49 protein-coding genes, 1 tRNA gene and 1 pseudogene (2 of these 51 running past the window's edge) are annotated in these 57,491 nt (G+C 61.0%); 28 read left to right on the forward strand and 23 right to left on the reverse strand.

The window, feature by feature from the left end; translation table 11 throughout:
• The 3 genes from AB0P14_RS09740 to AB0P14_RS09750 all read left to right on the forward strand — a co-directional run.
• A protein-coding gene (locus tag AB0P14_RS09740; RefSeq protein WP_363841049.1) for an ABC transporter ATP-binding protein crosses the window boundary here: on the forward strand, positions 1-1,092 show its 3' portion. 867 nt of this gene lie to the left of the window's left edge; only the last 1,092 of its 1,959 coding nucleotides appear in the window; its start codon lies off the left edge, out of view; the stop codon is at positions 1,090-1,092.
• Positions 1,093-1,209: 117 nt separating this feature from the next.
• Positions 1,210-1,653, forward strand: coding sequence for a MarR family transcriptional regulator (locus tag AB0P14_RS09745; protein ID WP_363841051.1), 444 nt, complete (start codon positions 1,210-1,212; stop codon positions 1,651-1,653).
• A 74-nt stretch (positions 1,654-1,727) separates the two neighbouring features.
• Positions 1,728-2,150, forward strand: a complete 423-nt coding sequence (locus tag AB0P14_RS09750) for an organic hydroperoxide resistance protein (RefSeq protein ID WP_363841054.1) — start codon at positions 1,728-1,730, stop codon at positions 2,148-2,150.
• Between the two features lie 188 nt (positions 2,151-2,338).
• On the opposite strand, the gene AB0P14_RS09755 is transcribed toward AB0P14_RS09750, so the two are convergent.
• The gene (locus AB0P14_RS09755) at positions 2,339-2,467 is read right to left on the reverse strand and encodes a hypothetical protein (protein WP_363841056.1); all 129 of its coding nucleotides are present in this window, start codon (positions 2,465-2,467) and stop codon (positions 2,339-2,341) included.
• A gap of 561 nt (positions 2,468-3,028) precedes the next feature.
• On the opposite strand from AB0P14_RS09755, the gene AB0P14_RS09760 reads away from it, so the two are divergent.
• Together AB0P14_RS09760 and AB0P14_RS09765 are read left to right on the forward strand one after the other, a co-directional pair.
• Positions 3,029-4,486 (forward strand): MFS transporter, encoded by a 1,458-nt coding sequence (locus AB0P14_RS09760; protein WP_363841059.1) that lies wholly within the window; start codon positions 3,029-3,031, stop codon positions 4,484-4,486.
• Between the two features lie 81 nt (positions 4,487-4,567).
• Positions 4,568-5,227 carry a dihydrofolate reductase family protein gene (locus AB0P14_RS09765; RefSeq protein ID WP_363841062.1) on the forward strand — a complete coding sequence of 220 codons (660 nt, stop codon included), beginning with the start codon at positions 4,568-4,570 and terminating at the stop codon, positions 5,225-5,227.
• A gap of 412 nt (positions 5,228-5,639) precedes the next feature.
• Here the strand turns inward: AB0P14_RS09765 and AB0P14_RS09770 are convergent, their stop codons facing one another.
• Positions 5,640-6,656, reverse strand: coding sequence for an alpha/beta hydrolase (locus AB0P14_RS09770; protein ID WP_363841065.1), 1,017 nt, complete (start codon positions 6,654-6,656; stop codon positions 5,640-5,642).
• Positions 6,657-7,244: 588 nt separating this feature from the next.
• On the opposite strand from AB0P14_RS09770, the gene AB0P14_RS09775 reads away from it, so the two are divergent.
• Genes AB0P14_RS09775 through AB0P14_RS09790 form a run of 4 tightly spaced genes read left to right on the forward strand, consistent with a single transcriptional unit; the run spans position 7,245 to position 12,470 of the window.
• Entirely contained in the window at positions 7,245-8,909 is a 1,665-nt protein-coding gene (locus AB0P14_RS09775) for an ABC transporter substrate-binding protein (RefSeq protein ID WP_363841067.1), read from the forward strand.
• Between the two features lie 23 nt (positions 8,910-8,932).
• On the forward strand, positions 8,933-9,955 hold the full coding sequence (locus AB0P14_RS09780) for an ABC transporter permease (protein WP_363841070.1): 1,023 nt from the start codon (positions 8,933-8,935) through the stop codon (positions 9,953-9,955).
• Positions 9,952-10,758 (forward strand): ABC transporter permease, encoded by an 807-nt coding sequence (locus AB0P14_RS09785; protein ID WP_363841073.1) that lies wholly within the window; start codon positions 9,952-9,954, stop codon positions 10,756-10,758. Before AB0P14_RS09780 ends, AB0P14_RS09785 begins: the two co-directional genes overlap by 4 nt.
• Positions 10,755-12,470, forward strand: coding sequence for an ABC transporter ATP-binding protein (locus AB0P14_RS09790; RefSeq protein WP_363841076.1), 1,716 nt, complete (start codon positions 10,755-10,757; stop codon positions 12,468-12,470). The genes AB0P14_RS09785 and AB0P14_RS09790 overlap by 4 nt, the downstream gene beginning before the upstream one ends.
• Positions 12,471-12,525: 55 nt before the next feature.
• Here AB0P14_RS09790 and AB0P14_RS09795 read toward each other — a convergent pair whose 3' ends face one another.
• The 3 genes from AB0P14_RS09795 to AB0P14_RS09805 form a co-directional block, all read right to left on the reverse strand.
• Positions 12,526-12,831 (reverse strand): putative quinol monooxygenase, encoded by a 306-nt coding sequence (locus tag AB0P14_RS09795; protein WP_363841079.1) that lies wholly within the window; start codon positions 12,829-12,831, stop codon positions 12,526-12,528.
• A gap of 121 nt (positions 12,832-12,952) precedes the next feature.
• Entirely contained in the window at positions 12,953-13,447 is a 495-nt protein-coding gene (locus tag AB0P14_RS09800) for a DUF1801 domain-containing protein (RefSeq protein ID WP_363841082.1), read from the reverse strand.
• Positions 13,448-13,495: 48 nt separating this feature from the next.
• On the reverse strand, positions 13,496-14,218 hold the full coding sequence (locus AB0P14_RS09805; RefSeq protein WP_363841085.1) for a DUF998 domain-containing protein: 723 nt from the start codon (positions 14,216-14,218) through the stop codon (positions 13,496-13,498).
• Between the two features lie 245 nt (positions 14,219-14,463).
• Here AB0P14_RS09805 and AB0P14_RS09810 point away from each other — a divergent pair, with 245 nt between their 5' ends.
• Both AB0P14_RS09810 and AB0P14_RS09815 read left to right on the forward strand, forming a co-directional pair.
• On the forward strand, positions 14,464-15,513 hold the full coding sequence (locus AB0P14_RS09810; RefSeq protein WP_363841088.1) for an NAD(P)-dependent alcohol dehydrogenase: 1,050 nt from the start codon (positions 14,464-14,466) through the stop codon (positions 15,511-15,513).
• A 46-nt stretch (positions 15,514-15,559) separates the two neighbouring features.
• Complete coding sequence (locus AB0P14_RS09815) at positions 15,560-16,621, forward strand: PQQ-dependent sugar dehydrogenase (RefSeq protein ID WP_363841090.1); 1,062 nt, start codon at positions 15,560-15,562, stop codon at positions 16,619-16,621.
• Positions 16,622-16,651: 30 nt separating this feature from the next.
• Here the strand turns inward: AB0P14_RS09815 and AB0P14_RS09820 are convergent, their stop codons facing one another.
• Complete coding sequence (locus AB0P14_RS09820) at positions 16,652-16,858, reverse strand: hypothetical protein (protein ID WP_363841093.1); 207 nt, start codon at positions 16,856-16,858, stop codon at positions 16,652-16,654.
• 1,015 nt (positions 16,859-17,873) lie between these two features.
• Between AB0P14_RS09820 and AB0P14_RS09825 the strand changes: the two genes are divergently transcribed.
• From AB0P14_RS09825 to AB0P14_RS09840, 4 genes are all read left to right on the forward strand, one after another.
• A complete protein-coding gene (locus AB0P14_RS09825) occupies positions 17,874-18,755 on the forward strand; it encodes a VOC family protein (protein WP_363841096.1) in 882 nt (293 codons plus the stop codon).
• A gap of 127 nt (positions 18,756-18,882) precedes the next feature.
• Positions 18,883-20,007, forward strand: coding sequence for a serine hydrolase domain-containing protein (locus tag AB0P14_RS09830; protein ID WP_363841099.1), 1,125 nt, complete (start codon positions 18,883-18,885; stop codon positions 20,005-20,007).
• Positions 20,008-20,083: 76 nt separating this feature from the next.
• The gene (locus AB0P14_RS09835) at positions 20,084-20,503 is read left to right on the forward strand and encodes a hypothetical protein (protein ID WP_363841101.1); all 420 of its coding nucleotides are present in this window, start codon (positions 20,084-20,086) and stop codon (positions 20,501-20,503) included.
• 61 nt (positions 20,504-20,564) lie between these two features.
• Positions 20,565-21,335, forward strand: a complete 771-nt coding sequence (locus AB0P14_RS09840) for an alpha/beta fold hydrolase (RefSeq protein WP_363841104.1) — start codon at positions 20,565-20,567, stop codon at positions 21,333-21,335.
• A gap of 115 nt (positions 21,336-21,450) precedes the next feature.
• Here the strand turns inward: AB0P14_RS09840 and AB0P14_RS09845 are convergent, their stop codons facing one another.
• The 3 genes from AB0P14_RS09845 to AB0P14_RS09855 all read right to left on the reverse strand — a co-directional run bounded on the left by AB0P14_RS09845 (position 21,451) and on the right by AB0P14_RS09855 (position 23,479).
• Positions 21,451-22,008 carry a DUF488 domain-containing protein gene (locus AB0P14_RS09845; protein ID WP_363841107.1) on the reverse strand — a complete coding sequence of 186 codons (558 nt, stop codon included), beginning with the start codon at positions 22,006-22,008 and terminating at the stop codon, positions 21,451-21,453.
• On the reverse strand, positions 22,005-22,259 hold the full coding sequence (locus AB0P14_RS09850; protein WP_363841110.1) for a DUF2945 domain-containing protein: 255 nt from the start codon (positions 22,257-22,259) through the stop codon (positions 22,005-22,007). The genes AB0P14_RS09845 and AB0P14_RS09850 overlap by 4 nt, the downstream gene beginning before the upstream one ends.
• 668 nt (positions 22,260-22,927) lie before the next feature.
• Entirely contained in the window at positions 22,928-23,479 is a 552-nt protein-coding gene (locus tag AB0P14_RS09855; protein ID WP_363841113.1) for a DUF6328 family protein, read from the reverse strand.
• Positions 23,480-24,133: 654 nt separating this feature from the next.
• Here AB0P14_RS09855 and AB0P14_RS09860 point away from each other — a divergent pair.
• A complete protein-coding gene (locus AB0P14_RS09860; RefSeq protein ID WP_363841116.1) occupies positions 24,134-25,426 on the forward strand; it encodes an FAD-dependent oxidoreductase in 1,293 nt (430 codons plus the stop codon).
• Here AB0P14_RS09860 and AB0P14_RS09865 read toward each other — a convergent pair.
• Positions 25,423-26,424, reverse strand: coding sequence for an NAD(P)-dependent oxidoreductase (locus tag AB0P14_RS09865; protein WP_363841119.1), 1,002 nt, complete (start codon positions 26,422-26,424; stop codon positions 25,423-25,425). The two genes, AB0P14_RS09860 and AB0P14_RS09865, sit on opposite strands and share 4 nt — an antisense overlap.
• 92 nt (positions 26,425-26,516) lie before the next feature.
• Between AB0P14_RS09865 and AB0P14_RS09870 the strand changes: the two genes are divergently transcribed.
• The 5 genes and pseudogenes from AB0P14_RS09870 (at position 26,517) to AB0P14_RS09890 (ending at position 32,552) form a co-directional block, all read left to right on the forward strand.
• Positions 26,517-27,233, forward strand: a complete 717-nt coding sequence (locus AB0P14_RS09870) for a succinate dehydrogenase cytochrome b subunit (protein WP_363841121.1) — start codon at positions 26,517-26,519, stop codon at positions 27,231-27,233.
• A pseudogene (locus tag AB0P14_RS09875) lies at positions 27,233-29,172 on the forward strand (fumarate reductase/succinate dehydrogenase flavoprotein subunit). The gene AB0P14_RS09870 and the pseudogene AB0P14_RS09875 overlap by 1 nt, the downstream one beginning before the upstream one ends.
• On the forward strand, positions 29,169-29,918 hold the full coding sequence (locus tag AB0P14_RS09880) for a succinate dehydrogenase/fumarate reductase iron-sulfur subunit (RefSeq protein WP_363841124.1): 750 nt from the start codon (positions 29,169-29,171) through the stop codon (positions 29,916-29,918). The pseudogene AB0P14_RS09875 and the gene AB0P14_RS09880 overlap by 4 nt, the downstream one beginning before the upstream one ends.
• A gap of 346 nt (positions 29,919-30,264) precedes the next feature.
• Positions 30,265-30,462 carry a thiamine pyrophosphate-dependent enzyme gene (locus tag AB0P14_RS09885; protein WP_363841126.1) on the forward strand — a complete coding sequence of 66 codons (198 nt, stop codon included), beginning with the start codon at positions 30,265-30,267 and terminating at the stop codon, positions 30,460-30,462.
• Between the two features lie 308 nt (positions 30,463-30,770).
• On the forward strand, positions 30,771-32,552 hold the full coding sequence (locus tag AB0P14_RS09890) for a molybdopterin-dependent oxidoreductase (RefSeq protein WP_363841129.1): 1,782 nt from the start codon (positions 30,771-30,773) through the stop codon (positions 32,550-32,552).
• Between the two features lie 1,276 nt (positions 32,553-33,828).
• Here the strand turns inward: AB0P14_RS09890 and AB0P14_RS09895 are convergent.
• Positions 33,829-34,101, reverse strand: a complete 273-nt coding sequence (locus AB0P14_RS09895) for a hypothetical protein (RefSeq protein ID WP_363841132.1) — start codon at positions 34,099-34,101, stop codon at positions 33,829-33,831.
• A 249-nt stretch (positions 34,102-34,350) separates the two neighbouring features.
• Complete coding sequence (locus tag AB0P14_RS09900; RefSeq protein WP_363841133.1) at positions 34,351-34,611, reverse strand: DUF4235 domain-containing protein; 261 nt, start codon at positions 34,609-34,611, stop codon at positions 34,351-34,353.
• Between the two features lie 285 nt (positions 34,612-34,896).
• Here AB0P14_RS09900 and AB0P14_RS09905 point away from each other — a divergent pair, with 285 nt between their 5' ends.
• Positions 34,897-35,349: a hypothetical protein gene (locus tag AB0P14_RS09905; protein WP_363841136.1), complete on the forward strand. Its 453-nt coding sequence runs from the start codon at positions 34,897-34,899 to the stop codon at positions 35,347-35,349.
• A 219-nt stretch (positions 35,350-35,568) separates the two neighbouring features.
• On the opposite strand, the gene AB0P14_RS09910 is transcribed toward AB0P14_RS09905, so the two are convergent.
• Positions 35,569-36,555, reverse strand: a complete 987-nt coding sequence (locus AB0P14_RS09910; RefSeq protein WP_363841139.1) for an FUSC family protein — start codon at positions 36,553-36,555, stop codon at positions 35,569-35,571.
• Positions 36,556-36,986: 431 nt separating this feature from the next.
• On the opposite strand from AB0P14_RS09910, the gene AB0P14_RS09915 reads away from it, so the two are divergent.
• The 5 genes from AB0P14_RS09915 (at position 36,987) to AB0P14_RS09935 (ending at position 42,768) form a co-directional block, all read left to right on the forward strand.
• Positions 36,987-37,256 carry a GlsB/YeaQ/YmgE family stress response membrane protein gene (locus AB0P14_RS09915; RefSeq protein ID WP_363841141.1) on the forward strand — a complete coding sequence of 90 codons (270 nt, stop codon included), beginning with the start codon at positions 36,987-36,989 and terminating at the stop codon, positions 37,254-37,256.
• A 221-nt stretch (positions 37,257-37,477) separates the two neighbouring features.
• Positions 37,478-37,855, forward strand: a complete 378-nt coding sequence (locus AB0P14_RS09920) for a hypothetical protein (protein WP_363841144.1) — start codon at positions 37,478-37,480, stop codon at positions 37,853-37,855.
• A gap of 95 nt (positions 37,856-37,950) precedes the next feature.
• On the forward strand, positions 37,951-38,850 hold the full coding sequence (locus tag AB0P14_RS09925) for an SDR family oxidoreductase (RefSeq protein WP_363841147.1): 900 nt from the start codon (positions 37,951-37,953) through the stop codon (positions 38,848-38,850).
• A 300-nt stretch (positions 38,851-39,150) separates the two neighbouring features.
• Positions 39,151-41,604: an excinuclease ABC subunit UvrA gene (locus AB0P14_RS09930; protein ID WP_363841150.1), complete on the forward strand. Its 2,454-nt coding sequence runs from the start codon at positions 39,151-39,153 to the stop codon at positions 41,602-41,604.
• 660 nt (positions 41,605-42,264) lie between these two features.
• Positions 42,265-42,768 (forward strand): flavin reductase family protein, encoded by a 504-nt coding sequence (locus tag AB0P14_RS09935; RefSeq protein WP_363841153.1) that lies wholly within the window; start codon positions 42,265-42,267, stop codon positions 42,766-42,768.
• 505 nt (positions 42,769-43,273) lie between these two features.
• Here AB0P14_RS09935 and AB0P14_RS09940 read toward each other — a convergent pair.
• Positions 43,274-43,354 (reverse strand) — tRNA-Leu (locus AB0P14_RS09940).
• Between the two features lie 180 nt (positions 43,355-43,534).
• On the opposite strand from AB0P14_RS09940, the gene AB0P14_RS09945 reads away from it, so the two are divergent.
• Entirely contained in the window at positions 43,535-44,137 is a 603-nt protein-coding gene (locus AB0P14_RS09945; RefSeq protein WP_363841156.1) for a response regulator, read from the forward strand.
• A gap of 207 nt (positions 44,138-44,344) precedes the next feature.
• Here AB0P14_RS09945 and pyk read toward each other — a convergent pair whose 3' ends face one another.
• The 9 genes from pyk to AB0P14_RS09990 form a co-directional block, all read right to left on the reverse strand.
• Positions 44,345-45,826: a pyruvate kinase gene (gene pyk, locus AB0P14_RS09950; protein ID WP_363841159.1), complete on the reverse strand. Its 1,482-nt coding sequence runs from the start codon at positions 45,824-45,826 to the stop codon at positions 44,345-44,347.
• Positions 45,827-45,896: 70 nt separating this feature from the next.
• A complete protein-coding gene (locus tag AB0P14_RS09955) occupies positions 45,897-47,351 on the reverse strand; it encodes a glutamate synthase subunit beta (protein ID WP_363841162.1) in 1,455 nt (484 codons plus the stop codon).
• Positions 47,344-51,924, reverse strand: coding sequence for a glutamate synthase large subunit (gene gltB / locus AB0P14_RS09960; RefSeq protein ID WP_363841434.1), 4,581 nt, complete (start codon positions 51,922-51,924; stop codon positions 47,344-47,346). The genes AB0P14_RS09955 and gltB overlap by 8 nt, the downstream gene beginning before the upstream one ends.
• Positions 51,925-52,400: 476 nt before the next feature.
• The gene (gene lgt, locus AB0P14_RS09965) at positions 52,401-53,489 is read right to left on the reverse strand and encodes a prolipoprotein diacylglyceryl transferase (RefSeq protein ID WP_363841165.1); all 1,089 of its coding nucleotides are present in this window, start codon (positions 53,487-53,489) and stop codon (positions 52,401-52,403) included.
• Positions 53,486-54,343 (reverse strand): tryptophan synthase subunit alpha, encoded by an 858-nt coding sequence (gene trpA, locus AB0P14_RS09970; RefSeq protein WP_363841168.1) that lies wholly within the window; start codon positions 54,341-54,343, stop codon positions 53,486-53,488. Before trpA ends, lgt begins: the two co-directional genes overlap by 4 nt.
• The gene (gene trpB, locus AB0P14_RS09975) at positions 54,336-55,769 is read right to left on the reverse strand and encodes a tryptophan synthase subunit beta (RefSeq protein ID WP_363841171.1); all 1,434 of its coding nucleotides are present in this window, start codon (positions 55,767-55,769) and stop codon (positions 54,336-54,338) included. Before trpB ends, trpA begins: the two co-directional genes overlap by 8 nt.
• Before the next feature lie 130 nt (positions 55,770-55,899).
• Positions 55,900-56,730, reverse strand: coding sequence for an indole-3-glycerol phosphate synthase TrpC (gene trpC, locus AB0P14_RS09980; RefSeq protein ID WP_363841174.1), 831 nt, complete (start codon positions 56,728-56,730; stop codon positions 55,900-55,902).
• A 2-nt stretch (positions 56,731-56,732) separates the two neighbouring features.
• Complete coding sequence (locus AB0P14_RS09985) at positions 56,733-57,008, reverse strand: HGxxPAAW family protein (RefSeq protein ID WP_363841176.1); 276 nt, start codon at positions 57,006-57,008, stop codon at positions 56,733-56,735.
• Positions 57,009-57,106: 98 nt separating this feature from the next.
• On the reverse strand, positions 57,107-57,491 hold the 3' portion of the coding sequence (locus AB0P14_RS09990; protein ID WP_363841179.1) for a Trp biosynthesis-associated membrane protein. It continues 242 nt past the right edge of the window; only the last 385 of its 627 coding nucleotides appear in the window; its start codon lies off the right edge, out of view; its stop codon occupies positions 57,107-57,109.

Below are 57,491 nucleotides of genomic sequence, written 5' to 3' on the forward strand. Positions count from 1 at the left end.
AACTTGAACGGCATTTTCCAGCCCGGGTTGGTGCTGATTGGCAATGTGGCTGTGGCGGTTGTTTTGCTCGCCGGCGGCTTCCGTGTGCTCGGTGGCGCGCTGGAAGTGGGCGCTCTGCTGGCCCTGCTGCTGGCTACCAAACGCTTCTTCCAACCGGTGAGCCAGATGGCCATGTTCTATAACTCGTTCCAGTCTGCCCAGGCTGCGTTGGAAAAGGTCTCTGGCTTGTTGGAGGAAGTGCCCAGCGTGCGTCCGCCGCGGCATCCCCGCCCGCTGCCGGTGGCAAGTGGCGATATCCGCTTCACTGGTGCCCAGTTCCGTTACGGCACCGGGCCCGTGGTGCTGCCCAGTTTGGATCTGCATATTCCGGCCGGTCAGACGGTGGCCGTGGTGGGTGCCACCGGCGCCGGAAAGTCCACGTTGGCCAAACTGATGGCCCGTTTCTATGACGTGAGTGCCGGCTCGTTAACCCTCGACGGCGTGGAGTTGCGTGAACTCTCCACCGCCGATTTGCGCCGTGCTGTGGTCATGGTGACGCAGGAGGCATTCCTGTTCAGCGGCACGGTAGCCGACAATATTGCCCTGGGTAACCCGGGTGCCAGCCGGGCCCAGATCGAGGCCGCCGCCCGCGATGTGGGCGCCGATGACTTCATCCGCACCCTGCCGGAGGGCTACGACACGGATGTGAACAAGCGCGGTGGCCGTGTCTCAGCTGGACAGCGGCAACTCATCTCCTTTGCCCGGGCTTTCTTGGCCAATCCTGCAGTGCTCATTCTTGACGAGGCCACTTCTTCGCTGGATATCCCGTCGGAACGGCTAGTTCAGGCCGGATTGCAGAAGCTGCTGGGTACTGTGGGCGCTGAAAGTGGGGACGGCACTAAGGGCGGTGCTGCTGCCACGGGTGCCGGAGCGGGCGCGACGGGCCGGACGGCGCTGATCATCGCGCACCGACTCTCCACCGTTGTCATGGCAGATCGGGTCCTGGTAGTCCACAATGGGCGCATCGTGGAGGACGGATCCCCCGCGGAATTGATCGCGGGCGGCGGACGTTTTGCCGCGTTACACGGGGCGTGGCAAGACTCCTTGGTGTAGTTCAGCACTCTGGGTTAGTTCTGCTATCTGGTCTAGTTCTAAAAAGGGGGCACGGCTGCCGACGCAGTTATTTTGCTTCAATTAGTTGTGCACAATTGAATTGTGTACAATCAAGTTATGTTGGAGAATGAATACCACCTCGATTCCATGGTTTGCTTCGCCATTTACTCCGCGTCGAACGCGGTGGCCAAGGCTCATAAAGTTGCGTTGGAACCATGGGAGCTGACGTATACGCAGTACATTGCACTGCTAGAGATCAGCACTGTGACTGAGGGTTTGACCGTTGGCGATCTTGGCAAACGCATGAGCCTCGATTCCGGGACGTTGTCCCCAGTTTTGCGCAGATTGGACGAACGTGGACTGGTGCGCCGGGCCCGCACCTCCCCCGATGAACGCGTGGTCACCGCATCACTGACCGAGACGGGGACTTCGGTACTGAAGGAGGTGCTTGTTGCCTTAAAGGTACTCCGCGGCGCCTATGGCTTCGATTCCGCCGAACAGGCTCGCGCGTTGGTCAAGGAGCTGCATCGCATCACCGAGGGTATGCGCGCATTGGCTTAACAGTGACTCTGGATCAGCAGCCCTGATCCATCCCCCACTTTTCCTTATAAATGATGTCTACGAAAGGCACCCCCATGACACCCCTGTACACCGCCGAAGCCATTGCTACCGGAGCTGGCCGTGACGGACACGTCCGCTCCTCCGATGGCGGCATTGATTTGAACCTTGCCATCCCGAAGTCCATGGGTGGGTCCGGGGCGGGAGCCAACCCCGAGCAGCTTTTTGCCGCTGGCTATGCGGCCTGCTTCCATTCGGCACTGCAGATGGTTGCCCGCATGCAAAAGGTGGACATCGCCGACTCCTCAGTGGGCGGGCAGGTCCACCTGGGCTCCAACGGCCAAGGCGGATTTGAACTCTCCGTTCTTCTGGAAGTTGTCCTTCCGGGGCTGGAGCACGACGCTGCTCAGGCGCTGGCCGATGCCGCTCATCAGGTCTGCCCCTACTCCAATGCCACACGCGGAAACATCGAGGTCACCATTACGGTCTCTGACGACTAACCTTTTGCGCTTTGGGCTGTGAGACTACAAGAGAGATGGTTCGTGGCTCACCACTGAGGCAACTTCGCTACGTCCCTACCGAGTGGTGAACCCACCGACGGTTGGATTGAATCACTGAGTCGTAAAGTCGGCGATGAGCCAGTTCGCAAGCACTGCTAACTCCCTCGCTTGAGAGTTCGGATCTGAACTTACAGTAGGGCTAGTGCCATCCAGGACATGTGAGGGAGGGTAATTGTGACGGTTCCCGCGCTGATGGCGGCTGTTTCGTCGCTGCGAGGCGTCACCCGCAGTGGTTCTTCCACGGTGTCCTTTTGCATGGAAATCCGCATCATGCAACATTTGCGCGGTCTCTGTGTGGCTACCGTTCATGCTGCTGACATCGACGCTCACTTCAATGGTTGCGGTCAAGCTGTGGTTGATCAAGAAAGTTGACAAGAACACAAAGCTCTCTCCAGTGGGGTCATCGAAAGTGACCACGGAACCGACCCTAAGCTCCAGAACGGCCCTTGTGCCAATGCTGAGGGTGCCAACGCTGAGGTGAGAGCGAATGGGTAGAACGTGCTTGGCGGCCAGGCTGGGTCGTTGGACACGGTCATGATCGGAGCCATCACCTTGACCAACCAGATCGGGATGCCCAGCTGGTTCGAGGACTACGCCGCAATTGCTCGAGTCAGACGGAGTGCCGCCGAGTCTGACGCTGATCCCCTGCCTGACTCGGCGGCTGACGCACGGCGCACCCCTGGTCCACAGTGTGAACCAGAGGCGACAATGGGAATAAGGGAGTACTGGCATCCGATTGCCATAGATAGCTTCATCCACAGAGCGCTCACCCATCGGGGCACCATCCTCACCACCTCATGCCGGCATCAAAGGAAGCAATGCGAACCACAGCACCCTCCGCCATCGTCACCCGGTCGTGGCCACTCGTTGCCGTTTTGGCAGTCACTGGCGCCTGCGCATCGTTCATGTTCACGTTGGTGGTGCCCATTCAGGCTCAATTGCCAGAACTGTTGAACGCTCCAAGAGAAGCCACAGCCTGGGTGGTGACCATTACGCTTCTTACCTCGGCCGTTGTCACTCCCATTTCCGGGCGGTTGGGCGATCTCTTCGGCAAGCGCAAGATCATTTTGGCCCTACTGCTCGCATTGATCATCGGGAACATTCTGGCAGCCGCCTCAACTGATCTGACGTTACTGCTAGTGGGGCGCGCCTTGCAGGGGCTGATGGCTGGTGTCATTCCGCTAGGCATTGCGGTGCTGCGGGATCATTTGCCGGCGAAGCGAGTTGGCGGGGCGGTGGCCCTAATCAGCGGGTCATTCGGCTTTGGTGCCGCACTAGGCCTGCCTATCAGTGCCACGATTGCGCAGACCCTGGACTGGCACGCTCTGTTTTGGACCGCTTCGGTGCTGGGCCTGGCATTACTGATCCTTGTGGCATTGATTGTGCCCAAGGATACGGAGTTCGCGGCCGGCAGCTTCGATTACATTGGCGCAGCCGGTCTCTCCGTCGGTCTTTCCGGAGTCCTGGTGGCCGTAGCGCAGGGCAATGTGTGGGGGTGGACATCACCGGCGACACTGCTCATGGGGTCCGGGGGCATTGTGCTGCTGATTGTCTGGGGAATTTTTGAGCTCCGACTCAAAAACCCCGTCGTTGACCTCCGTGTGGCCGCACGGCCGGCCGTGCTCATGACCAACCTCGCCTCGGTCGTCCTCGGTTTTGCATTCTTCTCCTCGCAGATCCTCTTTCCCCAGCTGCTCCAGCTGCCCACGGACACCGGCATTGGACTTGGCCAGTCACTGATATCCATTGGCCTGATCCTCGCCCCGGCTGGTCTGGTACAGGTCGCCATGGCGCCAGTGGCCGCCCGGCTGAACCGCAATGTAGGCGGCCGGGCCACCATGGTGGTCAGCGCCATCATCATCGCTTTCGCCTACGCCTTGGCGCTGCTGGCATCCTCAGAAATCTGGCATATTCTGGTGGCAAACGCGCTGATAGGGGCTGGCATCGGCATTGGTTACGCCTCCATGCCATTGCTGATTATGGGCGCTGTGGAACCCACGGAAACAGGCGCCGCGAATGGCTTGAACTCTCTGATGCGTTCACTAGGCACCAGTAGCGCGGCCGCCGTAATGGGCGCAATTTTGGCCGCATCCGGCGCCGGACACTCTGCACCCACGGCGGCGGGATTTCAACTGGGTTACACGATAGCCCTCGGTGCCACCTTGCTGGCTGGTGCACTGACCCTGTGCATTCCACGGCCGCGACCTGAGGAAGCACACTTCGTTTCGCTCCCGGTCGATGTTCCTGAGCTGGATCCGGACGCTTCCCAGCGCTGAGACCGCAGCAGTACAGTGAGTAATTGAGTGAGAAATTGGGGATCCCGCTCGGCCAGCAAACCCCACGAAGGGTGCAAGAGGATGACTCGCGTTCGACTCGATCTGTTCGTTTCACTTGATGGTTTCACCTCGGCGACGGAGCAATCCGCTGAAAATCCGATGGGTGAGGACTGGGGGCGCCTGACAGCGAACTACGCAGCAACCCGCACGTTCAACAAACTTGTCTTCAACGACTCCAGTGGGGCCGGCACCACTGGTGTCGACGACGCCTACGCCACCGCGTTCTTTGACGGTATAGGCGCCGAGATCATGGGTGCGGGTATGTTCGGCCTGCACTCATTTCCCAACGATCCGCAGTGGCAAGGATGGTGGGGTGCCCGGCCACCTTTTGGCTGCCCGGTCTACGTCCTTAGCAGTTCTGCGCCCCGTCCGATGATCCCTCTAGAAGGCGGAACAACTTTCCACTTCAGGAATTCGGCAATCGAGGATGTGCTCGCCGAAGCCACCGAGGCGGCCGGTGGCTTGGACGTGAGGATCGGCGGTGGGGTTGGCACGGCGCGCAGCTTCCTACGCGCGGGCCTGGTGGATGACCTGCATCTCATGGTGGCCCCGATCATTTTGGGTCGGGGAACTCGACTCTGGGATGGGTTGGGCGGACTTGAATTCACCCATCACGTGAGGACAGAGGTGGCCGAGAGCGGCACCATTCACGTTACTTTCAGGCGAAAAGACGCTCGCTGACTGGAAGTCGACTAACTCTGGTCAACGCGAGCTGGTGCCAGGCTGGACAGAGTTGCCGCCGGAATTGTTGCCGTAGCTATTTTGCACTCGTTCCGCTGTCCGTGTCTGGCAGCTGGTCCTGTTGGACGCCGTCGTTCTGGGTTGTGCCTGAGGTAACCGTGGGACTAACCGTGGCGGCCCCACGACGACTGCCGCGATGCCAACCACTGAAAAACTGCCACGGGTCACTGCTGCGGTGATTCCCGCAGCCACCTTCTTGCCGCTGTTTCGAGTCGCCATGGCTTACCCCTCTCTATGCCCCGATGAAGTACCTGCTGCCCATCATCCTCACGAATCCTGTGTCCGCACTTGTAGGTGGTGGGAGCCAGCTTTTCCTTGACTTGCAACTTCCATCGATGACGGCGCAGCGAGGCTACTTGCTCAGCATGTCCACGAATGCCACGCTGGCAGCAGAAATCTGGGCGCGGGCGGCGTCGCCACTGATGGTTGGCTGACCATCACCAGATTGCGGACCATAGTCACCGAAGTTTGAATGGACGGCCCCGTCGATGACCTTGTAGTTGGTATCTGCGGGCAACAGGGACTTGGCGGCATTGATCTTGGCCGGCGTGGCCAGTCCGTCATTCGATGCGGAGACCGACAGCACCGGAACACCCAACGCAGTCATCTCTGTTGCCGGGTAGGAAGCCAAGAAGAGCAAGCCCACCACGGCATCTTTGGGTACAGTGGCAAAGTTCTCGGCATCCATTGCCGAGACCACGCCCCCGAGTGAATGCCCACCAACCACCCACTGCATAACGGGTGGATGGCCATCCCGTGCAGCGTCAAAAGCTCCAAGGGAAAAGAAGGCAATGCCGAACGGCTGTTTCTCAACGACGACTGTGTGTCCAGCTGCGGCTAAGGGCCGAAGAATGGCAACATAGGCGCGCGCGTCGACCAGAGCACCTGGCTGGAAAAACACGCCCACTTCGTTCGCAGTTCCAGCGGGACCGAGCACTATCTGATCCGTGGACTCAGTGATTCTAACCGTGGCATCGGAGTGCATCGCTGATAGCGAGGGCTCCGTTGCGGCCGAAGGAACTAGCCACCAAACCACGGCCAGAACCGCCGCTGACGTCACAATCCCGACCCATCTAAGCGGCTTCAACCGGCGATGAATAGCTGTGGACCTGAACCAATAGTGCACTGCAAACACCGCGCTTGTCAGGAGAACAACAGCAAGTAAAATCGCGTAAGCAGGATGCCCATGCTGCACCATGGTGCCCGTAGCCACGTTCGCCAGGATGGTCGCGACTACCCCGAGTAGGGACATAATCTGTGCCGCCCAGAAGATGGTGATGTCGCCGCGGTGAGCCCGGAGGTCGCGGCGAGAGGCTCGACTCGCCCCGGACGGTTCCGCCGCAGCGGGTTCAGGCTCTAAACGGGTCATTTTTCGCTCCACATTGAGGACACACACGGCAGCATAAACAATGGCACATCAGTACCAGATGAAATTATCTCAGCGGAGCCCACTACGGCACCCGGCTACCAGGCAAACCGCTCATACTCGAGAGTAATCCTCATTCCACCACCCCTGTCGGTGCTCACGGCGTGAAACCCTAGTCAGTCGGTGAATCGAGACTTATGCTAGTGGCAGCTGCGAGGCAATTCGTCCTGCTTACACCTGTCCGCAGAAGGGCGAGTGCCAGCACTACATCATCACAGTAAATGCCAAAGAACTCCCCGACCCCGGCTGGGCCTGAGTCTGGGCTTACCTCACGCCCTACCTCCGCGGGATCGACCGCGTGGGCAAGGATTTCTCCGGACACCTCGCCTTCTGGAAAGAGTCCCAGGTGTCCTGAGGTGGCAGGCGTACCGGGTCAGATATGAGCTGCCTCATATATCACTGCACCCGCTCCCCTACAGCGCTAAGGTTGATGGCGGTGCCCGCTGCTGCGTGCCTCGAGGCTACGGCCCGTGAGGACCGACGTCGTGAGCACCCGCATCGCTCCACTCACCGGTTCGCAGGAAGACTGTCATGACTCTCGCTCGCCCCTTGGCCAACAAACTATTCCCGGCTGCAACAGCTCTAGCCGCAGCCCTGATTCTTGCCGGCTGTACACCCGCAAGTACGACGCCGGACGGCAGCTCCGATCCCGGCTCACCTGTCACCGGTGGGAACCTTGTCTACGCCTCCGGCGATGCCGAGCCTAGCTGCCTGGATCCGCACGTTGGCGGTAACTATCCTCAGGCTCTGGTTGCCTCGCAGTACTTGGAGACGCTGTACACCAAGGACGCGGACGGCAAGCTGATCCCTTGGCTCGCCAAGGATTCCACGGTGTCCGAGGACGGGCTGACGCGGACTGTTTCGATCCGAGACGGCATCAAATTTACCGATGGCACCGCCTTGGACGCCGCGGCCGTCAAGGCCAACTTTGAACACCTTTTGGACCCTGCAACGGCATCCTCCACCGGCTACCTTGCGCTGGGGAAGATCGCGTCAATGAAGGCCGTCGATGCGAGCACCCTCGAACTGAAGCTCAAGGCGCCGGACAATTCCCTGCTCGAGTCCTTCTCCATGCCATGGGTGGCGATCGAATCCCCCACAGCCTTGAAGCGAACCCAGGAAGAAAACTGTGCAGCTCCCGTGGGCACCGGACCGTTCAAGGTGGAGTCTTGGAAGAAGCAGGACTCCGTGCAGATGGTCCGCAACGCCGACTACGTCCTGCCGGTTTCAAACGCCGCCCATGCAGGACCGGCCTACCTGGATTCCATCACCTGGCGCTTCATCCCCGAGGCAGCTACGCGTTACGCTGCACTGCAGGCCGGTGAAGTAGACATCATTGACAACGCCCAGCCGGACGCCATCGCCACGGCCGTGAAGACTTCCACCATCAAGCACTTGGACGCACCTCGCCCCGGAGCAGCCAACCGGATTGAGCTGAACTCGTCCAAGGCCCCCTTCAATGACGAAAAAGTCCGTGCGGCTTTCATTCATGCAGTGAACGTGAACGCGAGCGTTGACTCCTTGTTCTTCGGCACCGCTAAGCGATCCTACTCACCGCTCTCGAGCGTGGAGCCCTTGGCGTATTCAGAGGAGTCGCTCTTCGATTACGACCCCACGAAGGCTGGCGAACTGTTGGACGCGGCCGGGTGGAGTGAACGCGATTCGCAGGGCTACCGCGTCAAGGACGGTGTCCGGCTCTCCCTGACCTTCCCCGTGAGCACCAGCCAGTCCATCCCCGCCGAGCAGTCACTCTTTGAGCAGATGCAAGCAACGGCCAAGGAATCAGGCATCGAGATCAAGATCAACTTGCTGGATATCTCCAGCTGGTACGGCGAATTGTTCAGTAACAGCTACAACCTGGTCTCCGCTCCGTACACCAAGGTTGGTCCTAGCGTGCTGTCCATTCTCTTCCATTCTGATTCCACCATCCCTGCACCGTCGGGCTACTTCGCCAACCTGTCCCAGGTCAAGGACTCGGCACTGGACGCCTTGCTGGAGCAGGCCGGATCCACCAAGGATGAAGCCGAGCGCAAGGATCTTTACACGCAGGCACAGAAGAAGGTGCTTGAGGGCTACTACCTGTTGCCGCTCTACGATCAGCAGAACCACTTCCTCTACTCAGAGAAGCTCAAGAACGTAGGCGCCACCACCGCCGTGGCCTCACCTATCTTCTTCGATACCTGGTTGGCTAACTAGCCCGCATTTCTCCAGAGCACATCATGACTGAATCCACGCAGATCCCAAGCGGCACCTCCGGCGCTGCCCAGCCATCCGGTGTTGCTGGGTCATCCGGTGTTGCTGGGCGGGCTGCGTCCGCCGTGCGTTGGCTGTTGGGCAAGCTCGCTGGGGGAATTTTTGTGCTCTGGGCCGTTGCTACGGCAATTTTCTTTGGACTCCGGATGATTCCCGGGGATCCAGCCGAGGCCATCATGGGCGGTCCAGGGTCGCAGGCTTCGGCCGAAGCCCTGGCCGCAGCCCGTGCCCAATATGGTTTGGATCAGCCGCTGTACGTGCAGTACTTTGGCCAGCTGTGGCGACTGGCTAAAGGGGACTTTGGCACCTCGTATTCCTTGAAGAGTCCCGTCGTAGAGGTTCTTGCCGAGCTGGTGCCGTCCACGCTCATCCTCGCTGGACTTGCTCTGCTCGTAGCGTGGGTCTTGGCGTTGGTGGTCTCAGTGCTGTCCACGCGCAGCGGTTCGCTGGGTTCGGCGCTGGGCTCTGGACTGGAAATAGTCTCGGCCGCCGTCCCGCACTTTTGGCTGGCCAGCGTTCTGATCATGCTGTTTTCCACCATGCTGGGGTGGCTTCCGCCGGTCAGTACCAATACGCCCTCAGGTTTGGTGCTGCCCGTCATCACCTTGGCCTTGCCACTGGCCGGCTTCATGGGTCAGCTCATGCGAGACACCATGGCCGATGCCCAACGTTCAGCCTTTGCGCTATCAGCCCGGGCACGCGGAGAATCGGAAACTGGTGTACTGCTGAGGCATTCCCTGCGGCACGCTGCGCTGCCCGGGATCGCGCTCTCCGGCTGGGCGTTGGGGTCTCTTCTCTCCGGCGCGGTGGTGGTTGAATCCATCTTTGCCCGGCCAGGTCTGGGCCGTTCACTACTCTCAGCCGTCACAGCGCGGGACATCCCCCTCGTCACCGGTGTGGCCCTCTTCTCGGCCGCCGCCTACGTCTTGATCATGGCGTTTTCCGATGTTGCCGAACGCTTGGTTGATCCTCGGATTGGCAAGTCATGAGCATCCACGCCCCGAACATCCCCAGGCTTGTGGCCGCCGTCGTACTACTCTTTTTTGTGCTGGCCGCCATAGCGCCCAACCTTCTCGCCCCCGTGGATCCACTGGCCATTAACCCTACGCAAGCGTTCTCGGCGCCGGGCCCCGGGCATTTTCTGGGCACCGATGAATCGGGGCGCGACATCTACTCGCGCATCATTCATGGAGCCCGGTCCTCGCTACTCATCGGAGCTGCTGCGACGGCGATCGGGCTGGGCTTGGCGTTGGTGCTGGGTACGATAGCCGGCTTTGGTGGACGGTGGCTGGACTTTGGTGTGGGCCGCGTCCTTGAGGTGCTTTTTGCCCTGCCTGGATTGCTGTTGGCGCTGGTGTTCATTGCGTTGGCGGGGCCCGGGGTTACCACCACCGTGATCGCCGTTGGCCTGACTTCGGCGCCCGGATACGCCCGCATGATTCGCGCGCAGATCATTGCGCTGCGCACCTCGCCCATGGTGGAGGCCGCCACGGTTCTGGGACGACGCCGGTCACGAATCCTTCTCACTCACATCTTGCCTAACGCACTGGCCCCGTTGGCAGTTTTGGCAACACTGGGGCTGGGTCAGGCGATTCTGTGGGCGGCCTCTTTGAGCTTCCTGGGTCTGGGTTCTCCGCCGCCGGCCCCTGAATGGGGCACCATGCTTTCGGCCGGGCGCACGTACCTTTCACTGGCGTGGTGGATGACGTTCTTCCCTGGTCTGGCCATTGTGCTGGTTGCCGCTGCCGCAACCGTCCTATCCCGAACCATGAAGTCAGCAGGTACCCGATGAACGCTACTGAACCCCTGCTGGTTGATCCTCTTCTGAGGGTCGAGGATCTGGAGGTTTCCTTCGGCGGTAACAGCGTTGTACGCGGCATTTCCTTCACGGTGAACCCTGGTGAATGCTTGGCCCTGGTAGGTGAATCCGGGTCCGGTAAATCTGTGACCGCCAGATCCTTGATTGGTTTAGCCGGGCCCGGCTCCCGAGTGAGCGCCACGACCCTGGACGTTGTAGGCAAGGACGCAAAGAGCTTTTCGCAACGAAACTGGCGCGCACTCCGTGGCAAAGAGGTGGGGCTCATCCTTCAGGATGCACTTTCCTCGCTGGATCCGCTGCGGACGGTGGGCAAGGAAATTGACGACGCCCTGCGTTTGCACACGCACGGTTCCGGCACGAAGCGTGCGGCACGCGTGGTTGAACTATTGGCGGCCGTTGGTCTGGATGATCCGGTCCGCAGGGCATCCCAACGATCGGGTGAACTCTCTGGCGGGATGCGTCAGCGGGCGCTGATCGCGTCGGCGATTGCGCTCGACCCGCGGCTCATCATCGCCGATGAGCCCACCACAGCCCTGGATGCAACTATTGCCGCATCCGTCATGGAGTTACTGGGTGAGCTTCGCCAATCGGGTTCGGGCATGCTGCTGATCAGCCATGACCTTGCCACCGTGGCCAGCGTGGCCGATTCCATTGCCGTCATGCAGGCCGGTCGCATCGTGGAACGTGGACCGCGCGAACAAATCTTCAAGGATCCGCAACACCCGTATACGCGGGCGCTGTTGGCGGCGGTTCCGGCTGGCAAGCCCCGTTTTACCAGGCTCTCCCCTGTGAGCAGTGAGGCCCAACTGCTACAAATTGCACCCCTGGCACCTGAGACACCTAGGGTGACGGAAGGTGAGGTGGCGTCTCTAGAGGCGGAAGGTGAGGTGGCCGCCGTCGTACATCCTCTGTTGAGCGCACGGGGGCTGGCCAAGAGTTTCCCCCTGTCCAAGTCCGTCAATTTCAAGGCCGTGCGAAACGTCAATTTCGAGCTATTGCCGGGCAAAACTCTGGGCGTGGTGGGCGAATCTGGATCCGGAAAAACCACCACGGCCCGGATGGCGCTGGGCTTGCTGCCGCCCGATTCCGGCACCGTGGAACTACTCGGTGAACCGTGGAGCCAGGTGCCTGAGCGGGCCCGTCGAAGCCGCCGCTCATCGTTGGGCGCGGTGTACCAGGACCCGTTGTCGTCGTTCGATCCGCGTCTTTCCGCCGGCGCGGTATTGGCTGACGCCCTCAGTTTTGGGCAGACGCGGAACCCGCGCGCCTACACCGGACGCATCAAGGAGTTGCTGGGGTTGGTGGGCTTAACGCCCGAGATGGCACAGCGCAATCCGGCCACTCTCTCGGGCGGACAACGCCAGCGTCTGGCCATTGCCCGTGCCCTCGCCCCGAACCCGAAGGTGCTGATTTGCGACGAACCGGTCTCGGCGTTGGACGTCTCCGTGCAGGCCCAGGTGCTTGATCTGTTGGACGAGCTGCAGCAGCGCCTTGACCTGAGCTACCTGTTCATTTCCCATGATCTCGCCGTGATCCGACACATGAGTGATGACGTGCTGGTCATGCGCGCGGGCGAGGTGGTTGAATCCGGGGCGACGGAATCGGTGTTCACGGAGCCGCAGCATGAGTACACGCGTTCCCTGCTGGCGGCCGCTCCCCCGTCACTGAGCTCCATAGGGCAGTGAATCCGTAGGGCAGTGAATTCGAGGGGCCAGCTGGGCCGATCCAACTGGGTCCTGACTAAGAGTCGGTAGCGTTCTCAAAGGTCTGGATGGACCGGCTGGCCAGACGCGGAATGATCTGTGCTGCGCCGATCCGCTCAATGTGTTCGTACTCGCGGTGCGCGGCAAATCCGGCGGCGTCGGTGTAACGCTCCAAGATGACGATCTGTTCAGGGTTCTCGGCTCCCTGGAAGAACTCGTAGGACATGTTTGCAGGTTCTTTGCGGGTGGCCGCAGCCATTTCGCGAAGCAGCTGCAGGACCGTATCAACCTCGCCGGACTTCACCGTGTAACGGACAACAACCTGAAAAAATGTCTGTGCCATGTGCACCAACCTTGCTCTTGAATCATGCGGATAGATAGCACCCACCCTAGCGGTTGGCAACCGATTGCACGAGTTGCTCAGCGACTATCTGCAGGGGCATCCTGGGCTATTGCTCTAGCGCCTAGTGCCTCTTGCCGCCGACGCCGGGGACAGACGAGACCTGCTTCATCCACGCAGCGATCTGGGCTTCGTCTACATCGGCTAGGGATGTGATCTCCACACCCCGGGTCGACTTGCCCATCCCCACCGGCGTCACGGGCGGGACAGGATTTAGTGCGGCCCCGTTCACAAACATGAGCTTGACATGGCCCACGAAGGCGCCGCTGCTGAAACACCAGCCATCGCCTACGCCGTAATACGCCATGCCCCACTTGACGGAGCGTTGCAGCCCGGGCAGGGTCTTGGCCGCCAGCTCATCGATGGCCTCGGCAAGACCACGCTGTGGTTGCGGAAGACTTGCGATGTAGGCGAAGACCGGCTTGTCACCGACCGCTGCTTTCGCGGGGCTTGCCCTGCCGGTCATGGCTTCGTGAAGCTCGAAGGTGCCTTTCGCTTGGCCCGCCGTGGACAGGCTTGGTTTATTGGCATCATTGTTGCCATGCTCCCCGCTGGTCATGGCGTCATACTACTCCGCGACTCCAGAGCAAAGCACCCCAGCGTGCTGTCAGCGAATCGATCGAGTCGGCCCCGCACCGCCGTCGACCATCTCAGGGGCACCAAACTCAGGGGCAGTAAATTCTGGGGCGTTCCGCAGGGGCAATTTCCTGATGGCCGCGCACACCGCCAGCACCCAACCCAACAGACCGGCCAGGCAGATCCGCTCGGCGAGCCCAAGCAGCTCCGGAGTCATGATGGTGGTCAGAATCAGCGATGCGAGTCCGGCGCCTGCAATGACGGTGAAGGCCAATGCCGCCGGGTATGCGTTGGCCAGCTCATGGCTCGACCGGATCCAGCGCGTGAGCACCCAGATCCCGGCCAGTGCTGCCAAGAATCCACCGGCCGCCACGTAGAGATGAACGGTGCCCACGGTCGTCACCTCCAAGATTCCGTCCCCATTTTCAACATCGGTGGGGAAGAATGCCAGTATGGCTGACGACAGGCCTCCGGCGAGCATCAGCCACGTTCCAGTTCGGCGGGGCATCGTGTCCGGACCGATCAGGTTGATGGCGACTAATGCACAGACGGTGGTGACGGCCCGGCCAAGAAAATTCAGGTTCATGATCCACCCGAACGGTCCCACGGCCAGATTGCTTTCGGCGTCGCTGATCACACTGTAGTGCGGTGGCAGAAATTGGAGCACCACGTCGACTAGAACGTAGAGAAGGATGCCTGCCATGGCTGCGGTAGCGAACCGGCGTCGAGCGGCTGCCGTGTTTTGTTGGGTCATGACTCCAGCATTCCATAGTCAGATGAAGGCGGTACCCGATGAAAGCCGCACCTAGACTAGTCATAGGAACATTGACAGGACACCAATCAATCAGGCAAAACGTACCCGATCCGCCCTCTTGGGAACCGGCGTGCTTGGCACTAGTCTGATCGGCAAATACATCGGGCTACTTCTCTCCTCTTCAGGGTGAGTCTGGCCGCGATCGCGTTGATCATCGTTTTCGCAGAACCCACACCAGGAGAATCATGCTTACCGTCAAGTCCTACGCTGCACCTTCCGCCACCGAAGCTCTGGTACCGAACACGCTCACACGCCGGGATATTGGTCCGCACGATGTCCTCATCGACATCAAGTTTGCCGGGATCTGCCACTCGGACATCCACACCGTCCGCGGTGACTGGGGCCCGCAAAGTTATCCACTAACCCCTGGCCATGAGATCGCTGGCATCGTCACCGAGGTTGGCTCCGCCGTCACCCGCCATGCCGTGGGCGATAGGGTCGGCGTGGGCTGCATGGTCAATTCATGCGGCGAATGCCCCCATTGCCAGGCTGGCGAGGAGCAGTACTGCCTGGCCGGCAACACCGGAACCTATGGCGCCGTCGACCGCGACGGGACCATCACCCAAGGCGGCTATTCCACCCACGTGGTGGTCACGGAAAACTTCGTCGTCACCATCCCCGACAGCCTGGCCCTCGACGTCGCCGCCCCGTTGCTCTGCGCCGGCATCACCACCTACTCGCCGCTACGCCACTGGGGCGCGGGCCCGGGCAAGAAGGTCGCGATCGTCGGCATGGGCGGGCTCGGCCACATGGGCGTCAAAATCGCTGCCGCCATGGGTGCCGAAGTCACCGTCCTGTCCCAAACCCTGAGCAAGCGCGACGACGGACTCAAGTTCGGTGCCCAGCGCTACTATGCGACGAGCGACCCTGAGACGTTCACCGCGTTGGCTGGCAGCTTCGATTTAATCATCAGCACCATCAGTGCCGCCGTGGACATCAACGCCTACCTGAAGCTGCTCACGCTCAACGGCACACTCGTCCTGGTGGGTGCCCCGCCGGAAGCCCTCCCCGTCCAGGCGTTCTCCCTGAGCATGGGACGGCGTTCCTTCGCTGGCTCCACCATCGGCGGCATTCGTGAAACCCAGGAAATGCTCGATTTCTGTGCCGAGCACGGACTGGGCGCCGAGATCGAGGTCATCTCCGCTGATCAAATCAACGAAGCCTACGAACGCGTTTTGTCCTCAGATGTCCGCTACCGCTTCGTCATCGACACCGCAACCTTGTCGAAATCTTGAAGGAAAAGAACGCTAACTAGCCGCGCAATGACCTCAGGAGCCAGCCATGACCCGAAGCCGTTCTTCCGCCGCCGCTTTCTTGGGCGTGAGCCTCAGTGCCAGCATCCTGCTTGCCTCGTGCACAACAGCAACACCGCCGGCGTCACCGCCGTCGGGCATGGGAGGAACGGAAACCATCTCCACGGGGCTGGCCGCACCTTGGTCAGTGGTCTTTCACAACGGCACGCCGCTGGTGAGCGAACGTGACAGCGCCCGCGTCCTGGAGCTGGCCAAGGACGGAACTGCTCGCGCAATCGGAACCATTGAAGGCGTGGAAGCCGCAGGCGAAGGTGGCCTGTTGGGCATGGCCGTCGATGAGCAAGGGCGCCTGTACGTGTGCTCGACCACGGCCGAAGGAAACAGAATTGAGAGGTTCACCATCACTGGCGAGCCAGGATCACTAGCCTTGGGGCAAGCCGACACCATCCTCGAGAAGGTCCCTTCCGCCAGTAACCACAACGGAGGCCGTATCGCCTTCGGCCCCGACGGCATGCTCTACGCCACCACGGGCGACGCCGGAGCGCGCAACCTGGCCCAGGACCTGAATTCCCTCGGCGGCAAGATCCTGAGGATGACCCCCGACGGCGCGGTGCCGGAGGACAACCCTTTTTCCGGGTCGCTCGTCTACAGCTACGGGCACCGTAATCCGCAGGGGCTTGCCTGGGCAGAGGATGGCACCATGTTCGCCACGGAGTTTGGTCAGAATACCTGGGACGAGCTGAACGTCATCACTGCCGGCGCCAACTATGGCTGGCCAACGGTGGAAGGGATCGCCACCGCCGAGGGCTTCACCGACCCAGTCCAACAGTGGGCACCCGAGGCAGCCAGCCCCAGCGGCATGACTCAACTCGATGGGATGCTGTACATCGCTAACCTGCGCGGCCAAGTGTTGCGCGCCGTTCCGGTGGCCGACCCTTCCACGTCTACCAGCTACTTCAGCGCAGAGTTCGGACGTCTTCGAGACGTCACGGTTGCGCCGGACGGAGCCCTGTGGTTTCTCACGAACAACACCGACGGACGCGGGAACCCGGGCGCTGAGGACGATCGAATCTTGGCTGTTGTTCCTTGATGACGGTGCATTCAGTTCCAGAGCTGAACGTTAAGTCCAGATCCTACTGCTCCGATATAACCCCGGAGAATCATCGACCAAGACTATTCCCAAGTCCCAGCTTTCGCCCGAGGCGTCCGCCGCCTTGACTTCCCACAGCCCAGTGTCAACAACGGTCATGCTGGAGGCATCCAGAACCAATCGCAGTGCAGACATGTGGTTCGTGAATTCAGCGGCGACTGTCTCTTTGTCAGTCATCGGCAGTACCCGCCGGATATCATCATCATTCCCAGAATTCAGGGCAGTCTCCACGGCAGCGATAGCTGTGTCCGTCAGAACAGGTGCCGATAATGTTGGAGCTGGACTAGCTGAAGATTGCTGCGCAGTTGTAGAGGTTGTTGTAGAACTTGGAGTCAAGTCAACCTGCCCTGTTGGAGCATTTTTTGGCGTCATGACAAACCAAACAAGGGCCACAAGACAAAGTCCCACAAGCACAGCTAGCAGCGTCCACCAGCGTTTGTGTCTCGCCAGATCAACACTCACCATAGCCCTCCGCCTTCCAGAAACACCACGGGTCACGAAATACCACTAGTCGTACACGTGTCTGAGGCCAAAGTTAGCCGTAGGAAGTAAAACAGACAAGCCCCTTGACCTTCTCATGAGCCGTCCAATAGCATCCGCACACTATCGCCGGTCCAGGGCGATGTCGACGTCCTAGGGTGTCAATGATTCGCAAAGTGGTTGGCGGGCTTTACGGACGTGACGCTGAGTTGGCGCTAATCAAGCGAACGCTTGAGCGAGTAGGTAGACGAGATGCCGGTCCTGAGGGAGCGATGGTCATGCTCAGTGGCACTAGCGGGTCATGGAAATCAGTACTCGCCGACGCTGTGCTAGTTGCTGCGAAGCAATTTGGGTACGTCTGTTTTCGTCCGGCTTGCGAGCCCTTCTATGGAGGGATGAGCTACTTGCCGGTCAGGGAGCTCATTCGGCAATTGGCGGAGGGGCGGCAGTGATCGGCTGACTCGGAACGCACATAGGCCTGACGTGGGACTTTCTCCTGCCCTTCAGCTTCTGTGTTCTCGGCGTCATCTTGGCCTCACATGTCGTCCCGAAGCCTGCCGTGGAGGGACTCAACTCACTGAGCGGGACAGCGCCACGGTAGCTCCCGCCGTCGCACACCCCCGAACGGCAAGCCGCTCCAAAGTTGGTCCTGCCAAACCCTTGAAGCACGCGGGTGGCCGTGCCATGCTGTGAAAGCCCACAGGAGGAAATTATGCAGCGAATCGTGCCCAATATCTGGTGCCAAGGCAACGCCAACGACGTCGGCCACTACTATGCGTCAGTGTTCCCCAAGACGTCCATGGATGCGGTGGCGTCCTACCCGGAGGACAACCTGCCGGACTTCCAGCAGGCTCTCGCCGGGCAGCCGCTCGTGGTCGATGTGACCATCAGCGACTACCGGCTCCGGCTGATCAACGCGGGCGGGGAATTCCGGCCCACACCCGCCATTTCCTTCATCCTCAACATGGACCCGTTGATGTTCGACGGCGACGAAGCACTCACGCGTGAGAGGATCGCAACGATGTGGGATGCGCTGGCAGACGGCGGCCAGGTGCGTATGGAGCTGGCCGCGTACCCGCATAGCCAACTCTATGGCTGGGTAGAGGACAGGTACGGGGTGAACTGGCAGTTGATGCTGACCGACCCGGCCGGCGAACCGCGTCCCTTGGTGATCCCGCAGCTCCTTTTCACTGGGGCGAGCGCGCAGGCGCAACAGGCCATGGACCTGTATCAGGGACTCTTCCCGAACTCCGGCCCGGGCTTGGTGGTGCCGCAGGGCGATGACGGCGGGATCATGTTCGCCGAGTTCACCCTTGATGGCCAATGGTTCTCGGCCATGGATGGTGGAACAGCCCACGACTTCACGTTCTCACCGGGCCTGTCATTGGAGGTCGATTGCACGGATCAGAACGAGATCGACACTTTCTGGGAGGCCTTGAGCACCGTCCCGGAGGCCGAGCAGTGCGGCTGGCTCGTGGACAGCTTTGGGGTCAGCTGGCAGATTGTCCCCCAGAATATGGCTGAACTCATGCAGCACCCTGGCGCTTATCAGCGCATGCTCGCCATGAAGAAGATCGTTATCGCGGAGCTGTAGGAACCGCGGGTCCGCCGTGGCCCTATCATCTGTGCACTGCCGGGGTTAGGATGGCACAAACACCAGCTTAAAACCGAGAACCCGCGGTCATGTGCAGTTGCGCGTTGAGAAATTCACCGGAGTCACCATGCCACCAGTTACGCCGTCCGACCCTACGCCGTCGTCCGCGTTTTTCAACACCACCTCAACGGCCGGGCTTGACCCCCAAACCACCTCCGCATTTCAGCAGGCGCTCGATGACACGCGCTCAGCAGGCCAGTTTCCGGGGGTGATTGCCCGGGTCGTGTCGCCACGGGGCAGTTGGACGGGCACCTCAGGCACCCGGGGGAAAAGTGAAAGCGAACAACCCTCCGCCACGGATGCAACCAGGATCGGCAGCCTCACCAAGACCATGACGGCGACCATTCTTCTGCAACTCGCGGCGGAGAAGAAGCTGTCTCTGACCGAAACAATCGACAAATATGTACCCGGGATGCCTCATGGCAGCACCGCAACACTGCGCTGGCTCGCAGACATGAGCAGCGGCATCCCGAGCTACACCGCAGACGCCGGCTGGCAGCAGCAAGTATTCAGCAACCCGGACAAGGCATGGACGCCGCAGGAACTCGTCGACGTCGTCAAGGACAAGCCGGCCGATTTTGAGCCCCTACACGGTTGGGCGTATTCAAACACCAACTACGTATTGCTGGGCATGGTCATTGAACAGGTCACCGGGGAAAATATAGCGGACGTGTTCCAGGCACGGCTGTTCGACCCGCTCGGCATGACCCATTCGGTCTTCCCCACCACGTCCCAGATCCCCACCCCGCACCTGAGCGGAATCACCGACCAGGGCATGCCAGCCGGGCAGAGGACGGATGCCACCAACTTCAGTCCAACCATCGCCTTCACAGCCGGTGAGGTCATTTCCACGCTCGAAGACCTCACCACATGGGGTGCAGCTTTGTTCACGGGAACCGGCATTCTCGAGCCTGCCACCCAGCAGGAACGCCACGATTCGATCATCCGGGACATCCCGCCGTCGTACTCCGACACCGCCGGCTATGGAATCGGCATCGGCGACAAGGACGGATGGTGGGGCCACGACGGGGCCATCCCCGGCTACACCACGTCCCTCTTCCACAACTACACCTCCGGCACAACGGTCATAGTGGTGGTCAACAGTGATGTGACGTTCGACGGCGCGGCGGGGCCCGTCGGCCCTGCACCTGCGGTTTTCGCTGCCCTGCTTGGCGCATTGGCCGAACCCTGATCCCGTGTCCGGCGGCCCTGATGGAGAGCTGTTCCCCCGCCCGCAACGCCGCGGGCATGTGAAAGGACGGACAACCATGAATGAACAATCAGCAGCACCGTTTCGGCGAGGCGCACTGTTTGACAGCGAGTTCCACGACGAATTCGGCCAGTGGCCGGTGGCCTACATCCCGTACGGCGGACCCACCATGGGTGAGATCACCGCCGTCGCACGTGCCGTGAGTGACGGCGATGACGCTGCATTCCTGGAAGGGTGGGTCGCGGCCGGGGACGCCAAGGTTGCCCAGGCCGAGGCGGCACTTGCCGGCGGGCACCGGGTCAGCGCACGGGAGATTTTCCTGAGGGCCAGCTCAATGTACGCGACCTCGTTGCACCCCTTGTTTGGTGCGCCCCCCGGATCCTCGGCTGGTGGCGGCGTTCGGCAAGCAGATGGCCGCATTTGGGCGCGGGATGGAGCTGAGAGAGGTTCCGGTGCAGCAGGTCGGAATACCTTATGAGGGTGTCGAGTTGCCGGCTTACCTCATTCCCGCAACCGGGCACGAAAGCCAGCTTAGGCCCTTGCTGATCCTCAACAACGGCTACGACGCCACGATCACCGACATGTATTTCGCCTCCGGAGTCGCGGCCCTTGAGCGCGGCTACCACGTGCTGATGTTCGACGGTCCCGGGCAGGGTGCCATGCTGTACAAGCAGGGCCTGGCGCTACGCCCTGACTGGGAAGTGGTGATCTCGGCCGTCGTGGACTACGCCCAGACGGTGGAGATTGTTGACGTCTCCCGGATTGCGCTCAGCGGCTGGAGTCTGGGCGGCTACCTGGCGCCCCGGGCAGCCACGGCGGAACATCGGCTGGCCGCCTGCATCGCAGATCCGGGACAGCTGGACCTTGGGGATTCCGTCCGCGCCTTCGCCGGCAAGTTCGGCGCCACTGCCGAGGAAATCGCCGACCTGAACAATCTCACGGATGAAACCATTGCGGTCATGCGGAAGGCCATCCAGGCGGACCGGAAGCTGCGCTGGAGCATAGTGCAGCGCGGCTTCTGGGCGAACAATGTTTCTGACCTTCGTTCCTTCATGACCAAGACGGCGCAATTCACACTGAAGGACAGGATCGCCGGCATTCAGTGCCCCACCTTACTCACCTCAGCCGAGGGAGATCCCCTGGCTGAGGCCACGGAAGCCTTCTACGATGCGTTGGAATGCCCCAAAACCTTCATGCGGTTCACGGCAGAGGAAGGCAGCAGCGGGCATTGCGAGACGGGCAATCGGGTGCTGCTCAACCAGCGGGTCCTCGATTGGTTGGATGACACGCTCGGGGTTGCGGCAGGCTAGCTTTGCAGCGGGCTAGCTTTGCAGCGGGCTAGCTTTGCACCGGGCTAGCTGACCCGCAAGTTTGGCCCCCCTCGGTGGCGTGGCGGGATCTGCTGGCCGAACTCGCCGCGAGGCATTACGATTTCTTCTCGGGCGCGGGATAGCTGAGCTGCAAGTCCGACCCGACAACGGCTCCTTCACTGAGCTCTGCCGGTTTCGATGAGGCGTGGCCGAGGATGTGCAGCACCTTCACGTCGTGGGCGAGCAGGTGGTCGGTAATGATGCGCCGGTGACACCTCCACCAAACAGCCTCCGAACACATCAAGGCCGTGGCACGCTCTGAAGCCAACTCTTGGAGCTCGGCCAAAGCTTGGCGAAATTCTTCCGACAGGGCGTGGTCTGCATAGTTATGGAAGCTGCGGACCTGCCACCAGGCATTGACCTCGAACGGGATGACCTTACTAACGGGCCGACGCCCCGTCAGCGCCTCCTTGCGCAGCAACGTGATGCCCTGCTCGCGCAAAGACTCACTGAGAGTGTCGGCGTTGAACTGCGGATACTTGTTGGATCCCGGCAACTTCCGAACATCGAGCACCTGTTCAATTCCATGTTCCTGGAGCAGTTCCAGGAACTCCTCCAGCGACCGGTTCGAGTGTCCGATCGTGGCGATTAGAAGCGGCGCCTCACCCGTCACTTGCCAGACTTCCCTGACGTTTTTGATGCAGTTTGTTTGCCCTCGATCAGGTGGAGCGCGCCGCCCTTGTGGGCGGCAATATGGTCGGTTTTATCGCTCTTGATCTCGTACTGCGGATCCTTCTCGGACGCCCTGTGGGTATGCCCTTTGTAATCAAAATCTGCGGTGTGGACGTGGGTGATGTGGCCGGAGACCCGGCCGGCCTCGGAGTTCCATGAAACGTGGTCACCTACGGAGAATTTCCCTGACATGAGTGGCCTCCTTTTTTCCCATTCAAACACTTGGGCAAGGAGTAGTCACGGGCTCACCCCGTTTGCCGGTGTTGCGCGTCCCCGAAGTCACTGCGCGTTTCTACTGGACGGTGCCCACTGACACCCTCGGCAATAGCAGGAAGGAATCGCCCGTGACGAACATCAAAATCAGCGCAGGTGACGCGTAGCGCCGCACTTGAAGACAACGGTCTGGCAAACTCTGCAAACGGGCGGGAAAAGAAAAATGAGCCACTGTTCTAGGAGGCCATTCTTCAAACATGCGCCCGAGGTGGGACTTGAACCAGACTTTGGCCCTTGCAAAGACTGGGCACCGGCGGAAACATGCGGAATCCGGCTCAGTACGTCGCGGTCCAGGACAGCCCAAGAGGAAAAGTGTTTCCATTGTCAACACCTCAGATCGGGAGGGTCTATCAGAAGCACAACTTCACTTGGGAAAATCTCCTCAATGGGAGTTTCTGGGTTGACCCAATTTTGCGCTGTCTTCTGGCTAACTTTGTCTTGCCTGATGTCCAGCGGGAGGTTATTGAGGGCGTTGATGCCGGGCTCGGTTGATACCTGGCTCGTCGGGGAGGTCTGGCCAGACATTGCATCTACGAATCACTCCCATTTTTTACTCCCCGTAGATTATTTATGCGCTCCGCGTTGGTTCATCGATCATTGCGGATACGACGAGATAACGGTAGGGCGAACCACACACCACTGATCAAAATAGCGATTCCGGAGGTTACCAGAATCGACAGGATAGGTCCGAAAAGTAGATCGGTTACCAAGAACACCACCGAGCTGAAGGAGATACCCAGCAATATCAACGCGGTCACCATTTGCCGGGTTGCTGTTTTCAACAGCCGACCTTTGCTGTAGGGCTTACCTCGAACTTGATGATAGGCCCCTTCGCCCAGTAAGAAAACGACGGACACAGCGGTGGAGAGGAAAGCGACGAAGTAAACATCGGACTGAAGCTCGGAGAGGTCAGCGAACACCGATGTGAAAGGCAAACCAAGCAGGAACGCGAGAAGCACCGTCACACCCGGTATGACCATGCGCAACTCCGAGGTGAGCTCGTCCACCTCACGGTCGAGCGTCTCCAGATCGCGTTTCAGAGGATTGGAGTGGGGCTCGCTTGGATTTTGCTGGCGCATAGTGATCTTTTTACCATAGATGGTGTTAAGCGGGCAGGCTGCGCCATAGTTTCGCTTCATGGCTCAAGGATCTACGCGTCTCAAGCATCAGCAGAGGTTCGGTGGAACGGCGCAAGCGCCACCAATTCCAAATCTATCCGCCCAGTTCTATCCGTCCAGTCAGCGCACGACAGACGGTCCTATCAAAGGCACCATTGGACAAGCGACTATCTGTCACTTCATAAGTGACCCGTAGCCCTGTTGTGATGAATGCGTCAGAACGTCCATCACAACAGGGTTACGGGCCACCTATGTTCAAGGACACGAAGCCAGAATTCACCACGAACCACGGAGAGCCGTCCGCCAACTTGGTGGTTCTCGGTGGACCCACCCATGTGCATGGCATGACAAGGCCCGCCTCACGCGACGAAGCAACAACTTGGGCCAACGACGCATCAAGGAATCTGACGCTGGAACACTCGGCGCCAGGAACGAGGCTCGCGCGCCGTCATTTCGCCGGAGAGCTTCCTGGTGTCCAAGGACAACACCCTTGACGACGGCGAACACGCCCGAGCCCGCGCATGGGGCGTGAGCGTGGGCAACGCCATGGAAGCCTTCATCCACCACTGAGCCGCCAGGTCACACCACCCGCACACAGCTCGTCTGGCAGTAGAGTCGGCAGTAACGGCAGATGCCAAATAGTGGAATCCCCGGAATCCAACAAGGAGCCAACCCATGGGTGCACAGCCAACTTTCGTGATTGTTGGGGCCGGTCTTGCTGGCGCAAAAGCTGCGGAAGCACTGCGGACCGAAGGGTTCAACGGGCGCATCCTGCTGTTCGGGGCGGAACCTGAGCCGCCCTATGAACGGCCCGCGCTGTCCAAAAGCTTTCTGCAGGGCACCTCTGAAAGGGCAAAGATCTACGTCCATGCGAAGCAGTGGTACGCGGATCATGACATTGAACTTCACACCAGCACCACGGTCACGGCCATCGATCGCACTCAGCGGGAAATTAAGTTGGCCAACGGAAATCGCCTCGCTTACGACAAGCTGCTGTTGACCACAGGAGCCTCCCCCCGTCAGCTGCCCGACGCCGGACCTCACAGCGTGTACTACCTGCGCCGGGTCGAGGACAGCCTGCAGCTCAGATTTGCGTTCACCACGGCCAAACGCGTGGTCATCATCGGCGGCGGGTGGATCGGATTGGAGGTAGCTGCCGCGGCCCGCGCGGCCAACGTCGAGGTGGTCCTGTTGGAGCGCGGTGACGTCCCTCTGCTGCGTATTCTTGGAAGGGAAACTGCCGAGGTATTCGCCCGTCTCCACAGGGCTCATGGTGTGGACCTGCGGACAGGCACCCGCGTCCGGCGCATCATCATCAATGCCGACGGCAGGGCGACGGGCGTGCAGCTCAACGATGGCACGCAGGCGGATGCGGACCTGGTGGTCGTCGGTGTCGGGGCCCCGCCGAACACATCCCTTGCCGAGGACGCCGGCCTGCTTGTGGACAACGGCATCAAAGTTGATGAGCACTTGCGCACGTCGGACCCGGACATTTTCGCGGCCGGGGATGTCGCGAACGCTTTCCACCCGTTACTGGGCGCGCACATCCGCAGTGAACACTGGTTTAACGCGCTCAGCCAGCCAGCTGTCGCGGCCAGATCCATGATGGGTTTGGACTCCAGCTACGACGAGGTGCCGTACTTTTACAGCGACCAGTACGAGTTGGGCATGGAGTATGCCGGCCATGTGGACCCGGGCAGTTGGGACCAGGTCATCTTCCGCGGGGACAAGGACACGCTCGAGTTCGTTGTTTTCTGGCTCAAGGACCACAAGGTGCTCGCCGGCATGAACGTCAATATTTGGGATGTCACCGAGGTGATCAAGGACCTGGTCCGTTCGGGCCTGAAGGTCGACGGCGTGAAGCTCGCCGATGCCTCCATCCCCCTGGCCGAGGTCCTCGCCGACGCGAAGAATGCCGGCCCGAAGAATGCAGGACCCCGGTTAGAGAGTGAGCAGGACCCCCGTTAGACAGTGGGCAGGATGCGCCCCGATAGGCTTTCGCCACGCAGGTATCGGCGCAGGTTTGCGGTAAAGAGCTCCGTGTTGCGAGCGTTTTCCTGGCGCGTGTCTGCAGCCGCTAGGGGGCTGATGAGCACGTTGGGCATCGACCGCAGTGCACTGTTGCCCGGCAGCTGGGCAGCGGAATACGCGTGCAACAGAACTGCTGCCGGCTGCCCTTGTTCAAGCCCTCGTACGAGTGCTTGCTCATCGAGAACGCCGCCGTGCCCCACATTGACCAGGACGGCGTCGAATCTCATTTTGCGGACCGTCTGGGAACCGATCAGTCCTGCTGTTTCCCTGTTCAGTGGCAAGGCCAGCACGACGGCGTGGGCGACCGGGAGCATATCCCCCAAAAAACGTGCTGGCCGAAGCTCGTCAACATGGGGTGCGTGGTCGTTGCCCGTCCGGGTCATGGCCATGACCCTCATCCCGAATGCCTTTCCCAGACGCGCGACTTCAGCACCGACACCGCCCAGCCCCACGACGAGAAGCGTCTGGCCGGCAAGTTCCGACGGGCGCCCGGTTCCCGACCATGCGCAGGTGCCGGGCTTCGCGTCGTGGCCGTGCCTAGCGAAGGCCAGCAGGCCGAGCATGGCAAATTCGGCCAGCGCCCCGGCATGAGTCCGGCCCGGTCCCGTGATCAGCACGCGTTCCCGGACTTCTTCACCGAGCTCAGCGTGCTGCAGCCTCCCAAGCTCGTCCTGATTGGTGGCATGGACCCAGCGCAGTCCCGCAGCACCGTGCAGCAGCCCCTCCAATTGCGTAGGCGTGCCGGGCGGAATTCCGAACATGATTTCCGCGTCCGCCAGCACCCGCTGACGCGCCGCCGTGTCCAAGTGTCGGTCATGGTGGACATCAATGGTGCTGTCCACGTTCTTGATGGCACCAATCACGTGCGGGTCCACCGCGGCACCGACAACCACTGAAACCCGCGGAACCGACGATGACTGCTCATGGGTGATCATGGCTTCATCGTACTCATGGCACGAAACACACAAGTTTCCGCGTTCGCATTCGTTTCATGGTGCATTGGGCCAATGGTGTCTACAGTGGGGTCATGTCCATCAACGGTGTTGGGGCACGGCAAAAGGTACTGCGTTCATCCGTGGTGCTGCACGCAGGGATGGCCGTTTCGGGACTGATCATGATCCTTTTCCTGCTGGCCCACATGTACGGCAACTTGAAAATCTTCGAGGGCCAGCAGGCGTTCGACAGCTACTCGGCGTATTTGCGTGAAATTGGTGAGCCGTTGCTCCCCTACAGCGGGGCCCTGTGGATCATCCGCGTGGTACTGCTCCTGAGCGTAGGCGTCCATATATATGCGGCTTTTACCCTGTGGTTCCGATCGCGTGCAGCAACCCACGGCAAGGGCGCGTGGCGTTATGAGAGCACCAAGAACCGCCGCGGCGTCCAGCGCAGCTACGCCTCCTTCACGCTGCGGTGGGGCGGGATCGTCATTGGCCTGTTCGTCATCTACCACATCCTGCACCTGACTGCAGATGTCATCGCACCCGGCGGGACGTCGTCGAGCGCGTACCAGCGCATGGTCAACGGTTTCTCCATCTGGTGGGTGGTGCTCTCCTATGCCGTGGCACTGATCGCCCTTGGTTTCCATTTGCGGCACGGGGTGTGGAGCGCCTTCGCTTCCCTCGGTGCCAACACCTCTGTTGCGCGCAGGCGTGTTCTCAACGGGACTGCCACCGTGGTCGCCGCGATAATACTGGTCGGATTCTTTATTCCGCCGCTGGTGATTTGGCTGGGGTGGGTGCAGTGATGACAGAGCTGTTTACGGTTGGGGATCCCCTCCGGGACACGAAGGCGCCAAACGGTCCCCTCCAGGAACGCTGGGAGGCGCGCCGCTTCGGCGCCAAGCTGATCAACCCGGCCAATCGCCGCAAACTCTCCATCATTGTCGTCGGCACTGGATTGGCAGGCGCCTCGGCAGCGGCAACGCTCGGCGAGGCGCCTGCCAGGTCAAGAGTTTCTGCTACCAGGACAGCGCCCGGCGCGCCCACAGCATTGCAGCGCAGGGCGGCATCAATGCCGCCAAGAATTACCGCAATGACGGCGACAGCGTCCGCCGCCTCTTTTACGACACCGTCAAGGGCGGTGACTACCGTTCGCGGGAATCCAACGTCTACCGCCTGGCCGAGGTCAGCTCCGCCATCATTGACCAGTGCGTGGCCCAGGGCGTCCCTTTCGCCCGGGACTACGGCGGGCTGCTGGATACACGCTCCTTTGGTGGGGTTCAGGTTTCCCGCACGTTCTATGCGCGGGGCCAAACCGGCCAGCAGCTGCTGCTGGGCGCGTACCAGGCGTTGGAGCGCCAAGCCGCGGCCGGCACGGTGGAGGTCAACACGCGCCATGAAATGCTCGACCTGTTTGTCATCGACGGCAAGGCCCGCGGGGTTGTTGTCCGGGACATGGTGACTGGTGCTCTGGAGACACACCTGGCCGACGCCGTCGTGCTGGCCACCGGCGGCTACGGAAACGTCTATTACCTCTCCACCAACGCGATGGGTTGCAACACGACGGCGATCTGGCGCGCGCACCGCAAGGGCGCATTCTTCGCGAACCCCTGCTTCACCCAAATTCACCCAACATGCATTCCGGTCAGCGGCGACCACCAGTCGAAATTGACGCTCATGAGCGAGTCCCTGCGCAACGACGGCCGCATCTGGGTGCCGGCCACAGCTGGGGACCCCCGCAATCCGCGGGACATCCCCGAGACCGAACGCGACTACTACTTGGAGCGCGCGTATCCGTCCTTCGGCAATCTCGTCCCGCGCGATGTTGCCTCCCGGGCAGCCAAAAACCAGTGCGACGCCGGACGGGGCGTGGGGCCCGGCGGCCGGGGCGTGTACCTGGACCTCACCGACGCCATCGCCCGCCTGGGCCGGGCTTCGATCGAGGAGAAGTACGGCAATCTGCTGGAGATGTACCAGAAGATCACCGATGAGGATCCCTACCAGGTGCCCATGCGCATCTACCCGGCCGTGCATTACACCATGGGCGGGCTGTGGGTTGACTACGATCTGGAAAGTTCCATCCCCGGGCTGTTCGTCATCGGGGAGGCAAACTATTCCGACCACGGCGCGAACCGGCTCGGAGCCAGCGCCCTGATGCAAGGCCTGGCGGACGGCTACTTCATCCTGCCCAACACCATCGGGGACTACCTGGCCAAGAACCCGTCCGCCGCCGTGGATGAAGCCCATCCCGATGCCGTTGCGGCGGTGGAGGCGGTCCGGGAACGCATCAACAGGTTCCTGTCGATCAACGGCGAACGTACAGTTGATTCCTTCCACAAGGAACTCGGCACCATCCTCTGGGAATACTGCGGGATGGAACGCAACGCCGAGGGGCTGGTGCACGCCGTCGAGCTCATTCGGGCCCTTCGCAAGGAGTTCTGGAGCAACCTCAAGGTCACCGGCAGCAACGAGGAGCTGAACCAGACCCTTGAACGTGCCGGCCGCGTGGCCGACTTCTTTGGCCTGGCCGAACTGATGTGCGTTGATGCGCTGCACCGCGGGGAGTCGTGCGGCAGCCATTTCCGCACGGAGAGCCAGACCGGCGACGGCGAGGCGTTGCGTGACGACGACGCGTTCGCCTACGTCGCGGCCTGGGAGTTCGACGGCGAGAACACCCCGCCCAGGCTGCACAAGGAAAACCTTGAGTACGACTTCGTGGAGTTGACGCAGAGGAGCTACAAATGAAAATCACCCTGCGCATCTGGCGCCAGCACGACGTTGACTCCCCCGGGCGGATGGAACGTTACGAGGTCGAGGGCATCAGTGGCGACATGTCGTTTTTGGAGATGCTGGACGTCCTGAACGAAAGGCTCGCCGTCGCGGGCGAAGAGCCCGTCGCGTTCGACCACGATTGCCGGGAGGGCATCTGCGGCATGTGCTCCCTGGCCATTGACGGTATTGCCCACGGTCCCGAGGGCCTCACCACCACCTGCCAGCTGTACATGCGCCACTTCAGCGACGGTGACACCATCGACGTCGAACCGTGGCATGCCGAGTCGTTCCCGGTCGTGCGGGACCTCATCGTGGACCGCAGCGCGCTGGACCGGATCATCCTGGCCGGCGGCTACATCAGCGCGCCGACCGGTGCTGCCCCCGATGCGTCAGCCACACTCGTGCGCAAAGACGCAGCAGACCGGGCCTTCGACGCGGCCACCTGCATTGGGTGCGGTGCCTGCGTTGCCGCGTGCCCCAATGGTTCCGCCATGCTGTTCACGGGAGCCAAAGCCACCCATTTGGGCGCATTGCCCCAAGGCCAGCCCGAACGCCATGCGCGCGCCTTGGCCCTCGTCAACCAACACGACGCTGAAGGCTTTGGCGGATGCACGCAAATCGGGGAATGCACGGCCGTGTGCCCGGTCGGCATCCCGCTGGACATGATCTCGCGGCTCAATGCCGACGTGCTCTCCGCCCTCGGCGACCCGGGAACCTGAACTACTACCTGATTTTGTCCGCCGGGCGCCTTGCCGGCATCATCAGCCGCGGCGATCTGGTGGCGTTGCTCGCCACCGAGTGGGTATGCGGCGTCTGCGGCGAGCCTGCCCGCGGTGAGCGCCCGCCGTCCCGCTTTCCCAAATGTTGCGGGGACAGCACCGGATTCACACTGCAGGAGCAACCACCGTGGCCGTGAATGCCGCCAGGTGGCAGCCCACGGATGGCGGAACGACGGAACCCGGCCGCGGGGCCGGGGAAGAAGCCGGCAGCGGCGCCAAAGATTGGGAACTCCGGGTATTTCACAGCGAATGAACCCCTGAACGTCTTCTGGGCTACTACGCCGACATGGTCCTGATCCGCAAATTCGAGCTCAGCGCAGACCAGATGTACAAACGCGCCAAGATCGGCGGCTACTGCCAGCTCAACTTGGGCGAGGAAGCCACCGTCGTGTTGATGGCAGCGTTGCGGACCACCGAATATTTGTTTACCAACTATCGCGACCACGGGTATGCCCTGATGCGCGGACTGGAACCTGTCGGGTGATGGCCGAGCTGTTCGGACAGTCAACAGGGGTATCCAAGGGCCGGGGCGGTTCAGTGTGCCGATCCCTCATGGCAATCGGGGTCTGCTTGGCGATCATCGCCCACCCGTTGTCGATGGCGCTTTAGTGTACAGCTGCCATCTTCTGCGCGGTGGTGTCGTACTTCATCCATTTTCAGGATGTGAGCAGGAGGTTTACGTGGCGCAGTATGTTCCGTCACGAAGGGGCCAACGCACTGGGCGCCTCGGGAACCTAAACCTTATCCCGGCTTCCCGCCCTTAACTGAACGAACGCGGCTACGCTCGGAAGCATGGACACTTCATCTGAAGACCCAAACGTTCCCGCACCCGACATTGGAGCAGGGGGCACACAAGCGAGTTTCCGTGCCGAACTCGACAGCAAGCATTACACCGCTGTCGATGAAGACTGGGCCGGCGGTGTTCCTGCCCAATATGGTGTGGCTCCACGGGTTCGGATCGGGGACAGCAAGTGGTTCAACCTGCTTTGGCTTATCCCCATCGGATTATTGCTGCTGATCGTCGGCATTGCCGTAGCGAAGGGAATTCGTGAACTTCCCGCCGTGGCGGACTTCATGCACCGCTATCCCGGCACCTCGGAACTGCCGGAGAACGCACCGGTCGGATTCCCTGCTTGGCTGGGCTGGCAGCACTTCTTGAACCTGTTCCTGATGATTTTCATCATTCGATCCGGGGTGAGCATCCTGGCCGACCATCCCCGGCTCTACTGGACCAGGCACTCCACACCGGGCAAGGACTGGTTCCGCATCCAAAAACCGGTGCCGACCGATCCTCTCTACACCGCGAAGCAGGACTCAATCACACTGCCCAACGGTGTTGGTCTTCCAGGCCGGCGGCACTCCATCGGTCTGGCGCGCTGGTGGCACCTGGGCATCGACACGCTGTGGCTGCTCAACGGCATCATCTTCTACATCCTGATCTTCAGCACAGGCCAATGGATGAGGCTGGTGCCACTGAGTTGGGATGTCTTCCCGAACTCCCTCTCCGTTGCCATCCAATATCTATCCCTGGACTGGCCGCTGGAAACGGGCTGGGTCAACTACAACGGCCTGCAACTTCTGGCGTATTTCATCACCGTCTTCATCGCAGCCCCGGCCGCCCTGATCACCGGGCTGGGGATGTCCCCGGCACTTTCCACCCGCTTCCGCGCCATCAGCACCGTCTTCAGCATCCAAGTTGCCCGTTCACTGCACTTCCTGGTGCTCTGCTGGTTCGTCATGTTCATCGTCATCCACGTGACACTCGTGCTGACCACAGGAGCCCTGCGCAACCTCAACCACATGTACGCCTCCCAAGACACCGAATCATGGACAGGCTTCTGGATCTTCGCAGCCTCCATGGCCGTCGTGATCATCGGCTGGGTGGCAGCCACACCCTTTACCTACCGGCACCCCCGGGTTGTCCAGAAGGTTGGCTTCGCCCTGATCGGCCCAGCCCAACGCCTCTTCGAACACATAGATTCCAAACCCGGCCAGTACACCGAGAAAGATATTTCCCCGTACTTCTGGCACAACGGCAAGTACCCGGAAACGCAGGAGTACAAGGAGCTTGAAACCGGCAACTTCATCAACTACAAACTGCGCATCAACGGTCTCGTCGAAAACCCCATGGAGCTGGACCTCAAACAGTTGCGGGCACTCCCCCACCATGAACAGATCACCCAGCACTTCTGCATTCAGGGCTGGTCAGGTGTCGCAAAATGGGGCGGCATCTCCATGCAGACGATCCTCGACATCGCCAAACCCAAACCGGAAGCCAAATGGGTGATCTTCTACTCCTTCGCGGCAGGCCCGGACGGAGGAATCTACTACGACGCCCAACCCATCGAGCAGATGAGCTACAAACTGACCATGCTCGCCTACGACATGAACGACGATACTCTCTCGTTCGGCCACGGCGCACCACTGCGGCTCCGCAACGAGACCCAGCTCGGATTCAAACTCGTCAAGTGGATCAAGGGCATCGAATTCGTCGAGAACTTCGACGACGTCGGCGGCGGACTGGGCGGCTACAACAACGATCACGAATTCTTCGGCTACCGCCAATCCATCTAAGTCCATGAACGCCGCCGAGCGTTTCGACATTGAGGCAAGGGACGACGCCGACGGGTCAGACCACTCTTCGGCCGAGGCTATTGCTGAACTCACCACCCACCGTCCCCGCGCGGGCTAATTACTCACGCAAGGTCAAAGCACAGCGACAGTGGCAGCCCTGACAAGTGGCAATCAGCTGAACGCCATTGTTGGTCCCGTTATGTCCGGCAAGCCGACTCAGGCCGCGTATGCCCACAATGACCAGCTTCCTTGGTTGATATATCCATGGCCATACGCACATCGGGATCACCCTTGACAGCGCATCAGCCATCCACTGCAGACACACCGAGGGCAGGACCGTCGAACACTTCCCGACACTCCCCCCGGCAACGGTCTGGATGCAGCTCGCGCCATGAGACAGCTTGACAAATTCCTTATCCGAATGAGTGAGCAAGTCACGTACCGGTGGCGCCCTCACGGAGGAAGCGATCCAAGGCGATTCAACCCCGTGCTCGGATACCTATGGCCATCGACGAGCGGCGGCAGGCTCGCTAGCATGGAAAATACCACGGCACTTGAGCAGATACGTGCGGCACACGTACCGCCGGTATGGACCCGCGAGCAGAAACCACTGATGAGAGGGAACAGACATGAACGAACACCAGCCCACCGAACCACAACCGCGGGTTCCTGACCCATTCCCGGGAACTCCGCATCCCGATTTCCCACCGGATCCCACCGAACCGGTTGAACCGAACGAGCCCGATGGCCCAAGTGAACCTCCGGCGCCCGTGCCGGGGCCCAGCACGCCCGGCCACCCGGATCCCTTTTTCCCAACGCCTCCTCCGGTCATTTAATCACCACCACCTACCCCTGAACCGGGCCGGTTCCAGGGACAGTTGAGTGCGCTCATGTGCGCAAAACATAACAGCAGGTTCTAGAGGGTCGCGGCCCTGATCACCGGTTCTGCGTCAACGGTTGCGGAGTCCGCGCATTCCTGGGCCGATACGGACAATCAAGACTTCCTCATGGTTGCAGAGCGGAAGTCGGTTAGGCCCGCGATGCGGAACACATCAGGGCTATGGCAGGGACGCCTTGGTGTGGCCGATGTTTGCTGCGTTTGGTTTGCCCATGGCCGGTGCTGCCGTATCCATCGTGCACGGTATCCAGCAGCTCTTTTCCCCTGAATCGGCTGCGGACTCTGCCGTCGCCTGCGTGGTTTCTAGCTGTGCCGTTTCTGCTCGAGGGGACCGCCTTCGCGCGAGCGTCGCGCCAGGCCCACGCGGAAGCACGGAAACTACACCGCACCGTCCTTGGCCAGGTATTGAACAGTTCCGACCCCACCATGAGGGCGCTTGTCGCCGAAGACGGCCCAGTGCTCGCCGACATCGTGCTGGCGTTCGCCGGCGTTTTGACACACCCGCTCTCCGGGTCGGCCAGGCCTGCTGCCGGGAGCATCGCCGTGATCCTCATCCAAAAGAACAGACGCTTTCTGGTGGGCCGGCTCGTCACGGCCGAACTTCTGCAGTCCGTGGCGAGGCAGCTCATGGACGGTACGGAGAAGGCCCACATCGCCTACCTGCACCTAGAGTATGTCGGGCCACGCAGACTGTATCTGGTGGCTACCGTCGACCTTGCCGGGGGCCGCGTCGAATCGGAAGGGGCAGTCAGACCCCGCGCCATAGAGCGGCGCATTGAAAGCCACGAGAAGTTTGAGGCAGTCCTGACGGTTGCCACCGCGGATGACCCTTCTCTGGTTTTCCAGCCCCCTTTAACGAACGCTGGGTACTCTCCGTCAAGGCCGCCCGGACCCGGCCGCCTAGACCTCGGCCGGGTGCTGCTCCAAATCAGCAGCAACCTTGCGGGCAAAACGCTGCGTCACGACTTGGATGACGGCGCCCGTTACGGCCGTAACCAGGGCGAACACGAGCACTCCCGGCAACGGGTTTCGGAGGTCGTCCGCCTTCTTGGGCGGTTCTTGCCCTGTGCTTTTTCGCCACCTCACTTCCAGGGCCTTGCGGGCGGCGGCACCGGCTGCCACACTGGCGCCGAGACTCAAGAGCTTTATCAGTATTTTCATTGCAGGGTCTCCAAATCTCGCAGGAACATTAGGTATCGCCCCTCTCCATCGTGGACAACAGGGCGGGGTTCCGCAAGTGGCTGCCAGTGGTTACAGTGAGAGCAATGGGCTGCGGATGGAACGGTGGGCATGGTCCGCACGGACCGGCGCCGGGGTGGCAAAACGGCTTCCTCCGACCACCGGCCGCCAGCAGGGGCATTGCGCCCATCGTCATGACAACGGGCCCATGGTCATGGAACGATGCCTCCGAACGAGGCCACCACAGCAATATCTAAGGAGAACCTCATGAACAACGACGAAGCCGCCAACCAGGAACGCCATCAAGAACCTGCCGAGGGTGGCTACGGTTCGCCAACCCCGGAACAGGAGATGCCCGAGGGTGCCGCCACCAATCCGGGTTCTCCCTACCCCACCCTTCGCGGCCAGGAAAGCGACGAAGAAGCGCTGAACGACGACAAGAGCCTGGGCGCACCGGACCGCAGCTTCTTCGAAAATGAAGATGCCGGCAGCGACGGGGAACCGGGTGCCAGGCGGCTGGGCGGCACGGACGACCAGCTGCGCGAGGAACTCTCCCGATCGGATGCCGATGCGGCCCGGGTGGATCCTGCCGATGAGACACAGCGTGAAGCACCGTCCACGGAGGCACCTCTGGAGGAAGGAAATGCCGGTCCCACGAGCTCGGAGCGTGAGTCGTTTTCCTCTGAATCGGACGACGACGCCTCCGGAGCCCCGGTGTAGCCTCCCATGACGAGCAGTCAGTGCTGACGCGCCACAGCGGTCAGCAAGGCCAGCACCGTACTGCCGGGCTACGGGCCCAACGCAGCGACCTTCGCTAGTTCTCGCAAGGCGATGACGCGCGGAATGACGTAGGAATCCCTCGCAAGGCGGGGTTCCTGGGCCTATCCCAGGGCCTGTCACCAAGTGAAAAATGCTGTAGACACTTTCGCCATCGCCGCCCTACCCATCATGAACGTTGCTGTCTCTATCCTTGGAATCGGGCAGGAGCCGGCCCCGGAGAGCATTGAGTATGCGCTGCATGTCCAGCGCCACGGCGCCCCCGGGGGCTAGCGCCGCAACATCAGATGACTGGGTAGCAGCGACCGCCTCCGTGAGCGCGGACAAGGACTTGTCCGCGCCAGTGAATGTTTCCGGCCCGACGGTCCCCTCATCCCAAACGCGCAGTACACCTGCTGTCGCCGACAGGCATCGCTCCATGGGCTCCCGGAGTCCGTCGCTGAGCCGGAGGTTCAGCGGGCCTTCCCAGATCGCACCGGCAAGGACCTCGGTCAAATCTCGAACGTAGAACGTAACGCTTTCCAGGACAGCCAAATCGTCATAACTGTCGGCGAGGAGACGGTGGCGCGAGCGTCGGTACGCCCGGGGGTTGGCGCGCTGGCTTTCCGCCGCCTCGTTGACTGACCGGCGAACCTCAACAACAGCGTCGTCCAACACGTGCCGACGGCCCGCCCAATCTTCATGATCGGGCGGCCATTGTTCAACGAGGGCTGCAGCGGCATCGTCGAGTTGGTCGATGAGTATATCCCGGGCCCGAGCAATTCTGGCTTGGGCGACATCCAAGACCACCGGCGGGAAGATCGACACATTGACCACCAAACCCACCAGTACGCCAAGCGCCATTTGCAGGCCGTATCCTGCGGAAAATGCATCGGCGTTGTTGCCGCCGATGATCAGAACCAGCAGCGTTGCCACTGGAACGTAGTCCCTTCCGGCACCCAGACGCGGCAGTCCGGCCAGCAACACCCCGGCTCCCACCGCAAGGGAAATTGACAACACGTTGGGGGTTCCCAAGAGCAAAAACCCTACCGCAAGCGCGACGCCCAACAAGATGCCGACGAGTGTTTGCAGGCCCGTACGCACCGATCCCATGAACGTTGGATACATGCTGACCAACACCCCCAGTGGCGCGTAAATGGGGGTAGTCATCCGCCGTCCCGGGCATGAGCGGCGCCAGCAGCCACGCTATGCCCACCGCCAAGGCAGCCTTGAGGGCGAGCAAGACGCGTTGGCCAGTCACAGTGGACTTCACCCATGTCTTGCAGATTTCCACTATGCACCCGCTTTCTGATGACGCCATCGGTTGGTATCCCGCCCCAGTGGTGTCGTCCATCTGCCTTACCCCGCCGACACGCACGGCTGCGACGGTTGGAAATAATTCGCAACTGGCATGTTTCAGCGTGGTTCACGGGATCCGTGTTGCTTCTGCTACAACAAATCAAACACTTTTTGGCGATTTTGGCCATGAATGTGGTTAGGCTGTGGTCATCGGTCGTTGCAGATCGATGACCGTATTTTCCGGAAGGCAGCTCCCGGATTGTCACCGTTCAAAGTCAGCCAATCTTCTCCAAGGAGGAATCATGGGTTTCATCGGATGGATCGTTTTGGGTCTCATTGTCGGAGTCATTGTCAAGGCGGTCATGCCGGGCAGGGTGGGCGGCGGCTGGATCACCAGCCTCATCCTTGGCGTGGTCGGTGCCATAGTTGGCGGGTGGATCGGAGATCTGCTCTTTGGCGGCGGTAAAATGGAATTTTGGAATCTCGGTTCCTGGATCCTCGCACTCGTGGGCGGTTTAGTCGTTGCCGGCGTTTATGGCGCAATTACCGGTCGCAACAAGTCAGCCGCTTAGCCGGCACAGATCTAGTGCTGCCGGCATCGTTTTCGTTGTCGGCAGGACTGTTTATTCCTCTGAGCCAACCAGCCAAGTGGTACTGTGCTGTGCCGTTTTGCACGTTCCCGGGCAGGCCGTTGATCGCCTGACACCGATGTCATGTAGAGCTGGGGCAGCACACCGTGAATCCGAGGCAGCATGCTGGTGCCTCGAACTCCGTTTTACAGAAGGAGAACATCATGAAAGCCAAACTATCTTTTCTTCTCGGCGCTGCAGCCGGATACATTCTGGGTGCCCGCGCGGGTCGAAGCAGCTACGAGAGAATCAAGGCCTCCGCGAAATCGGTATGGGCCGCAGAGCCCATACAGGAAACCGTTGCTGCCGTGCAGGAGACCATCAAGGCACAGACCGGAGACGCCGTCCACAAACTCGTCCACCAAGTCATCCCCTCCGCCACGTCGAATACCGCCGGAGGGACTCCCGCGGACGGTCCCCATTCCACCGGCGCCAGCCCGCTGGACATCGCCCCGGAAGTGTCTGACGAGTTTCCTGACACTGCCCTGGACGGCGGCGAGGCTCAGCGCTGGACGAAGAAGCACAGGTCGCGGCGCGCCTAGCCGAAAACTGAAGGATGAAGCTGACCCGCTGGAACAATCTGTGCCAGCAGCGTCAATCAGAAGCCCGTACGCGGAGCCGTTGAAAGGAATTCATGATGACAAGCGATGACCAGTACACTTTTCAGAATCCCGTCACCCGCTACCCGAGCATCAGCCCACCAGTTCAGGACCAACCCGAGCCGGGTTTGGACCGGGACTTGGAGCCGCGCTCGGATCGGGGTGAGGAGTCCTACCGCGGCACCGGCCGCTTGGCCGGACGCAAGGCGCTCATCACGGGGGCGGACTCAGGCATTGGTGCCGCAGTTGCCATTGCCTTCGCTAGGGAGGGGGCAGACGTGGCGCTGTCATACCTGCCTGTTGAAGAACCCGACGCCGAGAGAATCTCGGCAATCATCCGGGACTGCGGTCAAAAAGCCGTTCCGCTGCCCGGCGATATCTCCGAAGCGCATCAGGCCCGCAAACTGGTGGCTGACGCCGTCGAACAACTGGGTGGCCTGGACATCATCGTCAACAACGCCGGGCGGCAAATCGCCGTTGAGAAACTTGAGGACCTCAGCGACGAACAGTTCGAGGCGACCTTCAAAACCAACATCTTCGCCATGTTCTGGATCACCAAGGCGGCCCTGCCCCATCTCGCCCCCGGATCGACCATCATCAACACCACATCGATTCAGGCCTACAACCCGTCCGCCACCTTGATTGACTACGCATCCACCAAGGCAGCCATCAACAACTTCTCCAAGGGACTGGCCCAACAACTGGCACCCCGCGGCATTCGCGTCAATGCGGTGGCGCCCGGACCAATCTGGACCCCGCTGCAGGTCAGCGACGGCCAGCCCAAGGACGCCCTCCCAGAGTTTGGCAAGGACACTCCCCTGGGCCGTGCCGGACAACCAACGGAGCTGGCTCCCGCCTACGTTTTCCTCGCCTCCCCCGAATCCAGCTATGTGACGGGCGAAACCCTGAATGTCAACGGCGGAACGCCCTCCCCCTAGGCCATCTGTCCCAACGTCCTGGAGCACGTCCGCACCTTGGCGCGGGCGGTTAGAGCTGACCCCTCACATTTGGACAGTCCCTCTCACTGCTTGAGCCATCTCCAGCGTCGTCGCCGCAGAGACTTCGGCGGTCTGGCATCCATGAATGACACCCAATGCCAGCAATGGCCCTTTGTCCTGATTTTCGGAAATCCGTTACCTTTACAAGCGGTTTTGTGGCCACGGTACGGACACGCCTTTCAAGCCACCCTGGGGCCGCCCGGTGCGGCAGCTCCGGGCGGTATGCCATAGTGTCAGGGAATGGCTATTTCCTTGAACTCCTCCGCCCACCATGCAACTGAAAATCGTGGACCTGAAGGCTTTGTCCAGGTTCGGGGGGCGCGGGAGAACAACCTCAAGAACATTGACGTGGATGTGCCGCGCGATGCCATAGTGGCTTTCACCGGCATCTCCGGCAGCGGCAAATCTTCCCTGGCATTTGGCACTATTTTTGCTGAGGCGCACCGCCGCTACTTCGAGTCGGTGGCGCCGTACGCGCGGCGCCTGATCCAGCAGAGCAACAACCCGCAGGTGGAGTCCATTACCGGACTCCCACCCGCAGTGGCCATGGCACAGCGACGCGGCACCCCCAGCACCAGGTCGTCTGTAGGCACCGTGACCACGTTGTCCAACTCATTGCGCATGCTCTTCTCCCGAGCCGGCAGCTACCCGGCAGGCGCGGAAATCCTCTATTCAGATTCCTTCTCCCCCAACACTGTGGCCGGAGCCTGCCCGGTGTGCCACGGACTGGGCACAGCCCACACGGTCACGGAGGAGTTGCTGGTCCCCAACCCGAAACTGACCATTCGGGAAGGTGCCGTCGCGGCGTGGCCGGGCGCCTGGCAAGGCAAAAACCTACGCGACATTCTCACTGAACTTGGTTACGACGTCGACCTTCCATGGCACAAAATTCCCCGCAAGGACCGGGACTGGATCCTTTTCACCGAGGAGCAACCCGTAGTGGAGGTTACGCCGCAGCGGGACCGCGTGGCCAAACCCTATAAGGGGCGGTATTGGAGTGCACGCAGCCATGTGCTTCACACCCTGGCTGATTCCAAGAGTGCTCCCATGCGCGAGCGAGCCTTGAATTTTATGCATTCGGGCCCCTGCGAAGTCTGCTCCGGCAGCGGGCTCACGGCTGCCGCCCTGGCAGTGACGGTGGAGGGGCGCACTATTGCGACCATGAATGAGCTTCCGCTCACCGACTTGGCCGAGGTGCTGCGCATCCTCACCACAGCGGATGCGGGGGCACCGGGCAGCCGGGAGGCGGTGGCAACCGCCATCTCACAGGAGCTGCTCCAGCGCATCAGCATTTTACTGGACTTGGGGTTGGGCTATCTGAGCTTGGGCCGCAGTACCCCCACGCTCTCCCCCGGTGAGATGCAGCGGCTGCGTATAGCCACGCAATTGCGCTCGGGTCTTTTTGGGGTCATTTACGTTCTTGATGAACCGTCTGCGGGGCTGCATCCTGCCGACGCCGAGCCGCTGCTGGCAGTGTTGGAACAGCTCAAGGCTTCCGGCAACACGGTCTTTATCGTGGAGCACAACATGGACATGGTGCGCCAGGCCGACTGGATAGTCGATGTGGGACCTGCGGCCGGGGAAAACGGTGGCCGCGTCCTTTACAGTGGTCCGATTGCCGGCCTGGCGGATGTGGAAGAGTCGGTGACCCGGCCCTTCCTCCTGAAATCAACGACGCCGGATGCCTCACCTGCCGCTGGCGTGACCCGACGGACGGCAGATGCATGGTTGGAATTCCACGGCATCACCAAAAATAATCTGCAAAACGAAGATGTCAGTATTCCGCGAGGCACCCTGACCGCCGTTACAGGGGTCTCCGGGTCCGGCAAATCCACCCTGTTGGACGTTATCCACACAGCAGCCGACACCCCGAACATGGTCCACACCAGCTCCGGGTTTGCGGCCGTGGATCGGGTGGTGCAAGTGGACCAACGCCCCATTGGCCGCACGCCACGTTCCAACCTGGCCACCTACACCGGTTTGTTCGACGCCGTCCGGCGCGCGTTCGCTGCCACGGAAGATGCTAAGGCCCGTGGCTTTGGCGCTGGCCGCTTCTCCTTCAACGTTGCGGGCGGGCGTTGTGAGGTCTGCTTGGGTGAGGGCTTCGTGGCTGTGGAGCTGTTGTTCCTGCCTGGAAGCTACGGGCCATGCCCGCAGTGCCACGGTTCCCGATTCAATGCAGAAACTCTTGAGGTCAGCTACAACGGTCGGAACATTGCCCAGGTTCTTGAACTAAGCGTTGATGCCGCTGTGCAGGCTCTGCCGGAAATCCCTGCTGTTCTTCGAAGCCTGAACACGCTGCGGGATGTGGGCTTGGGCTACCTGAGGCTGGGGCAACCGGCCACTGAGCTTTCAGGTGGAGAAGCACAGCGAATCAAACTGGCCACGGAGCTGCAACGGCTGGGACGCGGACACACCCTGTACTTGTTGGACGAACCCAGCACCGGCTTGCACCCCGCCGATGTGCAATTGCTCCTGCAACAACTCAACGGCCTGGTCGATGCCGGAAACACCGTGGTGGTGGTTGAACACGATATGGATGTGGTGGCCAAGGCGGACTGGGTTGTTGATCTGGGGCCCGCTGGCGGTGCCGCCGGAGGCCACGTCATGGCTGCCGGGACGCCCGAAGCTGTTGCTGCCGGCGACAAGGGACGTACCTCCGGGTATCTTCGCGCAGCATTGGCCATGCGCTGAACGTGAGACGGGCTGATGCCTCGTGTCCGGATGCCCGCCAAATGATTCCTGCGTGCCTCAGCTAATGTGCTCGCGAAGCGTCATGCTCGTGGATTTGAGCGTGATCGCGACGTGGCTCGGTAGTGAAACGCCCGAGCCAACCCATATCCATCTTCACGCTGACATGAGCCTGAAAGAAAAAGCCCTCGCCCGGCTCACATCCATCCCAGACCCGGACCACGGCTACAGACGCTACTAGGTACCCGACGAAGCTGGTCCCGGAACCCCCAAAACAGCGGGACACCGCACGCTGGTCGGCATAATCCGGATCACCACATCTGCGGAGGTTTTCTATGAGTCAACGCGATCTGTTGTGCCATTGAACGCCCGTCGATAGACTTGGAACGCGCCTACGCGGACGCGCTCGTAGCGATAAATGCAAGGAAATGACTGGAAACAGCGAGCCCAAAGATTCAGTGAAGCGGGCAGGCAGTGCGAACAGTCCCGAACCACCAAGTTAGAAACAGATCTTTGCACCGATGGTGACCAACCCGCATCCGGACCAGTAGACCCGGAACATGACGCGGAGACCGAAACAGAGCAACCCCCTCGCAGCTAAAAAAGAACCCTTCTTCGGCCACAGGGTGAGGCGTGGAAAAGGCAAGACTGACAGGAGAAACGATGGCTCCGGATACTGCCTTGGATCGATTCCTTGAGGGTCTCGACTATCCGATGTTCATCGTCACCGTGGCCTCGGAAACGGATTCTGGTCCGTCGTCGCGCTCAGGTTGCCTCGTCGGGTTCGCCACGCAGTGCAGCATCGATCCGCCACGACTCCTAGTGCTAATCTCCAAAAGCAACCACACCTATCTGCTGGCATCCGGCGCCAAGACCATGGGCGTGCATGTAGTGGGTTCGGACCAGCGTGGGCTCGCGGAGTTGTTTGGTGGAGAAAGCGGGGACGACATCGACAAGTTCGCGGCGTGCAATTGGTTCGCCGATTCCAGCGGGGTGCCGGTGCTCGCCGACTGTCGGCGACGAATGATCGCTGACGTGCTTGACCGGGTCGATCTCGGCGACCATGTCGGCTTCGTTCTCACTCCGACAGAAGTCCAGAGTCAGGCTGTTGCGGCCCCTTTGTATTATTCCCAGATCCGCGGTCTGCAGGCAGGACACCCTGCCTGAGGTGCGACAAGGATCTAGGGCATGAGAGATAGGGTGTATCTCCTCATGGTTGTTCCGTCTTTTGAGATGATTCTCAAGTGAAATCTACTTATGCCTTGCTCTCCGCTGCGCAGTGGGAAGAATAATCCTTAATCCGTCATGCGAAGGCTTGCTCATTCCCCGTGGTACCTCCCGGCCTGACACGTAGAGGCGCCCCAGTTTTCCAACGTGAGGCGCAAACGTCTACGACGCCCGTCGAGGCGGCTGCGCCCGGGGCGGCAACTGCGTCAGCGATCACGGGTACAGACCATGCGGCCGCTTTCAACACGGAACTGCGGGTACCCTCGCGTCCAACTGAGGCGTGTGTGAGTATCGAGATTCCCACGCATTGAAGTCAGTCCACGCGACGCATCACCTGCAGGTCGATCTCGACCTTTGCCTTCAGTGGTAACCCGGAAACTCGGCCAGCAAGGCCGGAAATGAAGAATGACCCCCTGTCTCCAGGAGGTCATTCTTCCAACATATGTGCCCGAGGTGGGACTTGAACCCACACATCTTTCGATACTGCATTTTGAGTGCAGCGCGTCTGCCATTCCGCCACTCGGGCCTTAGTAAAGGAGTCCAAATGAACACCGTTACGAAGATCACGCCCTCGATTCGGAATCGCTTCCGAACCAGTGCGCGCAACTACTCTACATGCATATAGGCTGTTTTGTGGAACCAAAGCCCGTCTAGGGCTCAAAATGTACAAAATGTGGTGTACTTCACCCCTTTAAAGGAGTTTTTTGTGTCAGAACAGCCGGATACAACCCCCACCTCGCCCGCACGCCGTGTCATTGTTGCCGAGGATGAGACCCTGATCCGCTTAGACATCATGGAAATCCTTCGTGGCGAGGGCTACGACGTGGTCGGTGAAGCAGACAATGGCGAGAAGGCCGTAGAGCTCGCCAAGGAGCTCAAGCCCGATCTGGTCCTCATGGACGTCAAGATGCCTGTCATGGATGGCATCACAGCCGCAGAGATCATCGTCAAGGCCCGCATCGCCCCCGTGGTACTCCTTACCGCCTTCAGCCAGAAGGAACTCGTTGAGCGTGCACGCGACGCCGGCGCCATGGCCTACGTGGTCAAGCCCTTCACCCCCGCCGATCTGATTCCTGCCCTGGAAATCGCACTCTCCCGCCACGAGGAGATCAAGGCTCTTGAAGAGGAAGTCACCGACCTCCAGGAACAGTTCGCCACCCGCAAGCTCGTAGAGCGCGCCAAGTCCCTGCTGACCACCAAGATGGGCCTCACCGAGCCCGAGGCCTTCCGCTGGATCCAGAAGACCTCCATGGACCGCCGCCTGAGCATGCGCGAGGTTGCCGAGACCATCATCAACCAGGTCAACTAGTCCCCTCACACGAAAACGCCACACTTTGACGTATATGCCATGGTTTGAACTATGGCATATACGTCAAAGTGTGGCATTTTTCGTTGGGAGGGCTGGAGCTGGCAGGGAATGGCCCCTCGCCACCACTTAAACCAAACGACGGCGGCACTCACCCAGCACATGAAGCGAAGGGTGAGTGCCGCCGTCGTTCGTGACGGGTGTTAAGACCTAGTCAGTGGGCCAGGGGCCGATGCGTTCCTTCTTGGAACCATCGTTGGCCTTGCCCAGATCGGCGAGGTCGCCAACCTTGTGAACCTTGACCAGGTTCGTGGAACCGGCCTGTCCGGGAGGGGAACCGGCTGCGATAACAACCAGATCGCCTTCGTCAACAAGGCCCTTCTCCAACAGAGTCTTATCAACCTGCTCGGTCATGGCGTCAGTGTGGGCAACCGTGGGAACCAGCACGGGCTCAATGCCCCATGCCAGAGCCAACTGGTTGCGAACGCTCTCCACCGGAGTGAACGCAAGAACCGGCTTGGACGGGCGCAGACGGGACAGGCGGTGAGCCGAGTCGCCGGACTGCGTGAACGTTGCAATGTACTTTGCATCGAGCTGCTTGGCGATCTGCACGGCAGCTGCCGTGATGACGCCGCCGCGGGTCTTCGGCTCGGAACCCAGCTTCGGGATGAGCTTGAGGCCATCTTCAGCTTCAGCAGCTTCGATGATCCTCGCCATGACCTTGACGGTCTCGATCGGGAACTTGCCAACGCTGGTCTCGCCGGAGAGCATGACTGCATCCGCGCCGTCGAGCACTGCATTTGCACAGTCAGATGCCTCTGCCCGGGTGGGGCGCGGGTTGTCAATCATGGATTCCAGAACCTGGGTTGCCACGATGACGGGCTTGGCCCAGCGACGTGCCATTTCAACACACTTCTTCTGCACCAGCGGGACATCTTCCAGAGGAAGCTCCACGCCCAAGTCGCCACGGGCAACCATGATGGCGTCAAACGCATCCACGATGGCTTCCAGGTTGGCAACAGCCTGCGGCTTCTCGATCTTGGCGATGACCGGCACGCGGCGGCCTTCTTCGTCCATGATCTCGTGAACGCGAGTGATATCAGCTGCATCACGCACGAAAGACAAAGCCACGAGGTCCACGCCGCACTCAAGTGCCCAGCGTAGATCGCTCTCGTCCTTTTCGCTCAAGGCGGGGACATTCACAGCAACACCGGGCAAGTTGATGCCCTTGTTGTTGGAGACCTTGCCCGGAACGGTAACTTCGGTGACAACCTTCACGGCGTCAACAGCAGTGGCCCGAACGGAGACCTTGCCATCGTCGATCAGCATGATGTCGCCAACCTTAACGTCCTCTGTGAGGGACTTCAAGGTGGTGGAGCAGATGTCCTTAGTTCCTGGGACATCTTCGGTGGTGATGGTGAAGACATCGCCCACAGCGAGGTCATAGCCCTCGCCATTGGCAAAGCGGCCCAAGCGGATCTTGGGACCCTGTAAATCAGCCATGATGGCTACGGGCTTGCCGAGTGCTTCGGAAGCCTTACGTACGTTCTCGTACGTGTTCTGGTGCACGGCGTAGTCGCCGTGGCTCATGTTCATGCGGGCTACGTTGACGCCCGCCTCCAGTACCGCAAGTGTGTTTTCATAGCTGGCGATTGCCGGCCCGAAAGTCGCAACAATTTTTGCGCGTCTCAATGTACCTACCCTTGTATGTGGTTTTTAAGCGGAAAACTTTGGTGCCCCCAGACAGCCTATCGCTTTCCCGCTAGACACCGATAGCTGAATCGCTGGGTGAGACGGGAGCAGGCAAAAACGTCTCCCCCATCAAGTGCTTATCGACGGCGGCCGCACACGCCCGGCCCTCGGCAATGGCCCAGACAATCAGCGATTGTCCACGCCCTGCATCACCGGCAACAAAGACGCCGTCACGGTCCGTCATGTAATAGCCATCACGGTTAACATTTGACCGAGCGTCCAACGTCACCGGCAGCTGGTGGACCAATTCGGCCGATTCAGGACCGGTAAAGCCCATGGCCAAAAACACCAGATCCGCAGCGATCACCCGTTCGGTACCCTCCTTGGGAACCCTGCGCCCGCCGACAAATTCAGTTTCAGCGATCTTGAGGCCGGTCAGCACACCATTCTCACCCAGGAACTCGACGGTGGAAGCCAGATATGTCCGCTCACCACCCTCCTCATGCGCGCTAGCCACTTCAAAGAGGTTGGGGAATGTGGGCCACGGCTGCTTGGCCGTCCGCTCTAACGGCGGCTGCGCCCCAATGGCCAACGTGGTCACCGACGCGGCCTGCTGGCGGTGCGCCGTTCCGAGGCAATCAGCACCAGTATCGCCGCCACCCAAAATGACCACATGCTTGCCGCGAGCATCAATCTGCTCCGCCTGCACATCACCGGCAACCGCCTTGTTGGCCTGCACCAGGTAGTCCATGGCCACATGAACACCTTTGAGCGCCCGGCCAGGGATGGGCAGTTCACGCGGAACCGTGGCACCAATGCACACCACGACGGCGTCATAGCGGCGCCGCAGCTCTTCCCACCCAAGATCCTTGCCTACCTCAATGCCGGTGCGGAAGCGAGTGCCCTCAGCCTCCATTTGCGCCACCCGGCGATCCACACTCTCCTTCTCCAACTTGAAGTCAGGGATGCCGTAACGCAGCAGTCCACCGATCCGATCCTCACGCTCATAGACCGCCACAGTGTGCCCCGTTCGGGTCAGCTGCTGTGCCGCTGCCAGCCCTGCCGGACCTGAACCGACGACGGCGACCGTCTTACCTGTGAGGCGGGCCGGGGGAAGCGGGTGGACCCAGTCCTGGTTGAAAGCCTCATCAATGATCGAAACCTCCACCTGCTTGATGGTCACAGCTGGCTGGTTGATGCCCAGCACACAGGCCGTTTCGCACGGGGCCGGGCACAGCCGTCCCGTGAACTCCGGGAAGTTGTTGGTGGAGTGCAAACGCTCAATGGCCTCTTGGCCCTTGTCGCGCCACGTGAGGTCATTCCATTCCGGGATGAGGTTTCCCAGCGGGCAGCCCTGGTGACAGAACGGCACACCACAGTCCATGCAGCGCCCCGCTTGGGACTTCAGCACACCCTTTTCCTGGGCCTCGTAGACTTCCTTCCAGTCCATGATGCGCACAGGAACGGGCCGGCGGGTCTGGGTGATGCGTTCGCGAGTGTTTAAGAAACCGTGCGGATCAGCCACCGGTGACCTCCAAAATTTTCTGCCAAACGGTTGCGCCGTCTGGATCTTCGCCCTGCTCGGCTGCTGCCAAACGGGTCTGTAACACTGCTGCGTAATCACGCGGCAGCACCTTCGTTATGCGTGCCACGGTGCCGGGGAAATCGGCCAGCAGGACTGCTGCGGTCTCGGATTCCGTCTCATCAAAGTGGTGTTGCAAGAGCGTGTGGACCAGTTCTTGATCCACACCATCGAGCGCCGAGAGGACCAGTTCACCGGAGTCCAGAGCCACCTTGTTGACTTGGCTGGGCTCCAGATCCAGCACATAGGCGGTGCCACCGGACATGCCGGCACCAAAGTTGCGGCCGGTGGAACCCAGAATCAGGGTTTGGCCACCTGTCATGTATTCACAACCATGATCGCCAATGCCTTCAACCACGGCAGTAGCTCCGGAGTTGCGGACCAAGAACCGCTCCCCCACCTTGCCGCGCAGGAACATTTCACCGCTGGTGGCTCCGTACCCAATCACGTTGCCTGCGATCACGTTCTGCGCCGCCACAAACTGGCTGTTGCGATCCGGACGGACAGTGATGCGCCCTCCGGAGAGACCCTTGCCCACATAGTCGTTGGCGTCACCGAGCAAGCGCAGCGTAATACCGGCTGGCAAGAAGGCACCCAACGATTGGCCCGCCTGCCCCGTCAGGGTCACATCAATGGTGTCCGGGCCCAGTACGTCGATGCCGAATGTTTTGGTCACCTTGTGGCCCAGGAGCGTACCCACTGAACGGTCGGTGTTGATGACCGGGACACTGATCTTGACCGGTGCCCTGTCACTGAACGCCTCGGCGGACATGGTGATCAATTGCTGATCAAAATGCTTGTCCAGCTCATGGTTCTGATCCACCAGGTGACGGACCGGCGCATCGGCGGGAACACCGGCGTCGGACAACATGGGGCTCAAGTCCAGACCCGCCGTCTTCCAATGGTTCAGCGCACCCTGAATATCAAGGACACTGGACTGGCCGATGGCTTCCTCGAGGCTGCGGAAACCGAGTTCAGCCAGCAGCTCGCGGACTTCTTCAGCAAGGAACTCGAAGAAGTTGACCACGAATTCCGGCTTGCCGGTGAACCGTTGACGAAGTTCCGGATTCTGCGTGGCAACACCCACGGGGCAGGTGTCCAGGTGGCAAACACGCATCATGACACAGCCGGAAACCACCAGCGGGGCCGTAGCGAAACCGTATTCCTCAGCACCGAGCAACGCCGCGATGATGACGTCACGGCCAGTCTTGAGCTGGCCATCCACCTGCACCACAACCCGCTCACGCAGCCCATTCAGGCGCAGCGTCTGCTGAGTTTCTGCCAGACCCAGCTCCCACGGCATGCCGGCATGTTTAAGGGAGTTCAGCGGGCTGGCGCCTGTTCCGCCGTCGTGCCCGGAAACGAGGACGACGTCGGCCTTGGCCTTGGTCACCCCGGCCGCCACCGTGCCTATCCCCATTTCGGAGACGAGCTTGACGTGAACCCGAGCGCTGGGGTTGGCTCGCTTGCAGTCATAGATGAGCTGGGCGAGGTCCTCAATGGAGTAGATATCGTGGTGCGGGGGCGGGGAAATCAAGCCAACGCCGGGTGTGGAGTGGCGTGTTTCTGCGATCCACGGGTACACCTTTTTGGCCATGAGCTGACCACCCTCGCCGGGCTTGGCACCCTGAGCCATCTTGATCTGGATGTCCGTGGCGTTGCTCAGGTACAAGCTGGTCACGCCGAAACGGCCTGAGGCAACCTGTTTGATGGCGCTGCGGCGCTCCGGGTCCAGCAGACGCTCAACATCCTCGCCACCCTCACCGGTGTTGGACTTGGCGCCCAAGCGGTTCATGGCGATGGCCAGAGTCTGGTGCGCTTCCTGGGAGATGGAACCGTAGCTCATGGCGCCGGTGGAGAATCGCTTGACAATGCTGGCCACCGATTCCACCTCGGCCAAGGGCACCGGCGGGCGCGCTCCTTCTTTGAAGGTGAGCAAGCCACGGAAGGTCATGAGCTTGTTGGCCTGCTCATCGATGCCTTGGGTGTACTTCTTGAAGATGTCATAGCGGCGTTCCCGGGTGGCGTGCTGCAGACGGAACACCGTGTCCGGATTGAACAGGTGCGGTTCCCCGTCACGACGCCACTGGTATTCGCCGCCTCCTAGCAGCGGGCGGTGCGGGACATCGACGCCGTCCACCGGGTAGGCCAGAATGTGGCGTGCTGATACTTCCTTGGCGATGACATCTAGACCGACGCCGCCGAGCTGGCTCACGGTGCCAGTGAAATAGTCATCCACGATGTCCTGGGACAGGCCCAGAGCTTCAAAGGTTTGCGCGCCACAGTAAGAGGACACCGTGGAGATGCCCATTTTGGACATGATCTTCAAAACGCCCTTGCCCAGTCCCTTGATGAGGTTCTTCACCCCTTCCTCGGGGGTGACGCCGGTGACGTCGCCGGTGCGGATGAGTTCTTCCACTGTTTCCATGGCCAGGTATGGGTTGATGGCTGCTGCGCCGTAGCCCACCAGAACGGCTACGTGGTGAACTTCGCGGACGTCGCCTGCTTCCACAACCAAGGAGACCTTAGTGCGGTTCGCGCTGCGCAAGAGATGGTGGTGGACGGCGCTGAGCAAAAGTAGCGAAGGGATGGGGGCCCACACGGCAGAAGAGTCCCTGTCCGAGAGCACAATGTATTGCACGCCGCGGTTGATGGCTCCGGAGATCTGCTCACCGATTTCGGAGAGCCGGGCACGTAAGGCGGCCTCACCGCCGTCGACCTTGTACAGGCCACGCACCTTCATGGAGATTTTCTCGCCACCGGAGCCATCAGCGGCGATGGGCGTTTCCATGTTGGCGATCTTGGCCAGGTCATCGTTGTCGATGACGGGGAATGACAGCGCCAGTTGGGGTGCGGTGACCTTGTTGCGAGAGAGCAGGTTTCCCTGCGGGCCAATGGTGGTGTTCAACGAGGTGACAAGCTCCTCGCGGATGGCGTCCAGCGGCGGGTTGGTGACCTGGGCAAACTGTTGCACAAAGTAGTCGAACAAGAGGCGCGGCCGTTGCGAGAGGACGGCTACGGGGGTGTCGGTGCCCATGGCGCCTAGCGGCTCGGCTCCGTTCTTGGCCATGGGACCGAGCAGGATGCGCAGTTCCTCAGTGGTGTAGCCGAAGGTGCGCTGGCGGTGCAACACCGAAGAACTGGTGTGGATGACGTGCTCACGCTCGGGCAAATCGGCGAGTTGGATGGTGTTTTCCTTGGCCCAGCTCTCGTAGGGGCGGGCCGCGGCAGCCTGGGCTTTGATGGTTTCATCGCTGATGAGCTCACCCTTGGCGGTGTCCACGAGGAACATGGTGCCCGGGGCAACGCGGCCCTTCTGCACGATGGTGGCTGGGTCCAAATCCAGCACACCGACCTCCGAGGCCAGCACGACCAAGCCGTCGTCGGTGACCCAGAAGCGGGCCGGGCGCAAGCCATTGCGGTCCAAGGTGGCACCGACCAGCGTGCCATCCGTAAAGGACACGGCGGCCGGGCCATCCCACGGCTCCATCAGGAGCGAGTGGTATTCGTAAAACGCTTTGCGGGCCGGATCCATAGTGGCGTGATTTTCCCACGCTTCAGGGATCATCATCATGACGGCTTCGGTGATGGGCCGCCCCGAGAGCCACAGCAGCTCGGCCACTTCATCGAAGGAGGCGGAGTCCGAGGCGCCGGGGGTGCAGATGGGGAACAACTCTTCAGGAGTGTCCCCGAGCAGCGCGTGGGACATGGTGGATTGGCGGGCGCGCATCCAATTCCGGTTTCCCTTGACGGTGTTGATCTCACCGTTGTGGGCGATGGCCCGGAAGGGCTGGGCCAGCGGCCAAGAGGGGAAGGTGTTGGTGGAGAAACGCGAATGCACCACGGCCAGCTTGGAGGCGAAGCGCGGATCGGAGAGGTCAGGGTAGAACGGCTCCAGTTGCGCAGTGGTGACCATGCCCTTGTAGACGATGGTCTTGGAGGACAACGAGGGGAAATAGACGCCGTGTTTTTGCTGGGCGCGCTTGCGTAGCCGGTACGCTTTTCGATCGAGTTCGTTGGCTTGATCGGTAGCTAGTTGCTCAGCTGTGTTGCTTGCCGCTGACTCAGCTGCCAGTGCTACGAAGAGTTGGCTGAAGTGTGGCTGGCAAGCCTTGGCACTAGCCCCGACCAACCCGTCCACGACCGGCACCTCGCGCCAGCCCAGAACCTGCAACCCTTCACTTTCGGCAAGTGCTTCCAGACCGGCTCTGGCTGCGCTCTGGTGCTGCGGATCGGTGGGCAGGAAGGCGGTTCCTACTGCGTAGTTGCCCAGTGCCGGCAGCTCGACGCCAGCAACCGCACGGAAGAAGGCGTCAGGGATCTGCGTCAGAATTCCGGCACCATCGCCTGTCCCCTCATCGGCGCCAACAGCTCCGCGGTGCTCCAAGTTGCGCAACGCGATGAGGGCCTTCTGAACGATGTCGTGTCCAGGGGTGCCGCGCAGAGTGGCAACAACAGCCAACCCGCAGGCGTCCTTCTCGGCAGCCGGGTTGTACAGGCCTCGCTGCTCCGGCATGGCGGCAAAGCGAGTGAACGGTGAGAGCGCCTCAGAGCGGTGGGAGTCATGTGCAGAGTTCTGTGTCACGACGTGATTGTCCTTCCCATAGTGGGCGTTGGTGGGGACAACACTGGCCCTTGGGCCGCGAAAAGCGGATCTTCCCAACACGATTGATAGTGCAATTGCACAATGAACTAAGACTTCTTGGGCCCGTTGTTTTATGCAGCGGTTTTTACTATAACGCCGCCGGAAACACGAGAAAGCCCTCATCTTGTATTTTGGAATGATATGCACGATCAGTAATACTAATAAGATCCCCGCTGAGCGAGGAGGGGCTCCTTTCAGCGTCAAGGAGCTGCCCTCACGAGCTGGCAGAGCTTGCTTTTGGGCACGAAAAAGGTGGCCCCGAGTTATCGGGACCACCTTGATGTTGCTTAGTCTTGATGTTGCTTAATTCCTAGCGCCCGCTCAGAGCTACGAGTGCAAAGAAACTGCTAGACGTCCTTCGAAGGCGCGTCCTTTACGGTGGTGCCCGCGGTCTTGGCGTCACTCGTTGCTGGCTTAGCCACAGCGTCACTGGACGGTGATTTCGCAGCTGTGGTGTCGGCGTCGTTCTTGAGAGCGTTAGTCTTGACGGCTTCGGCCTTGCCTGAGACAACGGCGCCCACGGGAGCCGCTTCGAGGGCTGGCTCGCGACCAGGCAAGTAGACGGAGTCCTCCGGCTTGTCCCGGCGCAAGAGGCCAATGACGATGAACGCCACCAGGGCCGCAACGAAGACGATGATGCTGGTCCACACGTTCAGGCGTGCGGTGACGCCGAAGAAGGTGATTTGCTCGGCGGTGTCGATGCGCAGCATTTCAATCCAGACGCGGCCGGCCGTGTAGATCATGGCGTACAGCAGGAACAGGCGGCCGTTACGCAGCTTGAGCTTGCGGTCCAACAGGAGCAGGACAGCAACGCCGGCCAGGTTCCAGAGGCACTCGTACAGGAACGTGGGGTGGAAGAGGGTGTCGGGGCTGTTTCCGGCGGGAACAAATTCGGGCGCAACGCTCAGGCCCCAGGGCAGCGTGGTGGGGCCGCCGAAGAGTTCCTGGTTGAAGTAGTTGCCCCAGCGGCCAATGGCCTGGGCCAGCAAAATGCCGGGAGCTGCGGCATCAACGAACGCAGAAATCTTCACGTTGGCGCGGCGGCAACCAATCCAGGCACCCACCACACCGAGTACTACGGCGCCCCAGATTCCCAAGCCACCCAACCAGATTTGTGGGATCAGGGAGAGATCCCCGGTGCCGTCGAAGCCGGGGCCAAAGTACGCCTCCGGGGAAGAGAAGACGTGGTAGAGCCTACCGCCGATGATGCCGAAGGGGATCGCCCAGATGGCGATGTCCCAGATGGAGCCTTCGGGTCCGCCGCGGCGTTTCCACCGGCGGTCGGTCAGCCAAAGAGCTGCCACAATACCCAGCAAAATGCAGAGGGCGTAGGCGTGGATGCGCAGCGGCCCAATATCGAAACCGGACCAAGTCGGCGCAGGGATGGACGCCACGACGGCGTGACCCAGAGACTGCGGAAGGAGAGTGGAGATCACGAGGTAGCGGCTTCCGTTGCAGGGGTGGAGGGAGCGTCAAAGCCGGAGCTGAGTTCCTTGGCCAGCGCGCCCACTGCGGGCACACCACCGTCGCGCAGGGCAGCTACCAAGGCGGTTCCGACGATGACACCGTCGGCGTAGGCAGCAATCTCGCGCACGTGTTCGGCGCGCGAGACTCCCAGACCAACACAGGCATTCTCGGCGCCGGCGGCGTGGGCTGCAGCAACCACAGCTTCGGCGGCACTGGAGACCGAGGTGCGGGCACCGGTGACGCCCATGATGGAGACGGCGTAAACAAATCCGCGTGTCGCTTCGACGGTCATGGCCACACGTTCCGGGGTGGACGACGGGGCCACCAAGAAGACTCGGTCCAGGCCGTACTTATCCGAGGCTGCGAACCATTCTGAAGCTTCATCAGGGATGAGGTCAGGGGTAATGAGCCCGGCTCCCCCGGCCTCGGCCAGACGGCGGGCGAATTCGTCAACACCCAAGCGCATGACAGGGTTCCAATACGTCATGACCAGAACGGCGGCATCCGTTTCTGCGGTGACAGCTGCAACGATGTCGAAGACGTCTGCCACGCGGAAGCCGTTTTCGAGAGCCTGGGTGGTGGCAGCCTGAATGACCGAACCATCCATGACCGGATCCGAATACGCGATACCAATCTCAACGATGTCGGCACCGTTTCGGGCTACGGCGATGGCTGCGTCAATGGAGGTCTGCTTGTCCGGGAAACCGGCCGGCAGGTAGGCGATCAGCGCCTTGCGCCCGGCAGCCTTGGCCCGAGCGATGGCCGCGGCGGACTTGCTGACATGGCTCACAGCAGTGTCGTGGCTGGTAGTTATCTCACTCATTGCTGGCATCCTCTGCGTTGATATCGACGGCTGCTTCATCTTGTGCACCTGCGCCGTGCACGGCGCCCTTGGCGGTGCGGGTGGAGAGCATGGTGCCCTTGACGTTTCCATCTTCATCCAACAGACCGAACCAGTCGGCGGCCGTCTGAACGTCTTTGTCACCGCGGCCGGAGAGGTTCACGATGATGACGACATCGTCGGGCTTGGCGGCGTCAGCAGTGAGGCGCTGGCCAACCTTCAAGGCGCCAGCCAATGCGTGCGAGGACTCGATGGCCGGGATGATGCCTTCGGTCCGGCAGAGCAGTTTGAATGCGTCCATCGCTTCGGTGTCGGTGATGGCTTCGTAGCTAACCCGTCCAAGATCAGCCAGGTAGGCGTGCTCCGGTCCAACGCCCGGGTAGTCCAGACCTGCTGAGATGGAGTGCGACTCGATGGTCTGACCGTCCTCGTCCTGCATGAGGTAGGAACGGGCGCCGTGCAACACGCCCGGGCGACCCAGCGTGATGGTGGCCGCGTGGCGGCCCGTCTCAACGCCGTCGCCGGCAGCTTCAAAGCCGTAGATCTTGACATCGGAGTCATCCAGGAATCCGTGGAACAAGCCGATGGCGTTGGAGCCGCCACCGATGCAAGCACATACGGCGTCGGGCAGGCGGCCGATCTGATCGATGATCTGGCCACGTGCTTCTTCACCAATGACTTCGTGGAAGAAGCGGACCATGGCGGGGAACGGGTGCGCGCCGGAAACAGTTCCGAGGACGTAGTGGGTGTTCTCAACGTTCGCGACCCAGTCTCGCAGGGCATCGTTGATGGCGTCCTTGAGGGTCTGGGAACCGTTGGTCACCGGCACCACCGTGGCACCGAGCAACTGCATGCGAGCCACGTTGAGCGCCTGGCGGCGGCAATCTTCGGCACCCATGTAGACCACGCACTCAAGACCCAAGAGGGCTGCGGCGGTTGCGCTAGCTACACCATGCTGACCGGCACCGGTCTCAGCGATGATGCGCGTCTTGCCCATGCGCTTGGCCAACAAAGCTTGACCCAAGACGTTGTTGATCTTGTGCGAACCAGTGTGGTTGAGGTCTTCACGTTTGAGGAAGACACGGGCTCCCCCGGCGTGCTCGCTGAAGCGCTTGGCCTCAGTCAACAGCGACGGGCGGCCCGAGTAGTTCTTGTTCAGCTCAGCAATCTCGGCCAGGAAGTCTGGGTCGACTTTTGCTTTTTCAAAAGTTTCTTCGATTTCATCCAGTGCCGCGATGAGGGATTCGGGCATCCAACGGCCACCGTAGGCGCCAAAGTACGGTCCGGGGGCGTGCCGCAGCGAATGCTCCGGTGATGATCCTGCCGGCATTGAGCCCTGCAGAAATGCTGTTGCCGGATCCACCATGTCAGCGGGATCCTGTGACGAAGCTGCTGGCACGTGAGCCATCAGTTCCACCGTCCTGTTCCGTAAATAATTGTGCACTGATATCAAGTTGGTGCTGGTGGCCGGTGCGGCATGCCTCGGGCCACCAGCCATGCAAACAGGCGGGCCCGCCCTACACGGACGGGCCCGAATGCTAGCGGGTGCTGATGGCCTTGGCCCCAGCGGTTTTGAATTCGGTGATCCGCTCCCGTGGAGTGGAATCTGTTACGAGCGCCTCCCCCACCAGGATGGCGTTGGCACCGTTCTCTACGTAATGCACGACGTCGGCCACGTCACGCACGCCTGACTCGGCGACCACGATGGGCCCGTTCTCGATGTTCCCGGCAGGAATACCGCCAGATAACGCGGCGAAAACGCCGCGATCAACATCGAGAGTTTTGAGGTTGCGCACATTGATACCAATGATTTTGGCGTCAACGGCAACGGCGCGCTCAATTTCTTCGGCCGTGTGCGTTTCTACCACGGCGTTCATGCCCAGCTGGTGGGTCAGTGCCAAGTAGCTGCGCAGTTCCTCATCGCTCAAGGAAGCAACAATGAGCAGGACCAAGTCTGCGCCGTGGGCACGGGCCTCCCAGATCATGTACTCATCGCAGGTGAAGTCCTTGCGCAGCACCGGGATCTGCACGGCGGCGCGTACAGCATCTAGGTCAGCCAAGGAACCGCCGAAGCGGCGCTCCTCCGTCAAGACGCTAACGATGCTGGCACCGCCGGCTTGGTACATCGCCGCTAGAGCTGCCGGGTCGGCGATGCCGGCCAGATCGCCCTTGGAGGGACTGCGGCGTTTGACCTCGGAAATGACTTTCAGCTCCGGGCGCACGGCTAGATTGCCACCTAGGGCAGCCCAAGCGTCCAGTGCCGGAGCAACGTGCTTGACACGCTCCTGCAACTTCTCCAGGCTCACAAGCTCCTGGCGCGCACGGAGGTCTTCCCGGACACCGTCAATGATGTCCAGCAGAACACTCACTGCTAGTGGCCGTTGTTCTTCAGCTTGCTTCCACCAACACCGTAGCCGGCGGCCTTCAGGACCGGGCCCAGGATGACGCCAACAGCAATAATGCCAACGCCAATCCAGAACAGCATAGTGGCGCTCTCGCCAATCACGAAGGCGATGCAGCCAACGATCGTGCCAACGAGCATGACGGTGACGCTCGTCCAGGCTGCCGGGCTGTTGCCGTGGCCCAGCTCAATGCTGTGATCGATAGGCTCTTGCACGGTTACTGACGCAGCCGACTTGTTGCTCATGGTAAATCTCCCTATTTAACGCGGATACTAAAAATACATTCTGCCATTAGTTGCCCTTGGAATCCCAAAGCGGAACACCCCGTGGACTTGTGCCGTGACTAGGCCGTGGGGTCCTCGCCGCGACTGAGCCTGTCCCAGCTGTCAATCTCGTCAACCGGCTCGTCCGACTTTGCCGCGGAAGGACCCTTCGCAGCATCATATTTGGTGCGCACAACCCAGACCCGACCCAACCAGATCACCAACAACGACCCGATTGCCAGCAACGCAGCCGCAGCCGCAGCCAGTACGGGGAAGAGCGTGGCAGTGGCTTCTGAGGCCTGACCCTCAATCCCGGTTGCCGCACCCACTTCAGCCATGGCGGCGGTCACTGGATCTGCATAAATTCCTAGAGCCACAGCGATGACCCCCACCGCAGCGAGGAAAACCACTGTGGCTGCAATGATGCGGGCCACGCGCCCGGCAATGGTAGTGGCCAAGGCCCCA

This window comes from Specibacter sp. NPDC078709 (assembly GCF_040686795.1).
Taxonomy (GTDB): domain Bacteria; phylum Actinomycetota; class Actinomycetes; order Actinomycetales; family Micrococcaceae; genus Specibacter.

What these genes read in the sequence shown, in the direction of transcription:
- AB0P14_RS09745 (WP_363841051.1), top strand. Translation starts at nt 1,210, where the DNA reads ATGTTGGAGAATGAATACCACCTCGATTCCATGGTTTGCTTCGCCATT.
- AB0P14_RS09750 (WP_363841054.1), top strand. Translation starts at nt 1,728, where the DNA reads ATGACACCCCTGTACACCGCCGAAGCCATTGCTACCGGAGCTGGCCGT.
- AB0P14_RS09755 (WP_363841056.1), bottom strand. Translation starts at nt 2,467, where the DNA reads ATGCAAAAGGACACCGTGGAAGAACCACTGCGGGTGACGCCTCGCAGC.
- AB0P14_RS09760 (WP_363841059.1), top strand. Translation starts at nt 3,029, where the DNA reads ATGCGAACCACAGCACCCTCCGCCATCGTCACCCGGTCGTGGCCACTC.
- AB0P14_RS09765 (WP_363841062.1), top strand. Translation starts at nt 4,568, where the DNA reads ATGACTCGCGTTCGACTCGATCTGTTCGTTTCACTTGATGGTTTCACC.
- AB0P14_RS09770 (WP_363841065.1), bottom strand. Translation starts at nt 6,656, where the DNA reads ATGACCCGTTTAGAGCCTGAACCCGCTGCGGCGGAACCGTCCGGGGCG.
- AB0P14_RS09775 (WP_363841067.1), top strand. Translation starts at nt 7,245, where the DNA reads ATGACTCTCGCTCGCCCCTTGGCCAACAAACTATTCCCGGCTGCAACA.
- AB0P14_RS09780 (WP_363841070.1), top strand. Translation starts at nt 8,933, where the DNA reads ATGACTGAATCCACGCAGATCCCAAGCGGCACCTCCGGCGCTGCCCAG.
- AB0P14_RS09785 (WP_363841073.1), top strand. Translation starts at nt 9,952, where the DNA reads ATGAGCATCCACGCCCCGAACATCCCCAGGCTTGTGGCCGCCGTCGTA.
- AB0P14_RS09790 (WP_363841076.1), top strand. Translation starts at nt 10,755, where the DNA reads ATGAACGCTACTGAACCCCTGCTGGTTGATCCTCTTCTGAGGGTCGAG.
- AB0P14_RS09795 (WP_363841079.1), bottom strand. Translation starts at nt 12,831, where the DNA reads ATGGCACAGACATTTTTTCAGGTTGTTGTCCGTTACACGGTGAAGTCC.
- AB0P14_RS09800 (WP_363841082.1), bottom strand. Translation starts at nt 13,447, where the DNA reads ATGACCAGCGGGGAGCATGGCAACAATGATGCCAATAAACCAAGCCTG.
- AB0P14_RS09805 (WP_363841085.1), bottom strand. Translation starts at nt 14,218, where the DNA reads ATGACCCAACAAAACACGGCAGCCGCTCGACGCCGGTTCGCTACCGCA.
- AB0P14_RS09810 (WP_363841088.1), top strand. Translation starts at nt 14,464, where the DNA reads ATGCTTACCGTCAAGTCCTACGCTGCACCTTCCGCCACCGAAGCTCTG.
- AB0P14_RS09815 (WP_363841090.1), top strand. Translation starts at nt 15,560, where the DNA reads ATGACCCGAAGCCGTTCTTCCGCCGCCGCTTTCTTGGGCGTGAGCCTC.
- AB0P14_RS09820 (WP_363841093.1), bottom strand. Translation starts at nt 16,858, where the DNA reads ATGACTGACAAAGAGACAGTCGCCGCTGAATTCACGAACCACATGTCT.
- AB0P14_RS09825 (WP_363841096.1), top strand. Translation starts at nt 17,874, where the DNA reads ATGCAGCGAATCGTGCCCAATATCTGGTGCCAAGGCAACGCCAACGAC.
- AB0P14_RS09830 (WP_363841099.1), top strand. Translation starts at nt 18,883, where the DNA reads ATGCCACCAGTTACGCCGTCCGACCCTACGCCGTCGTCCGCGTTTTTC.
- AB0P14_RS09835 (WP_363841101.1), top strand. Translation starts at nt 20,084, where the DNA reads ATGAATGAACAATCAGCAGCACCGTTTCGGCGAGGCGCACTGTTTGAC.
- AB0P14_RS09850 (WP_363841110.1), bottom strand. Translation starts at nt 22,259, where the DNA reads ATGTCAGGGAAATTCTCCGTAGGTGACCACGTTTCATGGAACTCCGAG.
- AB0P14_RS09855 (WP_363841113.1), bottom strand. Translation starts at nt 23,479, where the DNA reads ATGAAGCGAAACTATGGCGCAGCCTGCCCGCTTAACACCATCTATGGT.
- AB0P14_RS09860 (WP_363841116.1), top strand. Translation starts at nt 24,134, where the DNA reads ATGGGTGCACAGCCAACTTTCGTGATTGTTGGGGCCGGTCTTGCTGGC.
- AB0P14_RS09865 (WP_363841119.1), bottom strand. Translation starts at nt 26,424, where the DNA reads ATGATCACCCATGAGCAGTCATCGTCGGTTCCGCGGGTTTCAGTGGTT.
- AB0P14_RS09870 (WP_363841121.1), top strand. Translation starts at nt 26,517, where the DNA reads ATGTCCATCAACGGTGTTGGGGCACGGCAAAAGGTACTGCGTTCATCC.
- AB0P14_RS09880 (WP_363841124.1), top strand. Translation starts at nt 29,169, where the DNA reads ATGAAAATCACCCTGCGCATCTGGCGCCAGCACGACGTTGACTCCCCC.
- AB0P14_RS09885 (WP_363841126.1), top strand. Translation starts at nt 30,265, where the DNA reads ATGGTCCTGATCCGCAAATTCGAGCTCAGCGCAGACCAGATGTACAAA.
- AB0P14_RS09890 (WP_363841129.1), top strand. Translation starts at nt 30,771, where the DNA reads ATGGACACTTCATCTGAAGACCCAAACGTTCCCGCACCCGACATTGGA.
- AB0P14_RS09900 (WP_363841133.1), bottom strand. Translation starts at nt 34,611, where the DNA reads ATGAAAATACTGATAAAGCTCTTGAGTCTCGGCGCCAGTGTGGCAGCC.
- AB0P14_RS09905 (WP_363841136.1), top strand. Translation starts at nt 34,897, where the DNA reads ATGAACAACGACGAAGCCGCCAACCAGGAACGCCATCAAGAACCTGCC.
- AB0P14_RS09910 (WP_363841139.1), bottom strand. Translation starts at nt 36,555, where the DNA reads ATGACTACCCCCATTTACGCGCCACTGGGGGTGTTGGTCAGCATGTAT.
- AB0P14_RS09915 (WP_363841141.1), top strand. Translation starts at nt 36,987, where the DNA reads ATGGGTTTCATCGGATGGATCGTTTTGGGTCTCATTGTCGGAGTCATT.
- AB0P14_RS09920 (WP_363841144.1), top strand. Translation starts at nt 37,478, where the DNA reads ATGAAAGCCAAACTATCTTTTCTTCTCGGCGCTGCAGCCGGATACATT.
- AB0P14_RS09925 (WP_363841147.1), top strand. Translation starts at nt 37,951, where the DNA reads ATGACAAGCGATGACCAGTACACTTTTCAGAATCCCGTCACCCGCTAC.
- AB0P14_RS09930 (WP_363841150.1), top strand. Translation starts at nt 39,151, where the DNA reads ATGGCTATTTCCTTGAACTCCTCCGCCCACCATGCAACTGAAAATCGT.
- AB0P14_RS09935 (WP_363841153.1), top strand. Translation starts at nt 42,265, where the DNA reads ATGGCTCCGGATACTGCCTTGGATCGATTCCTTGAGGGTCTCGACTAT.
- gltB (WP_363841434.1), bottom strand. Translation starts at nt 51,924, where the DNA reads ATGCCGGAGCAGCGAGGCCTGTACAACCCGGCTGCCGAGAAGGACGCC.
- trpA (WP_363841168.1), bottom strand. Translation starts at nt 54,343, where the DNA reads ATGAGTGAGATAACTACCAGCCACGACACTGCTGTGAGCCATGTCAGC.
- trpB (WP_363841171.1), bottom strand. Translation starts at nt 55,769, where the DNA reads ATGGCTCACGTGCCAGCAGCTTCGTCACAGGATCCCGCTGACATGGTG.
- AB0P14_RS09985 (WP_363841176.1), bottom strand. Translation starts at nt 57,008, where the DNA reads ATGAGCAACAAGTCGGCTGCGTCAGTAACCGTGCAAGAGCCTATCGAT.